This is a genomic window from Mesorhizobium sp. C372A, from assembly GCF_030323245.1.
Classification (GTDB): Bacteria; Pseudomonadota; Alphaproteobacteria; order Rhizobiales; family Rhizobiaceae; genus Mesorhizobium.
The window spans coordinates 4,927,348-4,985,018 of the sequence record NZ_CP100475.1; the positions used below are offsets into that span (position 1 = coordinate 4,927,348).

Annotated in this window: 44 protein-coding genes and 2 tRNA genes (2 of these 46 only partly in view); 17 read left to right on the forward strand and 29 right to left on the reverse strand. The window is 58.3% G+C overall.

Features of this window, described 5'->3' with window-relative positions:
- Positions 1 to 1,109, forward strand: the final stretch of a protein-coding gene (locus tag NLY42_RS23680; protein WP_023754338.1) for a TM0106 family RecB-like putative nuclease. The gene continues 2,290 nt to the left of window position 1, outside the view; 1,109 of the gene's 3,399 nt are visible here — the last part of the coding sequence; the start codon falls outside the window, past its left edge; the stop codon is at positions 1,107 to 1,109.
- Between the two features lie 29 nt (positions 1,110 to 1,138).
- Here the strand turns inward: NLY42_RS23680 and NLY42_RS23685 are convergent, their stop codons facing one another.
- Positions 1,139 to 4,834: an SNF2-related protein gene (locus NLY42_RS23685; protein ID WP_023754337.1), complete on the reverse strand. Its 3,696-nt coding sequence runs from the start codon at positions 4,832 to 4,834 to the stop codon at positions 1,139 to 1,141.
- Positions 4,835 to 5,821: 987 nt separating this feature from the next.
- Between NLY42_RS23685 and NLY42_RS23690 the strand changes: the two genes are divergently transcribed.
- A complete protein-coding gene (locus NLY42_RS23690; RefSeq protein WP_286488843.1) occupies positions 5,822 to 7,450 on the forward strand; it encodes an MBL fold metallo-hydrolase in 1,629 nt (542 codons plus the stop codon).
- 611 nt (positions 7,451 to 8,061) lie between these two features.
- On the opposite strand, the gene NLY42_RS23695 is transcribed toward NLY42_RS23690, so the two are convergent.
- From NLY42_RS23695 to NLY42_RS23740, 10 genes are all read right to left on the reverse strand, one after another.
- Positions 8,062 to 10,950: a peptidoglycan-binding domain-containing protein gene (locus NLY42_RS23695; RefSeq protein WP_023754332.1), complete on the reverse strand. Its 2,889-nt coding sequence runs from the start codon at positions 10,948 to 10,950 to the stop codon at positions 8,062 to 8,064.
- Positions 10,951 to 11,644: 694 nt separating this feature from the next.
- Complete coding sequence (locus NLY42_RS23700; RefSeq protein ID WP_023754331.1) at positions 11,645 to 12,697, reverse strand: NAD(P)/FAD-dependent oxidoreductase; 1,053 nt, start codon at positions 12,695 to 12,697, stop codon at positions 11,645 to 11,647.
- Positions 12,694 to 14,460, reverse strand: coding sequence for a LodA/GoxA family CTQ-dependent oxidase (locus NLY42_RS23705; RefSeq protein ID WP_023754330.1), 1,767 nt, complete (start codon positions 14,458 to 14,460; stop codon positions 12,694 to 12,696). The genes NLY42_RS23700 and NLY42_RS23705 overlap by 4 nt, the downstream gene beginning before the upstream one ends.
- Before the next feature lie 30 nt (positions 14,461 to 14,490).
- Positions 14,491 to 15,744, reverse strand: coding sequence for a ferritin-like domain-containing protein (locus NLY42_RS23710; protein ID WP_023754329.1), 1,254 nt, complete (start codon positions 15,742 to 15,744; stop codon positions 14,491 to 14,493).
- Positions 15,745 to 16,615: 871 nt separating this feature from the next.
- Complete coding sequence (locus NLY42_RS23715; protein ID WP_023754328.1) at positions 16,616 to 19,297, reverse strand: caspase family protein; 2,682 nt, start codon at positions 19,295 to 19,297, stop codon at positions 16,616 to 16,618.
- A gap of 9 nt (positions 19,298 to 19,306) precedes the next feature.
- The gene (locus NLY42_RS23720) at positions 19,307 to 19,669 is read right to left on the reverse strand and encodes a hypothetical protein (RefSeq protein ID WP_156933815.1); all 363 of its coding nucleotides are present in this window, start codon (positions 19,667 to 19,669) and stop codon (positions 19,307 to 19,309) included.
- A gap of 256 nt (positions 19,670 to 19,925) precedes the next feature.
- A complete protein-coding gene (locus tag NLY42_RS23725; RefSeq protein ID WP_023754327.1) occupies positions 19,926 to 21,926 on the reverse strand; it encodes a DNA/RNA non-specific endonuclease in 2,001 nt (666 codons plus the stop codon).
- Positions 21,927 to 21,937: 11 nt separating this feature from the next.
- Positions 21,938 to 23,488, reverse strand: coding sequence for a hypothetical protein (locus tag NLY42_RS23730; protein ID WP_023754326.1), 1,551 nt, complete (start codon positions 23,486 to 23,488; stop codon positions 21,938 to 21,940).
- A 49-nt stretch (positions 23,489 to 23,537) separates the two neighbouring features.
- The gene (locus tag NLY42_RS23735) at positions 23,538 to 24,584 is read right to left on the reverse strand and encodes a caspase family protein (protein WP_023754325.1); all 1,047 of its coding nucleotides are present in this window, start codon (positions 24,582 to 24,584) and stop codon (positions 23,538 to 23,540) included.
- Between the two features lie 408 nt (positions 24,585 to 24,992).
- The gene (locus tag NLY42_RS23740) at positions 24,993 to 26,309 is read right to left on the reverse strand and encodes a hypothetical protein (RefSeq protein WP_156933816.1); all 1,317 of its coding nucleotides are present in this window, start codon (positions 26,307 to 26,309) and stop codon (positions 24,993 to 24,995) included.
- Between the two features lie 637 nt (positions 26,310 to 26,946).
- On the opposite strand from NLY42_RS23740, the gene NLY42_RS23745 reads away from it, so the two are divergent.
- The 3 genes from NLY42_RS23745 to NLY42_RS23755 all read left to right on the forward strand — a co-directional run bounded on the left by NLY42_RS23745 (position 26,947) and on the right by NLY42_RS23755 (position 29,941).
- Positions 26,947 to 28,422, forward strand: a complete 1,476-nt coding sequence (locus NLY42_RS23745; RefSeq protein WP_023754323.1) for a tyrosinase family protein — start codon at positions 26,947 to 26,949, stop codon at positions 28,420 to 28,422.
- Positions 28,423 to 28,552: 130 nt separating this feature from the next.
- Positions 28,553 to 29,584 (forward strand): zinc metalloprotease, encoded by a 1,032-nt coding sequence (locus NLY42_RS23750; RefSeq protein ID WP_023756458.1) that lies wholly within the window; start codon positions 28,553 to 28,555, stop codon positions 29,582 to 29,584.
- A 33-nt stretch (positions 29,585 to 29,617) separates the two neighbouring features.
- Positions 29,618 to 29,941 carry a hypothetical protein gene (locus tag NLY42_RS23755; RefSeq protein WP_023754321.1) on the forward strand — a complete coding sequence of 108 codons (324 nt, stop codon included), beginning with the start codon at positions 29,618 to 29,620 and terminating at the stop codon, positions 29,939 to 29,941.
- A gap of 84 nt (positions 29,942 to 30,025) precedes the next feature.
- Here NLY42_RS23755 and NLY42_RS23760 read toward each other — a convergent pair whose 3' ends face one another.
- The 7 genes from NLY42_RS23760 to NLY42_RS23790 all read right to left on the reverse strand — a co-directional run bounded on the left by NLY42_RS23760 (position 30,026) and on the right by NLY42_RS23790 (position 40,581).
- Complete coding sequence (locus NLY42_RS23760) at positions 30,026 to 31,669, reverse strand: WD40/YVTN/BNR-like repeat-containing protein (RefSeq protein ID WP_198022187.1); 1,644 nt, start codon at positions 31,667 to 31,669, stop codon at positions 30,026 to 30,028.
- Between the two features lie 266 nt (positions 31,670 to 31,935).
- Positions 31,936 to 32,298: a hypothetical protein gene (locus NLY42_RS23765; protein ID WP_023754319.1), complete on the reverse strand. Its 363-nt coding sequence runs from the start codon at positions 32,296 to 32,298 to the stop codon at positions 31,936 to 31,938.
- 24 nt (positions 32,299 to 32,322) lie between these two features.
- Positions 32,323 to 33,804 (reverse strand): hypothetical protein, encoded by a 1,482-nt coding sequence (locus tag NLY42_RS23770; RefSeq protein ID WP_023756460.1) that lies wholly within the window; start codon positions 33,802 to 33,804, stop codon positions 32,323 to 32,325.
- A 126-nt stretch (positions 33,805 to 33,930) separates the two neighbouring features.
- Positions 33,931 to 34,167 carry a hypothetical protein gene (locus tag NLY42_RS23775; RefSeq protein WP_023754317.1) on the reverse strand — a complete coding sequence of 79 codons (237 nt, stop codon included), beginning with the start codon at positions 34,165 to 34,167 and terminating at the stop codon, positions 33,931 to 33,933.
- A 246-nt stretch (positions 34,168 to 34,413) separates the two neighbouring features.
- Complete coding sequence (locus NLY42_RS23780) at positions 34,414 to 34,575, reverse strand: hypothetical protein (protein WP_023754316.1); 162 nt, start codon at positions 34,573 to 34,575, stop codon at positions 34,414 to 34,416.
- 317 nt (positions 34,576 to 34,892) lie between these two features.
- A complete protein-coding gene (locus NLY42_RS23785) occupies positions 34,893 to 39,863 on the reverse strand; it encodes an autotransporter outer membrane beta-barrel domain-containing protein (RefSeq protein ID WP_286488848.1) in 4,971 nt (1,656 codons plus the stop codon).
- A gap of 517 nt (positions 39,864 to 40,380) precedes the next feature.
- Complete coding sequence (locus NLY42_RS23790) at positions 40,381 to 40,581, reverse strand: Y4oE-related protein (protein ID WP_023755067.1); 201 nt, start codon at positions 40,579 to 40,581, stop codon at positions 40,381 to 40,383.
- Positions 40,582 to 40,629: 48 nt separating this feature from the next.
- Between NLY42_RS23790 and NLY42_RS23795 the strand changes: the two genes are divergently transcribed.
- The 8 genes from NLY42_RS23795 to NLY42_RS23830 all read left to right on the forward strand — a co-directional run bounded on the left by NLY42_RS23795 (position 40,630) and on the right by NLY42_RS23830 (position 45,868).
- Entirely contained in the window at positions 40,630 to 40,848 is a 219-nt protein-coding gene (locus tag NLY42_RS23795; protein WP_023756645.1) for a hypothetical protein, read from the forward strand.
- A 132-nt stretch (positions 40,849 to 40,980) separates the two neighbouring features.
- Positions 40,981 to 41,172: a hypothetical protein gene (locus NLY42_RS23800; protein WP_023756644.1), complete on the forward strand. Its 192-nt coding sequence runs from the start codon at positions 40,981 to 40,983 to the stop codon at positions 41,170 to 41,172.
- A 744-nt stretch (positions 41,173 to 41,916) separates the two neighbouring features.
- A complete protein-coding gene (locus NLY42_RS23805) occupies positions 41,917 to 42,636 on the forward strand; it encodes a Crp/Fnr family transcriptional regulator (RefSeq protein ID WP_023756190.1) in 720 nt (239 codons plus the stop codon).
- Positions 42,636 to 43,364, forward strand: coding sequence for a chemotaxis protein CheB (locus tag NLY42_RS23810; RefSeq protein WP_023756191.1), 729 nt, complete (start codon positions 42,636 to 42,638; stop codon positions 43,362 to 43,364). Before NLY42_RS23805 ends, NLY42_RS23810 begins: the two co-directional genes overlap by 1 nt.
- A gap of 336 nt (positions 43,365 to 43,700) precedes the next feature.
- The gene (locus NLY42_RS23815; RefSeq protein ID WP_023756193.1) at positions 43,701 to 44,618 is read left to right on the forward strand and encodes an NADP-dependent oxidoreductase; all 918 of its coding nucleotides are present in this window, start codon (positions 43,701 to 43,703) and stop codon (positions 44,616 to 44,618) included.
- A 343-nt stretch (positions 44,619 to 44,961) separates the two neighbouring features.
- The gene (locus NLY42_RS23820) at positions 44,962 to 45,192 is read left to right on the forward strand and encodes a hypothetical protein (protein WP_023756194.1); all 231 of its coding nucleotides are present in this window, start codon (positions 44,962 to 44,964) and stop codon (positions 45,190 to 45,192) included.
- A complete protein-coding gene (locus NLY42_RS23825; protein ID WP_023669677.1) occupies positions 45,192 to 45,434 on the forward strand; it encodes a DUF982 domain-containing protein in 243 nt (80 codons plus the stop codon). Before NLY42_RS23820 ends, NLY42_RS23825 begins: the two co-directional genes overlap by 1 nt.
- A 149-nt stretch (positions 45,435 to 45,583) precedes the next feature.
- Positions 45,584 to 45,868: a PilZ domain-containing protein gene (locus NLY42_RS23830; protein WP_084779947.1), complete on the forward strand. Its 285-nt coding sequence runs from the start codon at positions 45,584 to 45,586 to the stop codon at positions 45,866 to 45,868.
- 367 nt (positions 45,869 to 46,235) lie between these two features.
- Here the strand turns inward: NLY42_RS23830 and NLY42_RS23835 are convergent, their stop codons facing one another.
- Positions 46,236 to 46,982: a Crp/Fnr family transcriptional regulator gene (locus NLY42_RS23835; RefSeq protein WP_286488851.1), complete on the reverse strand. Its 747-nt coding sequence runs from the start codon at positions 46,980 to 46,982 to the stop codon at positions 46,236 to 46,238.
- A gap of 485 nt (positions 46,983 to 47,467) precedes the next feature.
- On the opposite strand from NLY42_RS23835, the gene NLY42_RS23840 reads away from it, so the two are divergent.
- Together NLY42_RS23840 and NLY42_RS23845 are read left to right on the forward strand one after the other, a co-directional pair.
- Positions 47,468 to 47,806 carry a response regulator gene (locus tag NLY42_RS23840; protein ID WP_245263606.1) on the forward strand — a complete coding sequence of 113 codons (339 nt, stop codon included), beginning with the start codon at positions 47,468 to 47,470 and terminating at the stop codon, positions 47,804 to 47,806.
- 627 nt (positions 47,807 to 48,433) lie between these two features.
- On the forward strand, positions 48,434 to 48,874 hold the full coding sequence (locus tag NLY42_RS23845) for a Ros/MucR family transcriptional regulator (protein WP_023756146.1): 441 nt from the start codon (positions 48,434 to 48,436) through the stop codon (positions 48,872 to 48,874).
- Positions 48,875 to 49,506: 632 nt separating this feature from the next.
- Here the strand turns inward: NLY42_RS23845 and NLY42_RS23850 are convergent.
- The 8 genes from NLY42_RS23850 to NLY42_RS23885 form a co-directional block, all read right to left on the reverse strand.
- Complete coding sequence (locus tag NLY42_RS23850; RefSeq protein ID WP_023756147.1) at positions 49,507 to 49,791, reverse strand: hypothetical protein; 285 nt, start codon at positions 49,789 to 49,791, stop codon at positions 49,507 to 49,509.
- A gap of 16 nt (positions 49,792 to 49,807) precedes the next feature.
- Positions 49,808 to 51,745 carry a DEAD/DEAH box helicase gene (locus tag NLY42_RS23855; protein WP_286488852.1) on the reverse strand — a complete coding sequence of 646 codons (1,938 nt, stop codon included), beginning with the start codon at positions 51,743 to 51,745 and terminating at the stop codon, positions 49,808 to 49,810.
- A 47-nt stretch (positions 51,746 to 51,792) separates the two neighbouring features.
- Positions 51,793 to 52,887, reverse strand: a complete 1,095-nt coding sequence (locus NLY42_RS23860) for a DEAD/DEAH box helicase family protein (RefSeq protein WP_198022242.1) — start codon at positions 52,885 to 52,887, stop codon at positions 51,793 to 51,795.
- Positions 52,888 to 53,014: 127 nt separating this feature from the next.
- The gene (locus NLY42_RS23865; RefSeq protein WP_245263607.1) at positions 53,015 to 53,401 is read right to left on the reverse strand and encodes a DUF3768 domain-containing protein; all 387 of its coding nucleotides are present in this window, start codon (positions 53,399 to 53,401) and stop codon (positions 53,015 to 53,017) included.
- 106 nt (positions 53,402 to 53,507) lie between these two features.
- Positions 53,508 to 54,101 carry a hypothetical protein gene (locus NLY42_RS23870; protein ID WP_156933862.1) on the reverse strand — a complete coding sequence of 198 codons (594 nt, stop codon included), beginning with the start codon at positions 54,099 to 54,101 and terminating at the stop codon, positions 53,508 to 53,510.
- 118 nt (positions 54,102 to 54,219) lie between these two features.
- Positions 54,220 to 54,804 carry a hypothetical protein gene (locus NLY42_RS23875; protein WP_031253116.1) on the reverse strand — a complete coding sequence of 195 codons (585 nt, stop codon included), beginning with the start codon at positions 54,802 to 54,804 and terminating at the stop codon, positions 54,220 to 54,222.
- 1 nt (position 54,805) lies between these two features.
- Positions 54,806 to 55,381 (reverse strand): tyrosine-type recombinase/integrase, encoded by a 576-nt coding sequence (locus NLY42_RS23880; RefSeq protein ID WP_023756153.1) that lies wholly within the window; start codon positions 55,379 to 55,381, stop codon positions 54,806 to 54,808.
- 43 nt (positions 55,382 to 55,424) lie between these two features.
- The gene (locus NLY42_RS23885) at positions 55,425 to 55,745 is read right to left on the reverse strand and encodes a helix-turn-helix domain-containing protein (protein ID WP_502882122.1); all 321 of its coding nucleotides are present in this window, start codon (positions 55,743 to 55,745) and stop codon (positions 55,425 to 55,427) included.
- On the opposite strand from NLY42_RS23885, the gene NLY42_RS23890 reads away from it, so the two are divergent.
- Entirely contained in the window at positions 55,744 to 56,013 is a 270-nt protein-coding gene (locus tag NLY42_RS23890) for a hypothetical protein (protein ID WP_502882123.1), read from the forward strand. The genes NLY42_RS23885 and NLY42_RS23890 overlap by 2 nt on opposite strands.
- 68 nt (positions 56,014 to 56,081) lie before the next feature.
- On the opposite strand, the gene NLY42_RS23895 is transcribed toward NLY42_RS23890, so the two are convergent.
- Positions 56,082 to 56,157 (reverse strand) — tRNA-Val (locus tag NLY42_RS23895).
- Between the two features lie 218 nt (positions 56,158 to 56,375).
- On the opposite strand from NLY42_RS23895, the gene NLY42_RS23900 reads away from it, so the two are divergent.
- A tRNA-Asp gene (locus NLY42_RS23900) sits at positions 56,376 to 56,452 on the forward strand.
- Between the two features lie 45 nt (positions 56,453 to 56,497).
- Here the strand turns inward: NLY42_RS23900 and NLY42_RS23905 are convergent.
- Positions 56,498 to 57,671, reverse strand: partial view of a site-specific integrase gene (locus tag NLY42_RS23905; RefSeq protein WP_050591155.1) — the 3' portion only. It continues 14 nt past the right edge of the window; only the last 1,174 of its 1,188 coding nucleotides appear in the window; its start codon lies off the right edge, out of view; it ends in the stop codon at positions 56,498 to 56,500.

The window sequence follows — 57,671 nt, forward strand, 5'->3', positions numbered from 1 at the left end:
CCTATACCGGCGCGCGTATGATCTGTGCTTTCGTGCAGAGAGGAATGAAAGTCGGAATTACCGCCAATAGCCACAAGGTGGTCCGCAATCTGCTGGAGAAAGTTCTCGAAGCGGCGGATGAAATGAAGGTGGACCTTTGCTGCGTCCAGAAGGCCAAGGAAAAAGAGGACGATCAGCCGCATCTGAAGTTTGCAAAAGACAACAGCGATTTGTTCGCGAAGTTGGCGTCGGGGCAATGCCACGTCGCGGGCGCAACAGGATTTCTATGGTCCGCGGCCGACGCACATGATGTTCTCGACGTGCTTGTGGTTGATGAAGCGGCCCAGATGTCCCTGGCGAACGTGCTGGCAGTATCGCACGCAGCCACAAGGCTGATCCTGCTCGGCGATCCGCAGCAGCTCGATCAGCCGACGCAGGGAACGCATCCCGACGGCACCGGCGTGTCCTCGCTGGAGCATGTGCTGGGTGGTAAACAGACGATCGACCCGAACCGCGGCCTATTCCTCGCTGAAACCTGGCGCATGAATCCGCCCATTTGCGATTTCGATTCTGAGCTCTTCTACGAAAGCAAGCTCCACCCAGTGGCAGGCTGCGAGAAGCAGGTCATCTTGTCAAAGGGGCCAATTATAGGATCCGGCCTTCGCTATATCCCTGTCGAGCACGCGGGCAACAAGAGCTATTCGATTGAAGAGGCTGGCGTGGTAACGCAGATCGTTATGACGATCCTGAGCAGCAACACACGGTGGATCGACCGTGATGGGACAGAGAAGCCTGTCAGGCTCGAAGATATCGTGATCATCACGCCTTACAATGCACAGGTCTTTGAGATCCAGCAGCGCCATCCCGGCGTGCGTGTGGGAACTGTGGACAAATTTCAGGGTCAGGAAGCGCCGATCGCGATCTATTCGATGGCGACGTCGACCCATGCCGATGCCCCGCGCGGCATGGAATTCCTATACAGCGCGAACCGTTTCAATGTCGCGATCTCACGCGCAAAATGCCTCGCGATCCTTGTCGCATCACCCGAGATATTCGAAGCGGAATGCAAGACGCCCCGGCAGATGCAGTTGGCGAACGCATTTTGCCGATACATAGAAATGACGTTGTAGCGCAGCGCCTCTTTGGACAGGCATCGGAACTACGCCATCTCATGGATCCACCCAGTGGCAGATGGCTTCCCGCTCGCTATTCGCCCGACGATCGTGCCCTGGCGAAGATCATAGAGGACTCCGACGTGCTTGGTTTTTAGGCCAAGATAGGTTTTCTGCTCAGCACGCGCGGCCAGAATTTCCTTTGTCCCAGACAACGTCGCAGCGATGATTTTGCAGCGACCACCACCCATAGAAGTAGCGAGTTGTTTCGTAACCGCATCCCATGCCTGCATCCCATCGCTATTATGGCGGGCACCTTCAAGCATTTCTTTCAAAGGCACTAACGCACGGGGAGGTGTCTCTGTCAGGTGACGTACATGGACTGGTTGGCCCGTTAAGCTGCAAGGCAAGATGTCGTCAGGATGTGCCTTTGCCCCACTCCAGGTACAAATTTTTGTTTCTTTTGGTGCGCAATAGGTACCGCCGACAGACTCCACGGCTATGCTTTTGAGCAGCTTGGTAGCCGAGACCGAGCTCGAAACTAAGAGCGCGCTTAGGACGATCTGTCCGGTTTGACTGCAACGGCCCAATAGACTCGGAAGAACGCGTCTACCCGAAACGGCGCACGTCGCGAGAACGCCCCGGCGAACGTACTGAAGCGTGAGATCGCATTGTTCCGCCTCGTCCTTTGAAATCACCTGCCGTGTCTCATGGCAGGTGAGGAACTCCCGACGGTGGCCAGTACGACCAGACAGCGCCGATATTGCGGTCTCGTCGAGGCGATAGCGCTTGCCAGATATGTCACTGACAATCAGCTCAGTGCCAAGAACATCCGCGCCGGTAATATCACATTTTGCGAAGTGAACAGCCTCAGCCCGTTTCCCGCTCACCTCCGAACTCTTGAGAAGGTCGCGAGCCACAAACGAGCCACTGATGGCCGATTGTTCTACTTCATCGGAAAGTACGAGTTTGCCGCTGACGCCACAGTGGATAGTGTGGGCTGGTAGGGCATGCCTTCCCGACATCTCCGACGTGGCAAGCAGATGCTTCATGGTTTCGGCGCCGCTGATGGCGCATCGCCCGAGACAGTCCGCGGGAACCCTACGCCTTGATGTAGCGCACATTCGCATCTCAGGCGCCTCGACGACGTCGCGCGTAGTGGGTTCGATCGATAGAATGCTTGAATATTCGTTTTCGCCATCGAGACGAAAGGTAACGCGGATCGTCGCAGTTTTTGATAGATCCCCTTCGAGACCAGCAAAGCTCATTTCAAGTCGCGGCGTGAATTCCTCATATAGCTTGTGACTCTTTCGTTCATCGCCACCAGCTGCATGTACCTCCGCATCGCGTCGCTCAAGGTAAAATCGGCAGAACTCTGCAATCCCGGCGTCATCTTTAGCCAATGCCATCACTATGTCGCTGTCTACACCAAGGTCACTTGCGTGCTCGAGTATCGGAGCGACCGGTGCTAGCGCAGATCTGCCACCGATAGTGATATGCTGATCGCGGGTACATTCCACATCCACCAGTCGCTCATAGCTGTCGTGCTGAACCGTCGCACGAACCCTGACAAGCGCATTGCCGATAAAAGAGCGACGCCCTTCAGTCACCGCCAGAAATTTAGGGACCCCCCCAAACTCCTGAATCCAATTTCGTCCGACTTCCATCGTCGCGCGTTCAGCGTCAGGCAACTGGTCATTGACTTTGTGCACGCCAGTGGAGGCCAATCGGGTCACCAATCGGGCAAACGCTGCGCTGCCGGGAACATATTTGGTACCCTTCGAGTCCTCTTCAGCCTGACCATCAAACAGGACGCGTTCGCGGTGTCCGTCATGGTCCACCAGCACGATATCCGGCCCCACTTCGGTAATCTTGCCGCCCAACGCTATGAAGGCGGCGCGCACAAACTCCTTGGCCCCCATCGAGCGTTTGACGTCAGGCAACGAAGGAGTACGCGGCCCGATATGTTCCGCACCATCGAGGCTGCCAAGCATGGAATCGATATTAGAACGTTCTCGTTCCAGTTCTGACTTTGCGTTCTCAATGCTTTGGTCGGCAAGTCGAACCGCGGCTTCCGTGTCCTTCCCGGCCAACGCGGCGACAACAAGGGCACGGATTTTTTCGTCCATGCCATTTTCATCATCGTCGCCTCCAACGCCAGAGGCTTCGAGAAGCGATTCAATGTCTCCTATGGCATGTGATGCGAGCTGCAATTTCTCCATCAGCCGCCCGACAATGTACTCCTCGAAAGTGCTTGTCAGAACCATGTTGAAGATCCCGACGCTTGCATGCTCAGAAGCCAAACGTTGGATGCGGCCAATGCGCTGTTCGACGATCATGGGATTCCATGGGAGGTCGAAATTGACCAACACATTCGCAACCTGAAGGTTTACACCTTCAGAGCCGGCCTCCGTAGAGACGATAACGTTGAGCCCGGGCGGATTGGCGCGAAAGGCCTTAAGCGTTTCCTGATTTCTTCCGCCCGTGCTCCCATTGATGAGCCCTACTTTTAAGCCAAGTCCTGACAAGAAGGCCTCGATCGTCGTTTGGGTTTCCCGCCGCGTTGTAAAAACGACAAGTCTCCATTTCTCAGGGTTCTGTTCCTTCAGCCGCTCAATTAAATTCCCCAAGCCATCGAGTTTCGCAGCACGCGTCATGCGCCCGACGATGCCTTTCACCGTCGTTACGAGATCGGCCGGGACTGTGCCATTCCTTCCCATGTTTACGAGCTGGACCAACAAAGCGTCGGGGCTGCTCGTGAGCGCTTGCAGGATCGAAATTTGGGCAAGGCGATTGAGGGATTGAATGGGTTTCGAAATGGCTTCGATGAGATCCAATTCCCCTTGTGTGGGCGTAACTTTATGCATTTGCACGACGCGATCAGGAAAATACAGTTTTGCGTCGCCGCGGCGGACCCGGGACATGTAGCCATAGATGATCGAACGGAATTCCTCTTTTGATTCAGGCTTTAGCCTGCGTGCCTTGTCGCGATCATCTGCAATGAATTTTCGGGCGAAAATACCTTCGCTGCCAAACGGATTTTGATGGCCCCGAGCGACACTGAGTAGGTCAACCAAGGAATACAGGTCCCACAGGCGATTTTGAATTGGCGTGGCAGTGAGCATGAGGACATATCGAAAACGCCGCTCCAGAAGCGCCTTCTGAAATGTGAGGGCAACTTTTGGAGGACTGCCAACGCCATAAAGGTTGCGAAGCTTGTGCGCCTCGTCGAGGATCAGCATTTGAAAGCGGTCGGCCGGTATGTCCTTCAGATAAAGACGCGCAGAATTATAGGTTGTTATGACGGCGCCAAACTCCTTGGGATTCGCTCTGGTCAGATCACGGCCCGTCACCACCTGGGCCGGAATGTCGAATTTGGTTTCGAGTTCTTCCTTCCATTGAGGCCCTAGAAGCTTCGGGCAAACCACCAGCACCTTTGAAAGGCGACCACGCGCAGCGAGCTCGGACATTACAAGCCCGGCGCTGATGGTCTTCCCTAGCCCAACGTCATCAGCAAGCAGCGTGACCGGCAGGCGACGGCAAAATGTCATCAGGTTTGTTACCTGATGATGGAACGGCTCTATGCGGTCGCGCCAACGGTATGCAGATTTTAGATCGTCGCGATTTTCGATCACAATGGGATCGGTTAGATCCCACTCCAGGGCCGCTTTATAGAGTTCGTAGTCGCCCGGAGCTATCTCACGGCGGAGTATTTTTGACTTTATCTGTGACACAGTTGCCATGCTTCTATTAGGCGATGCCTAACCTAGGGAAATCATGCCCTGTCAGAGGGTGCCCGTGCAAGCGCCAAGATTTGCGTATCCACCCCGGCATATATTGATGTCACTTCCAGACCGCCGTCAGTCGGGGTGGAGTGGGGTGCCTTTACTGAAAGACGAGGGCAGCGTCAAAGCCGAATGGAGGGTTCTCCAGACCACATAGTCCCGTGGTCGACACATTGTCCCCCGACCCTTTCGACAACTGAGCACATTTTTTGACTGGTCTCGCCGGAGTTTTCCGCGACGATTTCCAACCAGATATCGGGTTTCGCCACGTGGACTACGAGGTTCTTTGCCAAATGAGGCTGGCCGCCGATGTTGGGAAGTGTCTCACAAAACCCAACAACCTCGTCCACTCCGTATTCCCACGCCAATCGAATTTCATCGAAATGTCCCGATCGGCTCGCCATCACCTGGTCGATCGATTTTTTCAGAGATGATCAAACGTGTCTCCCACCTCCCCTCGCTCGATCTCGTTTGAGGCGACTTCGCCGCGACCTTTTACGTCGCGTCCGGATCGAGTTCCGTGATCAGCATCCGGTCGTGGAAACAGTACTCCAGGGTGACCTGCCAGACTCCGATCCACGCGTCGATGGTCTCAGTGTGAAAGTCCCATTTCACACTATCGTATTTTCCAATGTCTCTGACGTCAGCTTTGGGGCCGACTACGGACTGTCCGGTATCGGCTTGGTTTCGCGACAAGCTGCCGTTCAGCAACCGACCCCAATTTGGTCTTTGCAAGGCAAATTTGGAATGCCGAATAGCGGCCAATGCCCCACACGAACGCTTACACGCGATGTTGTGCTACATTAATCTTCCTCGGCCGCCTGTAAGCCGAGTCTGGGCCAAACCTTCGGCAGCACATCAGAAATAGGAAAATCGGCACGGTCATCTGAGGCGATCGTGTAGGGTTCGTCTCGCGGAGCAGCATGGAAGAGTTCTGATCAGCCGATGAAAAACACCATTGCTTATGGCGGTTCGGACGACGAGAAGTGGGAGCTGGCGTGTCAGTGCGCCGATTTCGACATTCGCACAGCCATAGCTCGTAGCTATGGTTTGAGAATGCTGATGGAATCCTTCTTCGATCAAATGAGGCGGGAGGTATCCGATCAACTCTACGCCCAGGCACTGGATTTTAGACAAAAGACTTTCGAGGCTGAGGATTTCAATAATTACTGCCTACAAATCCTATTGGAACGCGAGCAGCAAGCCGCGCACCTCGCTGCTCGGACGGCTCGCTTGCCGTCTAGTCACTCTCGTGCCTGGAAGCGTGACTTAGCGAAGCATGTCCTAGGACATCACCGATATCAGCTTCCGGTGGGTCAGGGCGGCTTCAACGTCGGCACGCTTCAGGATCTTGGACCGAACGTGGCGACATGGCAGCCGTCCCTGGTTGCCGACGCGATACCCTTCGCCGACTTCATGTATGTTTACGACTGCGGCTCGGATCCGATAGCAGGCGTGGTACAGTCCGTGCGGTCTATAGTGGCTCGGCGCCCATCTCGCCGACTCGATATGCTTTTCGTATCGCATTTCGACCGAGATCACATCTGCGGCATTCCTCATCTATTGCACCAACAAAGGGGGCTCCGGGTCGACACGATCGTGATGCCATATCTAGACGACATCGATCGGATGATCGCATTTGGAAGAAGTGTGGCGACAGGCGGCGAACGCAGTGCAGAACGCTTCCACGAAGATATTGTAGTCGATCCCGTCGGTACCATGGCTCGGTTCGGGCCGCGGCAGATCGTCATGGTAATGCCGGGTGACGAGGACGACGGTGGTTCGGGCTTTTTCGAACTGCCGCCCGCCGAGCCTCCTCTTTCCGACCCGGATGGTATGCCCTGGAAGGGAAGAGATACGACGGACTGGGGCAGCGCCTCACCTGCCGCACGTCGGACGCCCGACGGAGCGACCGTAGTGCGGCGTATCGAGTTCGACGTTGCCGCGGGCTCCGAAGGCGGATGGCTCTTAAAGCCACACGTAAAACAGGCATCTCGGCGAGACCGGGAGGCGTTCTGCGCCGCGGTGGAGGTGATCCTGCGATGGCCAAGAGGTAGCTTCCGCGACAAGCTGAAAATCGAGAAGGAACGTCGAGGATTGGTGACGAAAAACCGTACCGCCGTTTCCCGAGCTTATGCGTGGGCGTTTGGCGACAAGAACGAAACCTCCTTGTCGTTGTACTCCGGGCCGGCCGAGCCACGGAAGGCCGGCGCCGTGCTGCGCAATTCGCGGATGTTCACGAGTGCGCGCGTAGGCTGGATGGGAACCGGCGATGCGGGGTTTAAGGATCCGGCAACAGTGCAGAGGTTCCAGGATCATTACCGCGACGAGATAGATTGGGTTACCACCTTCATGCTGCCCCATCACGGATCAGCGAATAACTTTGATCCCTCACTTTTCGTGGTCGGTGCGGAGCTCTTTGTGGCAGCTGCCCAACCGATCCACTCGCATTGGAAGCATCCGGCGCCGGAGATCGTCAAAGCGATCAAGGCAAGCGGTGCCAGATTCCGCAGGGTAGGCTCGTCGCCAAAATCTCTTCTGGAGGAAAGAATGGTCGTATTCTGGCCCGGCTGAAACTACGCAAGCACTTCGGCTACAGATGGCAGGCATGTGATCTCGGCTATGGAGACAACCGTGGTCCGATCGACACCAATCTCAATCTGTCACCGGTTCGAATGCTTTGATGCCGCCGGCTGCGCCTCAGAAACTCGTCGTGTTCGTCATATCGCCGGGCACCGCCATATATTTCTTGCGAAAGCAGGCCGAAGATGAAGAGCAAGGTCGACAGTTCCACAAATGAAATGCCATGAAGCATGGCGCCATCTTAGACTTAATGCAGCGCCGCATAAAGGAATATATTCTTACATTGTCTATATGATCCCACGTACGTGGTCTTTCCAGAGCTGACAATTGGCGCAGGAGACATGACGAGGCTCCGAAGCCATGTCCGCTTTCAGGGGATGGCAATGACGACATCCACGACCGATATTGGGCGCAGAGCGGCCGTCTAAGTCGAGAGACGGCAGTGCTGAATCACTCGCTCAGCAGACTAAGATAGTCACCCTCGGCCTCCCCGTAGTGGAGCGGTACCTTGGCGGAGATTGGAGTAAATTCAAGAAAGAGAGGCAACGAACCTCTAGACGACGCCACCACCACTACCAGACAAGAGCCGAAAGCATGTCGAACTAATTGGCAACCCAAAGACTTTTGAGCTCGTGTCCGACAGCCCAATGGGCGGACGCGTCGGTGTCAGTGCACTTGGACTCGTAAGGGTCGCGAACCATCTGGAATTCGCCGTCGATTACCGCCCCAAATAGGAAACATTCGTCCTTGTACTGTCCGCGTTCTGCGCTCGCCATCTTGACAGTTGCCTTCACGACGATGCCGTCAAGGTTCCGGCCCTTCCAGTTGACGGTGCCATAGTCTTGGATCTGAGAGGCCACGTCCGTGGGCTTCCAGTTGTCTTGTGAGAGGCCGGCAGTCCACTTTGCAAAATCAGGAAACAGCGTCTCGATATCGATTCCAGAAGACGGGCTGGCCTTATCCGCCGGGCCCAGCACTGTTCGCTTTAGTCCATCCGAGAAGAGGTTCAGTAGCGCGGTCGCCGCCGGCCCGTTCTTCTGGCGCAGATCGGCCTGGCGGGCTCCCCTTGAGTTCCTTTCGTCCGCTTCGCGCTGAGCCGCGATTTTCTTTTCCTCGTCGGCTGCCACGCGCTTCGCCTCAGCAGCTTTGGTAGCTTCCTGCTTTGCTGCATCCAGCTTGGCCGCGGCAGCGTCAGCGTCATTCTTACCGAGCCACACCGGAGCGAAGGCGAACTGTACGCCGTCGCGCGCGAGCGCTTCCGAAGTAGCCTTCAGGTCGGCGGCCGACGCATAAAGTACGCGGCATTGTTCGTGCCGCACATCCTCGTAAGCTTTGTCGATCGATGCGTACGAGACTGTGCTTCCCGACATGCCTGCGAAATCAGCTATCTTGCCGATGGTCGCCTCGTGCGCGGCTGCGTTGCCGTCAACGACGGTGCAGATCCGGTCGGACGAACTCGCCAATAGGATGCCTCCATACCCCTCACGCGTTCCGGACGACACCTCTTCTGCGACCTTCAAGGCCAGCGCCTGGTCCGAATCCATACGGGCCTTGATGTCTTCGAACCGGATAGGATCGAACACGCGGAGCGTCTTGGCCTCCATCGCCTCGAGATAGGCCGCCTGGAGTGTTGGGGGGGCCTCCAGGAAGGTCTTTCGCTGGACAAGGAAGAGATCGGCGCTTTCGAGGTCGTTTGCCCCGCAGTCTGAACTGACATTTATCGCCTTGCCGCCCATCGGATCGATGGCTTCGAGGAGTCTCCTATCCAGGGCAGCAGTCCTCTTTAGGCCCAGCAGGCAGATCCACGCCTGGTTCTTTGTCAGCGAGAACTGGCCGGATATCGTACGCAACATTGAAGGCGCCTTGGGGCCTGCGTTGTAGAGCACTACGACGTCCTCCAAGGGGCCGCTCAGAAGTGCCTTGTTCAGAATGGTGACCGCATATGCCGCGTTGTTGCCGACTTGGCTGGTATCATTTCCGGACTGGCCGCCGGCGGTCTTGCTCGTATCCAGTTCTTCCGCCAGAGCCTGCCGAGCGATCATTGTCCGCACGCCCTCTCGTGCATCGGCCAGCGTGTCCAGGTCGTTGGTGTCGGAAACTTCGTCGAGCGCCTTAACCTCCTCGACGACCTCGGGCAGTTTGGGCGATGTCAGATGACTGCTCATCCAGTGCTTGAGTGCCTGCCGGTCGGCCTGCAGCTCAGCGAAGATTTCAGCCTTCTGCTTTTCGATCGCCTCGGCGCGTTCCTTGTCCCGGGATGCCGAAAAATCGGCGTACCCAGGCACCGCCATGAGTAGATTGGTCAGCCGGAGCGTCGAACTGCTCAAGGCATCGGTGGAACCTGTCTGGACTTGTGCATTCAACGCGGCGGCTTGCCCAGCGATCTCGACAAGGTTCGAAGTCTGAGGGTTCAACTTCAGGAATGTCTCTGCATCCGAGAGTAGCGCAGTCGCGGCGCCTCTCGCCGCCTTCAGCTTGCGGGCCTGTGCCTTGTCGTAGGAGGCCTTGTCGGCGAATCCCTTCTGCTTGGCGTCTCGGTATGCGGCAGGGTCGGAAAACCCTGACGCGTGATATGCGACTAGCTCCGCTCTTGTCTGGATGCCAAGCTGGACAGCCTCTCGATACTCGTTGGCTGCCGCGAACCCGGCTGTCTGTGCCCGCTGATACTCGTCGCTGCTGCGGAAGCCGCCTGAGACAGCGACATCGTAGTCGCGCTGCGTGAGAAAACCCATGCTTTTTGCCTGGGTGAATGCGCTCGCTGAGGAAAAGCCGCCGGACCTTGCATCTCTGAAACTCTGCGCGTCGGAATAGCCAAGCGCCAAGGCATCGTTTCGTTCTTGGTCGCTGTGGAAGCCGTCGCCGGCGTTGCGTTCCATCTCGGTCAAGCTGTAGTCTGTCAGCAACTCACCTGGCTGCACGTCGAAACGCGACAGGTAGGCCCTGAACGCCTTGACAGTCGTTGGCCCAATCAGGCCGTCAACAGGGCCAGAATAAAGGCCAAGCTTGGACATCGCTGCCTGGAGCCTCTGGACTACCCTCAAATAGTTGGGTTGCGTCGCGAAATCGAACGAGGCTCCCCTCTCGTAGGACATCCAGACTAACCCGTCCAACCCGTCCCCGCGCGAGAGAAACGAATCGTGAGGGATGATGCGCAGTTCCTTGAGCGCAGCCAGATTCGCCTTCGCCTTGTCCTGGTAAAGCGTCCCGGCGACAACAGCAAAAACCCCATTTCTGCTATGTAAGACCAGCGTTGGTCCCAATGTCGGCGCATATGACTGTGCAAGGGCTATGGCTTCTCCTTCGCTAGGCCGGCTCGATACGACGAGCCAAAATGCATTCGACTGCGGAGGCTTGAAACCCATCGGCCGCGTCATTTGCTGGCCGTTCTGGATGATCTGGAAAAAATCTGAGAGCGATGAGGCCGAGCTTATAGCCGGCAAAGAAGCAGCCGCCAACCAAGCAGCAACGCCCACACTCCACACGCGACGCATTGTAATCCCCTACACAACCCCAGAAGCCATATTCACGAATCTTAAGGAGTGCGCAAGGAGTACCGACCGCGTTGACTTTTTATGCTTACCAGGCGGCCACGACGATAGGTTTCCGCCCTCGTTTGCTTGTCCAGGGCGAAATGCCTTCCAATTCTTGAGATGTGGCAGGCTTCCAGTTCGTTTATCCGGTCGGGGCGCATTTTGAAATCGGCAGTATCGCGAACGCCGGAATCGAGAAGCCTCGGGCTCATTCTTAAATCGTACGCAATGAGCGCAAAACAGTCATATTGCCTGGACTTCGAGGATCACTCGTGGCCTTCTCAGGACAGATTCTAAGCGCTCCTCTCTTCACACACTGCACTTGAATCAGTTGTTGAGGACCGCCTGATTCACATTCTCAGCAGCCAGGTCCAACTGGCTGATTGGATTGGCCAATTCAGGGACCGGAAAATACCCAGGCTTCAGCCGAGTGTCGCGGGCGTGCGGCCAATCAGGGCTTGGTCAGAACCAAGGGGGCCCAGTCTAGGTCGCGGGACCATCTCAAAACTCAAAAAAATCAGGCACTTAAGCAGTCGTTTTGTTAGGGCTGGAATGTGTATCGTTGATTTTGTTGACTTTTTCACGGGCAAAATCAAAAATTTTCTCGTATCGTTCAGTATGGTTCCGCGACCAACATTTATGATCGTTTCTTTCTTTATTCTCCCGACCAAAAGCGGTGTTCGGCGAAGCGGGTCTCGCTGCCGTAGCAGGCAATGGTCGCATCGGTGTGGATCTTCAAATCCGCCTTCGATCTCTGTCGCATCAGCTCGGCCAGCCGATCGCGCCCACTGGCCATGACTTCTTCGGCAGCGGTGACCGCATCGTCCAGGGCATGGAAAACGCCATCCCCTGACAACGGGTCGAGGGAGAAGCGTGCGTCGCCGAGGAGGCACCAGTCGGGACCGCCGATGCGCTTTGCCGCGCTCGCGGGTGAGTTGTAAACTCGAAGTTTTGGCGGCTGCGAATGGTCAAGGCGGTGGCGGAGGAGCCGGGATGAGTGGACGGCGGACTGCCACAGCTGAAGACGATGCCCTGCTCCAATCGCCATCTGTCGTCGGGTGGTCAGGATGATAACCCCGTTGCCGTCGGGCTGGCTTAACGCGTACACCCAACCTTGCGGCACTGTCTCCACCAGCATGGAGCGTGTTCTTAGCGAATAAGGAACTGTCGCCACGATGGCGACGTGATCGTTCAAGAAGAGGCGCTGGACGCCCTTGCCGGCGCCGGTGGAGTAACGGCCGTCGCAGATCGCCACATAATCGGCCCGTTCGACACGGCCCTCCCCCAGTACCACGCGGTGCCCACCATCGTCAGCGCGGACCAGCTTCGCGGCGGTGCCGCGCAATACGGTGGCACCCGCCGCCGCGGCGGTGGCCGCGATTGCCGAATCGAATGCCTCGCGGTCGAGTTGCAAACCAGGTCCGTCTGGCGAGACGATGAAGTTGTGTTCGCGGATTTCCTCGTCCCCCCAAACTGATTGAATGGAAGGCACGACAGTTGCAAAGGGTGGACCAGACAGGCGTTCCAGGCCGAGCTTCGCTAGAAGTGGCCGGCATCGAGGCCCAGCCATCTCACCAGCGTGAGGCCGCCTGAACGGACCTTTATCGACCAGGAGAACGCTTAAGCCGGAACGCGCGAGCAACAACGCCAGCGCAGAACCACAAGGCCCCGCGCCGACAATCGCGACATCCCAGACTCGGTCGCTCATGCGGATGGAACGTCGGGCCCTTCGACTTCGAAAAGGTCATCGTCAATGTCGATGACGAAGCCACGAGTGAACCACTGCTCGACCAACTCCTCAGGTTCAAGCATGTCTGTCGCAGTGTTCTTGCGTATCCAGTTCACGTATTGGTCGGTGCCTCTGGCAAATACATGGTCGGGCCGCTGAACAGGCCACCACGCAAGAAAACCAGGACGGTTCTGGTCCGGCTCTCTTTTACATTCGCGAAAGTCGGCATGCCATGGTTGCGCCATCTGCTGGCTGAACGCGCCGGCTTCGACAAACACATCTCGCGACGAGTCTTTAGAGCCTGGGACCGCGAAGCGCCCCACCTGCTTGCCCAATTCGAAACGCAGTGGCGCTTTGTAGACCCCTGGCTTGGTCGACAGCCACCCCATTTCGATGCCAGGGTAGAATGCACCGCCGACGGCGTTAGACAAGGAGGCCTCGTCCAGACCGTATGGCGTTATGTCTTGCGGGTTGACCCCCGGCGGGGACCCAGTCCAGTCCAAATCGGCGTTTCCCCCTGACCACGTTTTGAGCATCTGGTATTGGACTTCGCTGACGAAATGGTAGGGGAGACCAGCTTGTCCCATGTATGGCTCGTCGCCCAATGTATGCGGCATCAAGGCCTTGTTCGAGATTGCTGTCGACCCGGGTACTCTAATTCGGTCGAAGACGTCCTGTGCCGCCGCCAGATCAAAGTCGGCTTCCGATCCCAAGATCGCCATGTCGTCGAAACTGCGGTGGTAGTTCTTCGGTGGATTGATATCTTTCTCATCGGAGTAGACTCTCCACACGCGCGTCATGCTATGCAGGATCGGGAATATGTCACGGTTGAATGACGGCTTCTCAGGCGCGCCGGCACCTTTCCAGATTCGGCGAAGTCGTTCCATGTCGGGCGCCAAGCGCTCGAAGGGCGTGCCCGCTTCATCGTTGCGCGCCACTACGTCGGCCAACGTGTCGTACATGCTCCGATAGCTGCGCAGCGCGGGCGCGAAGTCCGGCGGGGCAGTCATCACCCAGGCGGCCTCAGCACCAACGGCCGCTCCGTCGACGGTGAGACGGGCCGATACCGGGCCATCGGACACGTCGTCGTACCAATGAGGATTGTTCGCGTAGTGGACGATCGGCGTCCCTGCCTTGTCTGGTTCGGCAAAGCCCATACCACCGATAAAGATCAGCCGGCCCTGTGCGTCCGACCGCAACTGGCCGAGGGTCTTGATGCTTTTCAGGCGCGCGAAAGGACCGTCGGAGCCGTCTAGCTCCACTGCAACGTTGCTACCGCCCGCAATGGACTTCGGGCCCGGGTCGAGGTCGAGCTGGGCGCGCCGTTTTTTGGCGCCCCCGACTGTTCCGTTGCGGACCTCGCCCTGGGCATAATCGGAAAACAAGGGATCGACGTTTGCGCCTTTCTGACCGTCAAAGTTGACGAAGCTCGCCTTGCGGTTTGCGACGTGAACGGTCCATTCGATTGCCGAGACGCCGCCTTCGCCGAGATTGACCTCTCCTACCACGCTCTCCTGCCCGTCGTCGGCAAGCTCGAACTTGAAAATGCGGAAGCGCACGGCCTGGGGACGAACCAGCCCATCGACTTTGAACGGACCGAACGCGTTCGAAGCCGGGTCGTAGTTCGCTGGGATGCCCGGAACTTCAGGCCCTATGAAAAAGAAGCCCTCCTTGCTGCGATCAGCGTTTCCCACCCGCGCGATGCCGATTGCTGGGTGAATTCTGTAAAACGTGATAGCCATGCCCCAACCCCTCGTCGCTTGTTTGATCCATCAGAGCGCGGCGTCCTGTGCCGCAATGCGCTTGAAGGCCTGATCCGATTTGTCGACACCCATCGAAACCGCTAGGTCGATCATGGCCGCCGACAAATGCTTGGCGGTTGCATAGCGCTGCAGAAGTGACGCGTCATCGATCGGAACTGGCGATGAAGGCATGTTGAAGTAAGGCGCTGCCGGCGCCGCCGCCGGATCCATGCCCGCTTCCCGAGGATGCTTGACAATCAGTCGGTAGAGTCCGGCCAAGACAAGCCGCATCTCGTCCTCGCACCAGACCCGGAGCACTTTGCGCGTCGCGCCACTGGCAAGGAAAAACCGTTGGAGAACGACCAGGAGCATCTCGTATCTGAGGTCGAACAACCGCGTCAGCGTGACCGCAGGTTCTGCTGTGATATCGTCGGCACCCATGGTTGGAACAGGCCGCGACAGCACCTCGCTTTCAACGGCGGCAAAGAGGCGGAGAAATCTGAGAAAATGGCTAGGCTCGCCAACAGCGGGCTGCTCCCCGCCTTCTCCCTGCCCGGCGACCTTGGCGATCGCTTCGCGGACGGACTTTTTCCCCACCACTTTCAAGCCGAGAAAGTTCTCCTCTTCCTCCCATTCGATGTAATCAGATTGGCGCGCGTCTCCACCGACCAGATCGGCATCGGCGATATGCCACTTCTCGCCCCAAGCCGCGGCAATCGACGCTTCCCGCCACTCCTGGTCGGAGTTGTCATCCTCCTGGAACAGGTAGAACAGCCGCATGTAGACCAGGCCGACCCGGTGGATGAGCGTGCCGGATTTCTGTTTCAGCCTCGTCAGCACATCGTCGAAGGCTTTCTTGTCGCCTGGTTCGAGCTCGACATTCTCGCTCGGCGACTCCGCGGCTACATATTTTGCCAAGGAGGCGGCGGAAAGCGGCTCGAGCGCGAAGGGATAGGGATCGAAACCTTCCTGGGGACTCTCGTCCTGGCGCCGAAGGTAAGGCTCCAGGCCAAGCAGCAGCCGGATGTTGGTCACCGTCAGAAGGTGGCCCATTTCCTCGACCGCTATGTCCCGCAGCAGCTTATTGGGTTGTTGGCCGGCAGCAGATTGAACCGCAGCAAAACCGGCGTACAAGTACTGTACCATCAGCGAGTGCTCGATCTCGGCAGCCATGTCGAGCAAAGCGCCAGCTTCTTGCAAGGCGTTCTGCGCACCAGGCACCTTCGGCAAGTCATAGGCAATAACTGCGCGACCGATCGCCGAGGTCGCGAGGACTGGCGACATTGCCAGTTCGAGATCCCTGTTTGTCGATAGTTTTTCGTCCCGGGAAGATCTGGATTGAATCAATGTGTCCAAGGGAAGCGTATGGGAGCGTGAGCCATCGCCACCCCAACGCACGCGAAGTCGCCGCGACTGTTCACGCCTCATACTTTCCCCCTTAAGAAAATATTTACGACACAAACCCGTCCATAGCAATCAACACTTGGTGGACCCATCTATTCTTTCCGCAACCGAAGACACGTACCCCCGGCAACCGCAGTTGCTCTGCCGCCCGGACAACATCGCGCAGTCATCGACGCGCCCGCTACGATTTGTGAACTGGGCCGCGTAGTCCGCCAGTAATCCACCTCACACGAAACTCTGTACGCCGGGTGCGCAATGCGGATTTTGCCGACCAGGGCTCTTGGATCCGGCAAAAAGTTTCCTAGGCGGCCAAGGCGACGTCTTTCAAACGCTCATAAGACCATGTATCATGGGCGAGTTAATTGGAGGAGGAGTGGATGATGCGAACTATCTTGGTCTCCTTTGCTTTTGTAGCGGCGACAATCGGGCTGATTGAAGCGGCACCAACCTCAAAAAGCGCTCATAATAACCCGCCAATTGTTCTTGCGGCGGCAACCGTTTGGCAAGATGCACTTGCGCTCAAACCAAACCGTCGATTGCCTTTTACAAAAATTAACTCAGCAACATGCATATGTGACGGAATACCTTTTGAGGCGAGTTGTCCGGGCAATCAGACGGTTACTTGTAAATGTCAGCCCCCGGGCTACAGCTGTTCTAACCCCTGACGGAAATACCTTGACGGCCCGCAGAGGTCGGATGCCACAGGCTGGCCAGGCGGAAACCCTCGCCAACGAAAAGGCCGAACGGTGGATCAACCCCCACTGTTGAGTGCGTTTGCGTAACGTTGTTCGCGGATCCAAAAACGCAGACCCTGCGATAGCAAGCTGTCGGGCTGGTGGTCAGCTATGGACATTCGCCAACTGCGGAGTTCGACTGGAGTCTCATCAAGCGACTGCTCAAGGCTCTTGCGGATCGCCAGCTGCCGCAAAAAGTAGGGGCGGCCGGCTAGGCGGAAACCCTCCGCCATGCCGGGCAACTTCTCAGCGATGCTGCTTGCCTCTTGATTGTAAGGCGCGCAGCTCGTTGCCTCGGCTCTGACAACAGCGTCAGGCGAGCTCATAAGTGCGATAACCTGCGAAGCGGGCGCGCGCATGGCAAGGACACACGCCGCTTGGCGGCGTTCCGCGGTGCCGAGCACAATAAAGGCTTCCATCCGCGCGAGGTCATCGGGATGCAGCGCCGATCGCCCCGCGAGCTCGACGTAAAATTCATCCCGGCCGCCGATGCGCTTTATGATTTCGGATGCAAAATCTTCGCCCGCTCTGGAGCGCTGATATTCGGATACTGCCCTTCGAACCTCGATACTATTGCTATCCAAGATATCCGGCGGCATTTCGATCTCTAGTCTAAGTGCGGTCGCTTTTCGAACCAAGGCCGCACGGACGAAGTCGTCGGATCGTCCCGGGACCATAAGCTCCGAGAAGGCCTGGCGAGCATTCGCTCCGTCGGTGACTGCTCCCGTCTCCAGGAGGAAGCGGATACCGAGCTGTCCGCTGACATCCGTTGGATCAAGGTGGAGATCTTCAAGCGTCGGAGTGGATTGCGTGGATTGCGATGTGCTGACGACGAATCTTCGGATGGAGGCGTCCCACACAACTTTCCACGCTACACCAGGGCAATGTCTGACCGCTGACGCTCTCAACATGAGACCGGCCAAAGGGAATGCCATGGCTGATGGGGATACCAGCCCGAGCGGACAGGGAGCCTTGGGGAGCCGTGCCAGAGTTCCAAGGATCGAGGCTGCGGTCCACGGAGTCTCTCCCGGATTCTTAAGACGCCAGGCCAATTCCCTGCCGAGTGGGTCCGAAACTGACGTCAGGGTTGCATAGTTTGCGATATCTTCGTCACCTACGAATCCTGGCCTCAGCACTCCTCGGACTTGCGCGTCGATAGGCAGCACGCACCCCAGACGAAGCGCAGCATTGATGATATCCGCGTTTGTCGGGAGATTGCTCTCCGACGAAAATCTAGCCTGCAGGTAGCTGCCAAATGTTGGCGTGCAGATCCCGTTCAGACCGTTAATCACGTCGGAGTGGTCACTCGCATCAAGTGCCACATTTCCTGCCGCTGTGGTCACTTCCTCGAAGCTGCCACCAAGCCTCAACAGCGCCGAATAGGCAGCTCTTCGCACTTCCACACGTTCATGGCCCAGTAGTTTCCTGAGCCGCTCCCAATCGTCCCGTGTAGCAACAGTAGCGAATACCAGCGAAGCATTGAGCCTTTGTTCCGACGACGCCGCTGGATCGTCTAGGATGGTCAATGTGATGCTGCGGGCCTCACCGCTATTGCCTTCGTCGGCTCGCGCCGCAGCGACGTAGTCCCGACGGGCCGATCCTTCCAACCGAGTGGCCAGCTTCTCACCCAACCCACCCACGATCGGCAGGCTGGCCGCAGCCTCCGCTGTCAGCCGCTCAGGTCCATAGTCGGCAACCCATACGATTTGCGGGTACCCCGGCAAGTTTAGCCGAGGGTGACCTTTCCGCACGACAATCGCGTTGCCATCGACAGCAGCAAACTGAGTCGCATCCAGGACGCCATATGCGGCGATGACCGCGAACGCCAACGCCGCGCCCAAGGCGATTATGGTCTGCCTGATACGGCGCCTGACGTATTCGGGAGAGAACCTTGCCGTTCGAAACTCAATGGCTTGCAGCGACAGGCGACGATGGACAAAGAGCAGCGGATCTTTTGTCGAAGCGGTGACCCAAGTCATCTCCTGGGTCTCTCGAATACCTGGCTGCAGGGCGGTGCTTTCGGCGACGGCGCTGTCGAGAGCTTTTACCAGATCCGCAAAATAGATTGCGCCCGTTCCATCTCCCGCTACGATTTCACCCTTCAATATCTTGACGAGCGCAGACGAGAAATGTGTCCCGCGACCGTCAGCCCTCTCCCAAGAGCGCTGGCCCGGCCGCGTTGAGGCCAAAAGCACTCGGTAACCTCCCCTAGGAAGATTCCGAAAGACGGCCGGGGCTCGATCGGCAGCCGAGCCGCCCTCGCAACAGTCTACCACGAAAAAGATACCGTCGGCTCTAGAACCGCCCAATATGGCTTGCAGGTCTCTTCCGCTCAGTGCCGTCTCCGCCAGCTGGTCTTTCTCTGCATCCGACGTCAGAAGATAGAAGTCGTCTCCATCGTCGAGCCCGTGACCAGCAAAGTAGAAGAATAGGTTGGCTCCCTCCGGCAGTCCGGCGACAATCGAGCGCAGAGACTTAATGACCGCATCTCGAACGGCGGCTGGGCCCGCAAGCAGCTCAACCTGTTCAGATGGAATCGCGCAGCCGGCCCCGTCCGATAGGGCCAGCGCGATGGTCTCAGCGTCGCGAGAAGGCGACAGAAGAGCCGGCAGCCAGTCGTGTTTGACCCCGTTCGCCCCAACAACGACCGCATATTGGCTGCCCGAAAAGCTCGAAGCCGTGGCGGACCGGCTGGACATCGTGCTGGATTAGAACCAGGAACTCAGGAAGCTCCGTTGGGGAGCAACCTGATCAGGCGCCGCCCCCCGTGTACCACCACGTGCGATTGCACCTTGTGGGCCTGCACCGCCTCCGAGAACGCTCGTTGCACCGGCCGCCGAAGTGTAGACAAGACAGCCATTGATAAGTCCGATGAAATACTCAACTGGCGATGGATTGCCGGTCAAGTAAACACCGGCGAGCACGACGACTTCTGCAATGGCCAATGCCAGCCATTTTGGGCTGAAATTCAGCGCTGACTGAAGGGCATTCGATACTACGAACGTAGCACCCGTTGCCCCACTGAGCGTCAACATGCTTTGGATAGTAAAAAAGTCTTTTGGGACTTCCATGATTTACCCCCGATGGTTTTGTCGGAAAACGACAGCACAACGGATAACTATTAACATGCAAACATCAAGCCGCGCGAGGGGGTTTGCCGGTTCCTCTGTCCTCCCGTGCCAACATCTGGGAGGAAATAAAGAATGCCGAACCAGGAATTGAAAGAATCAATGGTACTGTCGGTGCCAGTGGAATCCAGTTGCGCAACGTCTGGGTGACTAAGCGGCCAATATTTCGATCGCGTCGCCCGAAAAGCGCCTGTCCCGTCTAGTTCACGAGCGGCAAGAGGCCAGCTGCGGTCACTGTCGAATTGATCCAATCCCGGAATCGGTCGGGCCGCACATAGATGCCGCCATCGCCACAATTCATCGTTGCCGCACGGGTCGCCCGGCTGGTCAGCCCAGCGAGCTTGAATACCCCGCCCACCGAGACATAGGCCGGCCCGCCGCTATCGCCATTGCAGCTGTCCTTGCCGAGCATCTTGCGCCCGGCGACAAATTCGTAATCGGGGTTGAAACCCAGCATCGCCGGCAATTCCCCAAGCGCCTGGCCCGGTGTTCGCGCCATTATCGCTGGTAGATCGATCGTCACCCGGCGCTTGGTGCCAAGCCCGAGCGGCCGCATCGGATCATTGTAGCCGAACCCAACGATCTCGAACGCCGCTGCCGCGCCGATTTCGGCAGGGGTCGCAAATGGCGCTGGCGGCACCAAGGCCGGTGCGTCAAGGATCACCACCGTAATGTCGTTCTCGTTGCGCGGATGCGCGCTGTAGTTCGGATGCACGACGGCCCGCCGGACGGACACGACCCGCGCGTCGGCGCTGAGTTGAGGAAGCACCATCGTTCCCCCCACCATTATCCGGCTGATCTCGGCGCCGCAGTGCGCCGCAGTCAGCACCACCTGCGGCGCGACGAGTACCCCGGTGCAGCCCCAGTTCGGCGTACCGATACAGACACAATGAAGAAAGGCACCGGGCGGTACCAGCCCGCCGCCAATGACACGAGAATTCTCGCGCGCACTCGCCGGCAGACGCTCGCCGCGGGCCACCTGGCCCTGTTCGGTGACGCTGCGGGAAAAGGCGCGGACTTGGTCGCGCAACGCGGGCGGCGCTGCGTCGACCATCGCTGCAACATGCGGGTCCGCCGCAGCATCGTCGTCAGCAACCACGCTGCGGGGTCCACCGACCTTGCGTGGTGCGCGTGCCGCCGCTCGGTCCGCTTGCCACGCAGCGCTGTCCACGAGCCGCGCCATGTCAGCGCTTAGCGCCGCGATCGCCCCCTCAGCATCAAATGCCTTGCGGCCGCAGCACCTCGGTTGAGAGGGTTCCGCGGGGGTGCTACGTGTCCTGCTCGCCTGGCGCGCCGCCCTCAACCCGCGCGCACGCCGCTCATTGCCCGACCATTTGATGTCGCTTGCCACCTCGACCGTCGGCCACACGTCCCCGTCCGTGACGCTCCGCGTCCGCACCTGATCAGCGGCAAGTTCGTCGACCTCTTTCAGCACCCCGAAATCAAGACCGGTCCACGTTTCGATTGCTGCCATCGTCACCTGATGGACCTTGAGATCGAGCAGCCGCCGTCCGTGCAGGTCGTTCCACGCCTCGCTCTGCTTGATCGCAAAGGTGATCGCCGAAAGATCGTCACCGCCCGCCTCGGCATCGCGCAGCACGATGACCTTCCAGAACGCTGCCGGCAGTTGAGCCGCGCGCGACACTGATCGCAACTCCGGCGGCAACTCGGCCAGGGTCGGGTCGCTGTCTGTGAAGACCGGCCCAGTGAATACGCAGAGTCGGTACGACAAGTCTGTCGCTCGTTCGAGCACCCAATCCTCGATTGCCTTCCACTCATCCTGATTGAAGTTTTTGTGCTGTGGACTCGCGTTGCTGTAGAAATAGGTTGCTTTGTTGGCCGCTCGCGCTTCCGCCACCGTCCCCCACAATACGTCCTCGCGGCGCACCAGATGGCCCTTGTCGATCTGGTTGTGATCGTAGGTCTCCCGGCCCAGCTGATCCTCGCCCAACCGTTCGTCCATCATCCACGTCAAACCGCCGCCGATCTGCACCTTGTGCGCCGCGTCGATGTTGTTGGCGGTCAGCATTGCGGTGCGCCGGTCGCGATCCATCACCAGCGAATAGTGGGTATAGTCGAAGACCTGCCCGCTCCCGACAGCTCTTGCTCGCGCCCCATCGCTCAGGGTTGGCATCGGCACGTGGAAGCCATCTCCAAGGAAGCCGGGATCATAGGGGATGATCAGTTCTGGACGGGCCATGCCACGATGCCTCAAAGCTTGATGTTGAAGTCCAACGCCTGGGCTTCCAGCTTGCGTGCCAAGCTGCCCACCGCCCGCTCAACCGTCGTCGGCGGCAAGCCCAACGCGCTGCACATCGTCATAAGGTCGACGGCGCTCGACCGCCTTTTGCTCTCCTGCGTCTTCATCCAAGTCGCAACGCTGGCAAAGCGATGCTGCTGCTCCTCGTTGGCCGCGACCGGATAGAGCAACCTTGCCACGGCTGCCTCGGCCGGGGTGATGTGCAGTTCATCCTCCCACTCCAATCCCTCGAATCCGTCCCCCGACGAACTCCTCGCACCTCGGAACCACCCGCGCAGCTCGGGGTGTGACAGCCCAGCCGTAATCATTTCACTCACCGTCGTGAACTCTTCCGCCACCTTCACTTCAGCTGGCGGCGGCGTGTTCGCCGGTGCGCGCCGCTCCGAACGCGGCTGCACTGGTGCCGCCATTTCGAGTGGCGCGGCGGTCCACGCCATCCACAGGCTCGACGACCAAAGTCGGGAGGCTATACGCTCGCTGAGCGACCCCGCCGGGATCAGTTCAGGCCGTACTCGGGCAGCATCGAGCAGCGCGACCCAACTCGCCGCGAGGAGCGGAGGGAACGGCACCGCAGGTTCATCTTCGATCGGCTGGCCGTTTCGCATCCGCAAGCGCAGCCGGAGCGCCGCAACGTCCGGATGCCTCACCGCCTCGCCGCCTGTCAACTCGGCGAGCTTGTCCAGAAGCCGCCTCTGGAACGGCAGATCGTCGTCTTGCCCTCTATCGCACAGATGAGCGGCGAAGATTCCGAGCATCGGGTTCAGGACCTTGTCGTCGGCCAGATGGTCGATCAGCTGCTCGATATCTGGCCCATAAAGCGCCCGCCCCGAGCCCAACGCCGTCAGCGCCGCCTCCTCGAAAGCGATGAGCGTCTCGTTCATCGCTCCGGGCTTGTCGGGGGGCAGCAGCCGCACCCGCAACCGCTCAAGGTCGATGCTCATCTCCCCGGTAGAGCACAACGGCGCAACGATCTCGATCCGATAACCAGGGCAGACCGTCAGCGGCAGCTCGAACGGTTGGCGCTCGCCGGGGTCGCTGAGTCGCAGCCGCCAGTGCCCTGGCGCCACTGCGAAACGCCAGTTGCGCCAATCCCCGGGTACCAGGTTGGGGACGATCGGCGTGTCATGGTCTGCTCCGGTCAGCGTCGCGGTAATTTTTGGTGTCGTTGCGATGTCGGCCAACCCATGGGTCGTCCCGGTGAACGACACCACCACCGTGGCGTCGTCGAGCGGTTGGGGCAACGTTGCGGGCATCATCTCGAGCGTCGCTTCCCGGCTGAGTGACCGCGCAACCTGCACCACCGTTACCTCGTCAGCTTCGGGGGCGGCGACTACGTGCTGGCGCTCCCAGCCGTCGCCCTCCCTAAAACCGACTTCATAGAGCCCGGGCGCAACATCCACGGTGATGCTGCCGGTATTTGAGGTCAGCGCCACCGGCTCGAACCGCGCGTCAAGGAGTCGGATTTCAGTGAATGGCCCAGCGCCCTGTACTTTAAGGGTCACCCGCTTCTCCGTTGGCGAAGCGTCAGATGGCAACTGCGTTGGCGAAGCATCAGATGGCAACATTGATTCCTCCCTCGCGCACCGGCACTGCTTGCGACGCGGTAATGAGCCCCGCCGCATCGATCCCGTCGAACAGCCACAGCCCCGGCTTCAGCATCACCGTCGCCGGCGCGGGTTGTGCTGGCTTGACGACACCGAAGTCCTTGCCATCGCGCACTTGAAAGCGCGCCGCACCGTTGCGCAACGTGACATTGACCGGCACCCCCCGAGGCGTCCCGAACACCATCGGCGTCGGCGCGCCGGGATCACCGTCGTCGAAGTCGATGCGCGGCCCACCGGCCGCCGCCGCCTCGATGAAGCGCTTCAGCGAGCTCGAGGTAATCCGTCCGGCTTCGTCAGATGCCGTCGTCAGCCCGCGCAGCAGCGCGTTGGTCAGCACTCCCTGCCAGCTCTCAGCCGCCCCCGGGTCAAGCGGGTCGGGCAACAGCTTCTCAGCGGCTGTCGCGTTCCAAAGGGCGGCATGAATGTGCAGGAACGGCCGGCGCGGCGTCAGCGTAACGTCGCCGTAGAAGGGCAGGTTGCACAGCAGCTCAGCGGGGCCGGACACCTCAGCACAGGTGTCCATCACGAGCATGACCTCCTTGAACAGCCCGGTCAGCCGCATGCTATCCGCCGCGACCCCGCCGAGGAGCCCGCGGAGCAGGTTTGGGCGAGCATCTGCCATCACCAGAGCGCAGTCGCGGTGGTTCGGCGGCGGCCGCGACAGACCGTGCCCGGCGAGAAACAGATAGAGCCGCCGGCCCCCCGCCCAGCCGGCGTTGGCGCGATCGAAATAGGTGACAAGAATGTCCTCGATCTGGTTTCGCACTGGTTCGGCCGGCGGCTGATGGCCAGCCGAAACGACCAAGCTGACGTTCGCGGGGTTAAGCCCGCCCATCGTCGGGTCGACCAACCAGCGGCAGAACAGATTGCAGTCATTGATCGCGCCCTGCAACGTGTTTATCCCGGCCACATAGTCGTTGATACCGACGACGAGCGCATGATCATCGGGATTGATGTGCGGTGGTGGGGTCGCTGGCAGCTGGACGAGCGGCATGCGGTCCTCTACTCAAGCCGTTCAAACTGGAAAGTAGGAAACTTCGTGACTATGCGTAGACTGGCTACAGCAATGCTGTCGACATGATAACCCTCCTTCTGTAGTTGTGCTAGAGGGCGTTGTTAAGTTTGCTTCAGCTTTTTCCGCTTTCCATCTTACTCTCGGGGGTGAAATGAATCCAGATAAACTTGGATTCTCGATGTCTAGTTGCTTCGATTCTCCAATCTGAAACAAGTGTTACGAAAGAGGCGGACACGTCTCACAGGGCTGTCGGTCAAGGGTGGAAGACGGACTGCTCACGAGATAGTTGAACCCCTTCGCGACGTTTGAACTCCGGTCTTGCGGTACAGCTCTTTGCTTTGAGGCCACTCAAGGGTCGGCATCCGCCTCCCCGCGGGGTCGATTCTGTTACTGTCGGGACGGCGGCATCGTTTCCAAGGACAGCTTTCGCGCACCGTCTTCGATCGGCACGCTACACATCGGCCGATTGTAGAATCCGCTGGCGCGACAGACATTGGGTGTCGTGCCGAGTAGATCCCCGGCTTGGCATGCAACGCACATACGAAACACCGCCGCCTCCAGTTGGAGTGAATAGTCGAGCGCCGAAACTGCCGGCTCGAAGGGCTGAAAAAGCTGCCCTCCCTTGATATTTTGGAACCAGGTGTCGATGTGCGCCTTGACCTTTGCGGGAACGGTCACGTCTGCCATGTTGAATCTGTTGTCGAGAATGCCAATTGAAGCACGAGGTGTTCGGGCTGACGCGTGGCACGAAAGACAGGAAGAACGGATATTGTCGGCTGGCCCGTTGGCACGGCCCATAAACCCCATCGTGAGTCTCTTGTCCCAACCGTAAGTCACTTTGTAGAGGTCGGAATTGATCCAACTTTCCTGCACCGACGTATCGTAGACCTTGGGATCATTGCCCCATTGTAAGGAAACCGGAACGAGATTGTCGAACAGCTTGTCACCTTTGGGCGGCCCTCTCCAGACGTAGGTGCCAAACACCCAACTGGTGTCCCTCGCCCTTGTATCCTTAACCGAGATGTCCACCTGAAGCAGCCGCAACGCGCGACTTGATCGTTGATCAACCGGGCGAGATATGACTCCTGACCCAGGAACATCAATTAATGCATCAAATTCCGGAGCGTCTTTTAGGTAGGTGACCTCATCAGTGGAGGCGTCGGCGAACAAGAATTTGATGGAAACTGTGTCTGCTGGAAACTTTAGAGCGACCGGCAGAGAGGGATTGCAGGGTTCAGCGAAGACATCCCCGAGGACGGCAGCTCCCGGCCGATTGTAGAAGCCTACAGCCCAGACCTGGTATCCATCTGCATTTGTCTCAGAAAGATCGCCGGGGTCAGGGCCCCGCTCTTTCGTGAGTCCCATAAGCGGCTCCCGCCCTGACGTCCCGTAGTCGAGCCATTCGGAAATCCACCAGGATTCTTGTCCGGTGCCGACCAGCTTCCGACCCGAAATATGGAACGACGTTCTTGCATCTATCAGAACGGCATTCATATACTCGACGGGTTGGGTAGCAAAGTCGAAGAACTCCCAAGGTTGCTTGTCACGCGGGTTGGGATACTCCTTCGGATAGTCTGTTCTCCATTCGGCGGGAACGACTCCGCTCACCTTCATAGTGCTTGCGGAGAAGTTTTGACACGTTTCCGCCCGAACGGACGCACACGCCATAACTGCAATGGTGAAGGCAAGCGCTACTGATTTCATCTCTGGCCCCATGATTTTTGTCGATCAACATTCGGGTTCGACAATATGGCAGCTTGTGCAGAGTCATACCAGTACATCTCAACTGGTACGGCTCGAAGAGCTCTAGCGACCACTGAGCTACTTCCTTGAGCTAGAGCACGAACGGCGAAAACGCCCTGCAAACTAAAACGGCGCAACCCTCCCGGCGTCAACTGGCATGTTCTTTGACGCCTCCGATCCATGATCAGTGTCAGCGACGACGATCATTTTCAATTGCGGCCACTTTTGTCTTGTGCAACACTATATCAAAGTAGTATTGGATTTCGCATCTTTGCGGACGACCGCAGCCGACTACGCTGCGGCGCGGTTCCAATGGACTCCGTTCTCCGACAAATGAGCCGCCAAGAATCTCTCTCAATAATTCGAGACTCGTCGCGGGCGGTGCGGATATGCACTGGTGTGAACGCAGGTTAATGCAGTGATGGACGGCATCCACCGGCATGCGGAAAATGCGACGTTCCGTCGTACGAGTGCGATGTGCTGACTGAGTTGCTAGCTCGCCACCCGAGTCTTTACGCATTTTGGATACAGAGTTCCCGCAGCGACCGTGAGCTCTTCATTCGTGACGTAGCAAGCCTGACCCCGAAGGGAGATAGTCATGAAAAAGGTGCCACTTGAAGAACTGCCGGTGAAACAGCCTACCTATATGGCAGATATTCGGCATTTCTTCGAGCCTGTCGACATCGAGCATATGGCACCAAAGGGCTATGACCTAAGCACTTATGCAGGTGTCAAGAAGCACGCGCTTGCCATCTTTACGCATACGTCACCGCCAAATGCCGATATGCCTCCCGAGCCGGACCGCAAATGGAGTCCAGCACGCTCGGAGACCTTTAGGAATTGGATACTCGCGGGCTACCCAGTCGGCGTTGCGGTTGCGTCAGGGCGGCCCGCTCAACTGAGAACCGCGGCCGCGGGTCGCATCCGGAGAAATGTTGCGGACCTCAATAAAGCGGAGATAGCTGCGCTCAAAACCGCTTTCAGTTCGATAGTTGCGAAGGATCCGTCAGACCCGTACAGCTTCTATGCAATTTCGTCCATTCACGGGTTGCCTCAAAGCTATTGCCTGCATCACGAGAATAAATACAATCCGTGGCACCGCGTATATCTAAAAGTTCTTGAAGATGCATTGCGTGCAGTCCCAGGTTGCCAAGATGTAACACTACCTTACTGGGACATTCGAACCCCGATACCAAATCTACTGAAAAAACCTCCGTTCGACAGCTACGTCGTCCCCGTCGAACTTCGAAACCCTTACGGTTCGGGCTACAAGACTCAGCGGTATGACCAGGCGACCATAGACGCAAATCTACTAAAGTATGATGTCTTCAAGTACATCGATTCGGCGCTGGGACAATCGCTATGGGGTGCCTTCGGCGTCAACGGCTTCCAGGAGGCAAGCATCGCAGCGCACGATGGCGGCCACACGTCGATTGGGCCAACCATGGCTGACCAAAACGTCTCCTCGTACGACCCGATCTTCTGGTTCTTCCATTGTAATCTTGATCGTATATGGTTGAAATGGCAGCGGAATGTCAGCGGTACTACCCTTACAGGATTCAAGTCGACGCTGTCTGGCAGCACGGACTGGCTATCTGGACCACTCAACGTGCTCGAGCCATTTTTGTTGACACCCGACCAGACGATTGACTTTGCGGACGTCACCTATGAGGAGCCGGCGATGGTCGAATCCACCGTAGCTTTCGAGAATATGGTCGGCAGCATCGATGCGACGCGTACCTTTAAGATCCGGCGCTCACCGGAAATGTCGGTCACAGTCAAGAACATCGACAGGCTGAATATCCCGGGCACTTTTGTTGTGGTCCTTCTTGCCGACGGCGAGCCTGTCGCGCATCGGGCATTTTTCCAACCCAACCCGCCACGTGAGTGCGCGACCTGTCGCAAGCTCGGGCTCGTAAGCATTAATTTTCGAGTGGAACAGGATCGGGTTTTCGATCGAAAGCTTTCGATTGCAATTGAGCTACCGGGCCAGGAAAGCATGGGCGTGCGCTTTCCGGTCTCAGGGGCAGGCAATCCCACCATCAACGCGCGGCTACTGATCGAGGACGCATAGCGCCGCCGCATAGAAGAGGCCGGCGGCAAGAGACATCGGATAACGCGGCGAAAGGAGAGAGACTATGGCACGGAAGCCAGTTGCGGGACGTTCTAAAAGTACGGGACCTCATAAAAGGACCTGTGCAGTAATGCCGCATCACTACTTTTTGGCTGAGACGGACCCGGTTTATCGGGACAATCGGCGGATCATCGAGGCAACCACGAGGACCGCGCGGCTCGCGACGCGCGCCGGCGTCATTCGCATTCCTGTTGTGGTGCACGTTCTTTTCCATACCGACGAAGAAAATATCGAAATGAGCCAGATCGAAAGTCAGATCGCTGCGCTCAATCGCGACTTCCGCATGCAGAATCTGGATCGGGACCAGATCCCGGTTCCGTTCCGCGTATTTGCCGCCGATACGCTCATTGAGTTCGCGCTCGCCGTGCGTGACCCAGAAGGCAATGCGACCACCGGTGTCACCAGAACGCGAACTTCAAAGACCGTCTTTCCGTATGACCCCAACGATCTGCTGGCAACGAAGAAACTGGACGACATGATCAAGTTCGGCGGTTTCGGCAAAGCCGCTTGGTCCCGTGATTCATATCTGAACCTATGGACCTGCAGCCTTGGCGCCGGTCTCCTTGGATATGCTCAGTTTCCCGGCGGGGCCCTTGCCACTGACGGAGTTGTTATTTTGAACAAGGCATTTGGTTCAAGCGGCACCGCCGCACCGCCATACAATCTTGGCAGAACCGCCGTCCATGAAGTCGGCCACTGGTTGAACCTGCTGCACATCTGGGGCGACGATGAGGACCGGTGCAGCACATCCGACAATGTGGACGACACACCTAACCAGGCTGGTTCGAACGGTTCGGATGTCCGGATATCCAGTTTTCCGCACGTCACCTGCGACAATGGGCCGAATGGCGACATGTTCATGAATTACATGGATTACGTGGACGACGATACCATGTTCATGTTCACGGCCGGCCAGCTGAAGCGTATGAATGCGACACTGGCCGGGCCGCGGGCGTCATTGTCTCAGTCCATGGGTTTGACTCCAGTGGATACACCGGCGCTCGCAGCCGTCGCCTTGGCGGCTCCGTTTGCGCGGTCGATCCTTGGTGATGAGCGAGGTGAGCGTCCTATCCGGGAATTCGATGGAATTGGGTGGGTCTAAACGTCCAATCACGTTAAGACCAAAGGCGCCCCCATGGCCCAATCCATCGACGTCGACCTGCTGCACGGGCAATGGATTCGCGCCCGCGAAGAAGATACCGCCACGGAACAGGTCTATCGGCCGGCCGGCTTCCCTCTTCCTCCTTCGCGGGGGCGCTCCGGCTTGCAATTCAATGAAGATGGAACGTTTGCGCGGATCGGAATCGGCTCGACGGATATCTCCAATGTGAGAGAAGGGACATGGCAGATTGATCGCTCTAATGCGGCTTGCGTCCGCGTCGAAGTAGACGGCGAACCACAACTGCTCGAGATCAAGGATCTCAAGCACGACCGCATGACGATCAAACGTCCGACTTAGTTCCCGAGAGAGTGCGGACGCTAGTCCTCACAGCTTGGCGCCAGTGCTGTTACGCAACTTCGCAATACCGTGGAACGCACGTGGTCAAAGTTTAGAGGCTGTTTGGTCACTCTCCAAGCCTGGTATCACAGCGCCGGCCGTGATCCATTCCGATAAAAGATCCACATCGACTTGGGCAAGTTCACCCTGCATCGGCCCTGTTCCAATTATCGCAACCAGGAACATGCTGCGGTCGGGGGCACCGGGAACAACCCAGCCACCACGGATCAGCGCCGCCATCAAGTCGCGGGGGGTATTGAACAGTGATTTTAGCGTGGCCGGGGTGCCGTCGGCACCTGGAAGGACCAGCTCATCGTGTGACCGGCGGGCGAGTGGAGCGTATCTCTCAATCATTTCGACCACCCGGGCACCTAATTCTGCGGGAGAGGCCAGCCCAGGACGCGCTACCATCCCGGTGGTGGCTGCGTCGTCAATTGACACCCGGTACATGAAGTGACCGATTCCTGTTTCTGCCCCGTCCTCGTTCTTGAAGTCCCATTTGAAGGTTCGCGAACCGGGGGTTGGCGATTTCTCGTCTACCAAAATCTTGACCAGGGTCTGGCGGGGATCAAAAATGGTAATGGTCAACCGCATCGCATTCTCTGGCACCTGCGCCTCGATTACCAGGGAGTCCCACGCAAGTGGAAGCGGCGTCTCCGCGGCGCGACGCGCTGCAACCGAGATCCGAGCATGTTCCGTGTCCGGGGTCGCGATACATTGATAGATGGTGCCGCCCGAAGCATAGGCAACGATCGGTTCTGATCCTGTAAAGCGAAATCTGTTGATAAAACGTCCGACATCGTTTGCATCCGACCATGTGGCTCCGCCGTCGGCGGTGCCGCTGGTGGTGCCTAAGGGGTTGCTGGGGAAGCCACTACCCCAGCCGCCAACCCAGCCAGTCATCTCATCAAGGAAGCCGATTCCTTCAAGATTTACGTTTCTCTGCGGATCCGTAATCTCTATTCGCTTCCAGGTTTGCCCGCCATCGGTGGTTTTCAAAATGGCGGCGGCAGTGTCATTCTCAAGCGAGACAAATCCGACCCGATCGTCGAGGAACTGAATCTTCCATCCCCACTCCCCCCTTGGAAAGTTGATGCCGGAATCTTGCAACTTGTCTTCCCAGGTCTTGCCGCCATTCGCCGTGAACAGAACGACTGGCTTAAGTCTATCGTAGGTCGTGCCACCAATGCCGCCAACCACCCATCCGTGGGTGTCATCTGTAAAGTGGGTATCAATCAGAAGATTGGCATGTGCCGCCATCGATACGGAATTCCACGTCTCACCGCCATCGGCCGTGTGCATGACGGCCGCTTCTCTGCTCGGATATTGCGTACCTGAAGCAAAGACGACATTTTTGGAAGGTGACGAAATTCCGCAAATCGCGCTTGGCTGCGGCGGAAGTTTAGGGGTCATATCGTTCCATGTCTTGCCATCCGTCGTCTTCCATAAACGTTGTCGCCGGGTAATTGAGCCTATCCATCCATCCGTGGGGCTGGAAAAACTCATACACCGCAGCCACGTGTCCGGATCAACGGTGTGCTGGATCGTCCAAGGAGTTTGCCCGCCATCTTCTGTGTGAACGATCTGACCAGCGCTGTTAACCGCCCAGCCGATCGACGGACTAATGAACCAAATATCGTCGTAGCGTGTCTGCACCGGCGCGAGGGTGGGACGCCAACCGTATTTCATGGTTCTGCTCCGCATTTTCGGACGAACGGACGATAAATTGAACTGATTTCCGGCGGGCCATCCCGCGGGGCAAGGCGAGAAGGTGTCCCTGTCCTGCATACTGCCTTGCCAAAACGGAACGCCATCAAAAGCTCCAAGACAAATCGGCGTGGGGCCGATTGCCTCCAGATCAAGAGGCAGGGTGCGAATTCACAATCGCCAAAACCTTTCTAGTGCTTGACGCAGCTACAGAACCTTTATGCGTTCTCGTCTCGATCTACTGGTTGTCAAACAATTGCGGTGCCCTCGGGACAACCTCGCAATATCCAATCTTTGATCTCGTCGATTTCGCCCTGGTTGAAGTAGTCCAAGTCGTCGCCAGAAATGCTTAAGGGCATTCTTCCGTACTTGCCACCCTTTGAGAAAGCCGGGGTATCGCCTTGCAAGGCATGAATGAGGGTGGAGTTGTTCGGATCCCCGACAACGACTATCCGTTCGCCCTTGACGGTGCCGTCGGTAACAAACTCCTGATAGGTCATCTTCTTCCACCACCGTCCGTGACCGGAAAAATCAGGCTCTGCGCCAACTCTCGTGCAGCAATCGTCCAAGAATTTCTGAAATTCGGCCCAACTGTTGATCGCATTGGCCATCTTCGTGCCTTTCCTATCGACCCGTCACTTTTGCGTCATGAAATCGATGAGAGCCCGAACCATAGGATCGTCATCGAGGGCGGTCTTTTGCACCCTATTTGTTGTGTCTAAGGTCGTGATTGCCGGAACTGTTACCCGTGCAACAGCTTGTTGTGGAGGATCAGAGGCATCTAACGCCATGAACGCCACAAAATCCAAACCTCTTACGTTAGAGATGGCGTTGTGACACTCCATGCAACTGCGCCTGTTTCTCTGATTGTAAGTTTCCATTGTTGTATTTGCTAAGGTCGACCCGACGCCGGTGGGAAATGGCATTCCTGTGTTTGTAGGGGACTCGGGATCTGGCATGGTCGGCCATTGGGTCATCACCAGCATATAGTTTGCCCAAACCGTCCCCTTAATCCCTGGCAATTCCCAATAGGCACGGTTTAGGGCCATCGTTTCTGGCTGAATACGTTGCTTTCGAACCACTTGCATCGGATTGGGATTGGGTAAGGGCAAGTTATCCGAACTGATAGCATCTGGAGGCGTTGTCGGGTCCAGATCGGATGGCGGCTTGCCAGAATTATATGAATACGGCACCCCAGCCTTAGCGGCATCAGGTTCGGCGCCTTGCGGAGGCACGTTATCAACGTGTTCGAATGAACTCCAAATCCATTGCGGGCGCAGCTTGGTCTTAACGACGATATGAAAGCCTACCAACGCGACAGCTTGTTCCTTGCAAATGACGCTTCCGGCCTTGGCCGTGGCTTCCGGGTCAAAAACAAAAGCCGAAGATACGTAGAACCGATCACGAACGACGTCATCTGCTGCAGTTAGGATGCGCCAAGCAGCCTTGATTTCGATGGAACCGTCTTTAAACGAGCCCGGCGCGCCAGATGTGGGTTGCTTGCCTTTCACATACCATTCGTTTTGGAAGATCGTATCAAACTCCTCGCGATTGAAACGAACTTCGTAGCGCGTGTAGGTCTTGTTCTGCGCGATCAGAGGGTTGGCAAAGCTGGAAAGGCTGAGCGCCGCCTGATTGAAATCGGCGAAATGGGAAAATGCGCTGAGCGTCTTTTTGTCGTTACCTACGGTGCCGCCACAGGGATTGCTGCCGTCGAAACTGTTCCATTCGGCAGGCTTCACGGCCCCAGGAGCGAAAACCTCATATCGCGCCTTAAAAGTCTCCCAGACCCGCGGGCCAGGATCGGCAAGCGTCTTGCTAGCATCCGGCTCGCCGCGATGCATCACGTCGGTTAACGCTGGCCAGTTCAAGGCGATAAAGGCGCGCCAGCTGAAATTGTCGAACCGCGGAAACGGGCTTCCTGAGCCGTCGGCAACGTCGTCGATGCGTATGGAAGAGACCTTTGGATCCACATCGTCCCCGGCGAGACATAGCCCCGAAGTCAATGAAATTGCGAGGGCAGTTCCAACACCGAAGCCAATCCAGCGCATTTGGTGAAATTCCTTTGTGGCTGAGCCTGCTTTCGCAGCCGCGGCGCGGCTGCCAACTTTACGCATTCAGATTGCCGCGATCGGCTTCGGCGAAAGCAAGTCGATAGTTGCCAGTTCGGATGTTCGACGAGCAAAATCAGGCTAGATGGTTGACACCTCATCACGCGCTCCAGCCGAGAAGTATTATTAGTATCAAATTACTTGTGGCGCAATACAAATGAGATGTGCACCCCAGTGAACATCTCGCATGTCAAAGTCCAAGCTGAGGCTGGTGAGCCTCTGATACGGAAGGGTCCGCAAACTGGCATAGGTACAGGCGATCGTCCGGCGCTCGACTGGCACCGGACGGCGTGCAGCAAAGGCTGCTAATGCTGCCATGATCGGCTGCTCGACGGCCGCCGCTTGGCATAGCGAAAACATGACCATCATCGTAGCTCCAACCTGGCCAGACATGGACTCGTCTGTCGGGGCAGACCTGACTGGTTCCGCGCGGGGTGATGTTTGGAGCCAACTCAATGGCGACAGGACAGGATCGCGGAGCCAGCAGCAGACCGCGCCAAAGGTGCGGGTTTCGGTCGGACGAGAAAAGAGAAGGGTCCGTCTGGACCCTCCTCAAATGGCCGGCAGGGAGGATGCAAGCCTGACAGCCAGAGCATCAATTGCGCTGGCGGGAACCTACTTTCGAACCAGGGGAACCTGCAGGTTCGTCGGGCGGTTCTCTTCTGTATCGAAGCCGCGGCCGTCGATATTTCTGGCACCCCAGAAAAGAAGATCATGGGCGATGTAAACCAGGTCGAATTCCTTGAAGTGCGTTCCGCCAACGAGGCCGAACGGCACGAGGTCTTGCCGAGTATGCTCTGCGTCTTGCCCACTTCCGGCTTGGCGCCGGCACGAGAGCCCCCGGCCCGTCGAGGGTATAGGGCGGGCACGGTAAGACGAGTTATGAGCGTCGCGGCAATCGGAGCTCGCTCAATGCGGAGAGCAGATCGGCGAACGCGGCTTTTAGTAGTTAGCAGGATGGGGGTCTAGAGCCGCTAGGAGGCGCTTTCCTGACGGGCAGCTTTGGGGCCGGAAGCTGAATGGCAGCTTCACACTCTGCAACTTCAAAAGCCGACGTTCGATGATTTACATCAGCTAGTAAGCTGCCAAGCAACTCACCACTTGACCCGCAACCCCAGTGAGCCGGTCAGCGCATGACTATCACCGAAGTTTTTGAGGCCTGTCCGGGCGACGGCTTCGCCAAAGACCGAGAACTTGTCGTCGGCCCAGTTGATCGTGCCGCCGACTCCGAGACCACCCCAGAGCTGCTCGTCCCGGCTTGAGAGGTTAGTGCCGGCCAGGTCGATCGACGAACCATCCCCAAAATCATAGTAGAGGTTGGCGATGCCGTAGAGGTTCGTGTGGGCGGCGCGACCCGTGCGATCCTGCCACTGCGACTGGTGGTCGAGCGAGAGGCCGACGCGGCCGACCAGGCTGTCGTTGGTGTCGGGGGTGACCCTCGCGCCAAAGGCGTCGGTGAAGGCGTCGAGATCGACCGACGACCAGGCAAGCTGCGCTTGCGGCGTCACCGACCAATTCGGATCGAGCATGATGCGTTTGCCCGCTTCGACACCGAGCGCGTAGCCGACGCCATTGTTGCCGTCGACGAGCCGCTGTCCGGCGGTCCTCGAGTCGAGATTGCTGTCGTACCAGACAACCTGAGCCTGGCCGTCGAGGTAGAAGCCTGCCGCCCCGTACCAGGTCAGCGAGCCGGAAATGCCGGTGCCGGTCGTATCGATGGACCCGCTGCCGAACACCGACGAGATGTCGGCCGATACCGTGCCATACTGGAAGGCGACGCCGCCGACGAGCTGACCGGCCGCGCTATCGGAGACAAGCATGTCGGCGCCGGTCTGGAGCCTCCAGGTCGAGGTATCATACGTTGTTCCGGTGGTGGAGCTTTCAGGATCGTAGGAGCCGCTGGTGCCTTCGATCCTGCCCCACAGCCCGATACCGGCCTCGGCCTTTACATCGTCGGAAATCCCGTCCGCGCCTTGCGCTTCTACGGTCCAGGAGCGGTTGCCAAGCCGCTGCTGCAGCGTGCCCAGCTGGTTGAAGCTCTGCAACACGCCCGCATAGGCCTCGTACACAGGCGCGCCGGCCTGGAAGAGCAGGCTGTTGTCGAGTTCGGAGCGCAGATACCAATCGCCATCGGCCGGTGTGCTGACGCCGCCTTGGTAAAGTCTGTAGGCATAGGCGCCCGCGACGACCGCTGCATCGCCTTCGAAGGTATAATTGCCGTCGAGCGAGAAACTGCCGTTCGAGACGCCGCCGACGTCGACGATCTTGATGCCTCCGACCGTTTGGGCGCCCGACCCGCCGAAATTGATGACCTGAAGGGTGCTCGTCCCGGACGTGTTGCCCGCGATCACCAGCATGTCGGTCAGCGAACCGTCACCAGCCAGCGCCGTGTTGAGAACGACGTTGCCGCCATTGCCGACGTAATCGCCGCCGATGGTCAGCGTTTTGCCGAGGCCGCCGCCCGCGATGCGCACCGTTCCGGCGTTGCTCAGCCCCGCAATCGACTGCGAGGTGCCGCCAAGATCGAGAGTGGCGCCCGAGGCGACGGAGAACTGCGAGGAGGAACTGAACGCGTTCGCACCGCCCGCGGCAAGCGTGCCGCCGGTGACCGAAGTTCCGCCAGCAAAGGCAGAGTTGTCCGAGGCGAGCACCAGCGTGCCGTCGCGGCTCTTGATGAAATTGCCGGCGCCCGAGAGCACGCCGGCATAGCTCGCATTGGCAGCCTGGTCGAATGTAAAGGAGGCGCCGGCGCCAATCGCGACATCGCCGCCGAAGCGCTCGGCCGCCGAGACGAGGCTGCCCTGTTCGACGGTCCAGTCGAGCAACGAGGTGCCCGATATTGTCAGTGAGCCAGCGCCGTCCTTCACCATCGCACCGGTGCCGGAGATATCGCCGGCAAAGTTGGCGTCCGCCGCCTGGTCGAACACGACGGTTCCGGCATTGCCGATGTCGCCACGGATCGAAGCCACATTGCCGACCAGCGTGCCGGCGCTCACCAACGTGTTGCCGCCGTAGCTGTTCAATCCGGTGAGGGTCAGCGTGCCGGCGCCGGCCTTGGCAAGACTGCCGGCCCCCGAGATCACGCCGGACAAAGTGAGGTCAGCCATCGTGTCGAAGGTGCCGCCGGCCGCCAAAAGTGTGATATCGCGAGCCGAGGAGAAGACGGCGGTGTTGCGCAGCGTACCGCCGGAGAACGTCAGCTCGCCGGCAGCAACGCCGAGATTGTTATCGGCCGAAACCGAAAGCACGCCGCCCGAGACGGTCGTACCTCCCGTGTAGGTGTTGGCGCCTTCGAGCACCAGCGTGCCTGCATCAGTCTTGGTAAGGCTGCTTGCCCCGGTCAGCACGGAGGCGATGGTGGCTATATAGCCCGCTGCGGCCGGGGAGCCGTCGCCGACCCGGATGATGCTCTCGCCACCGGCGCCGGCGAGCGTGACGGAGTCGCCCTCGATGCGGTAGCCATCGGCAGCGAACTGCATGCCGGTAACCTCCAGCGCGCCGGCGCTGTCGTCGGTGGTGACGGTGCCGCCAAGCGTCTGGAAGATGGCGAAACCGGGTTGCGGCTTCATCGCGCCGGTCACCAGGCCGGTGCTCGTCGTCCACGTCGGGCTTGCCGCAGTCCACGTGCCGTTGCCGCCATCGACCAGATCGTTGTTGGCATTCCCGGCCGCGTCACCGTCCCAGAACAACAGGTCGTTACCGACACTGCTTATAAGATTGACCTGGTTGGCGACAGAAGTCTGCACCGTCAAATCGGCCGCCGTGACGCCGGCCGGCAGATTGCCGAGTTCGAGACCATTGTCGGTGAGTGCGCCGCCATAATTGATGAGCCGGTAGACGCCCGGGCCAAAGCCGCCGACATCGGTGATGTTGAGGCTGCCGTCCAGCGTCAGTGCTCCGGTCACCTCGATCAGGTCGCTGACACCGCCGCCGACAATTCCTGCCTGGCCGAGCTCGTAGTCTAGGATAGAACCGGAGCTCAGGCTGAGCGATCCGACCGTCAGCGTACCCGGACTGGAGCCGGGGGCCAGCACGCCGCCATCGGCGACGATCACCGCGCCGCCTATCGAGCCGGAGCCGCCCAGCGTGCCGCCGCTGTTGACCGTCGTCTGGGTGTTGCCAAGCGAGCCTTCGACGACAAGCTTGCCGCCATTGACAGTGGTGGCGCCGCTATAGGTGTTTGTGCCGGTGAGGCTCAGATTGCCAAGACCCTGCTTGGTGAGGGAGCCGCTGCCGTCGATGAAGGCGGCAAAGGTGGCGTCGGTCGGCTGGTTAAAGACGAGCGCTCCGTCGTCGAGGATTCCGCCGGTGCCGAGGCTCGAGGCCTGACCGGTCAACGTGCCGCCGGTGATCACCGTGCCACCGCTGTAGCTGTTCAGGCCGGTCAGTGTCGTGCTGCCCGAACCCTGCTGAACCACCGCGCCGTTGCCTGAGATCGCACCATCGACGATCAATGCATCTGAGCGGTTGAATGCCAGCGTGCTGTCGTTAAGCACATTGCCGACAATGCTGCCGGAGGTGCCGCCATCGCCGACTTGGAGCGTACCGCTATTGATGACAGTGCCGCCGGTGTAAGTGTTGGCACCCGACAAAACCATCGTGCCGCCACCGGCTTTCGTGAGAGCGCCTGCGCCGGAGACGATATTGCTGAGCGTGAGGGTCGTGCTGGGATTGGTGAGGAATGTTCCTCCCCCCGTCAGCTCGATGGTCCGAGCACTGGTGATGTCGGCGGTGGTCCGCAGCGTGCCGCCGCTGAAGGTCAATCCGCCTGAGGCGGCGCCCAAATTGTCGTCACTCGAAATTTGCAGGGTCCCGCCGCTCAAAGTCCAAGGCGTGACGACGTTCGTTGTCCCCGTCAGTGTCCAAGTGCTGCTTCCGGTTTTTTCATAGAGTCCGAAGCCATCGTATTTGGCGGCAGCGCCGATTTGGGAAACATCGAAACTTGCATTGGTATCGCCGCCCAGCTTGAAATTATCGGCATTGCTGAAGGCAACCACATTGCCAGTGATGTTCGAGCCGGCCTGAATCTCCAGCGAATTGACGCCACCGGTGAACTGGATGGCTTTGCCGGCTATCGGCGTTCCACCACCTGCGCCGACGGCGCCACCTGTAATTGTACCCGCATTGATGACGGCGATGTTGGCGCCCTTGATCCCCGAGCCGCCGTCGCCTGCCGTTCCGGTGGCGCCGGCCAGACCGCCAATGCCGCCAATGATCGTCGCACCTTGATTGTTGATGACGGTTCCACCTGAAAGCAGCAGAACAGCGGCGCCACCGTCCCCACCGCCGCCGAGAAGGGCTTTTCCGCCGGCGCCCCCAAGCAAATTCCCGCTGTTCTGGATTGTCCCGCCGCCGATCAGGACGATAGCAGCTGCGCCGCCGCCGCCGCCTGCTTGGGCCCCGGCTGTGTTCGTACTGGTGCCGCCGGTAACGCTGCCGCCCGCCTCAACAACGACATTTGCGGACGAGAATATGCCGACGCCGCCACCACCGCTGCCGCTGTTGCCAGTGTTCCCACCTCGGCCACCAGTGCCACCAACGACCGATCCTGTGCCAGTAACCGTAACGTCGGCCGTGGCACTGACGCCTACACCGCCACCGCCACCGCCGCCGCTCCTGACGACGCTGTTCGTGCCAGGTGAGCCCAAAGCGCCGGCCCCGCCGCTGATGCTGGTGGCAATGGTCCCGTCTGTGGAGATGACCAGACCCGTAGCACCGGTTGCACCGGCAATGCCATTTGGGTTGTTGGCTGTCGTGCTTCCTGATCCCGACCCCCCGGGCGCACCGTTGCCCGTCGTGAGGTCAACGCCACCACCACCGCCACCGGCGGTCGCGCCATTGGGAACATTCTGACCCGCCGCCGTTGCCGGCGTGCCGTCGGCGCCACCTTGTCCGGCATTCACACCGCTGCCATTGCCGCCATCGGCCCGAGCCGGCGCGGCGCTCAGCGCAAGGGCAACGGTTAGGATCGTGAAGGCAGAAGTGCTGGAGCGAAGCGACACGACTTGCTGCACGCGCGCGAGATGCAAAACCCAAAACCCATCACGCGCAATCCGCTCCGCCATGCCTAAGCTCCCTGATTCCTGAGTGCGCCGAACGAAGCATGAAAAGCGATTCGCCCGCAAGACGTTTATAGTCATGAGAGCTACCAAGAAGCTAACGGTGAGCAGTAATATTAAGTCTTCGACTGTTTGGCGACAGAAAATATGTCAATTAGATTTAGCTTATTAAGAGATATCTTACGAAATGCCAGAACGATCTACCCGCATGGATCTGGGCGGAAACTCGCGCTAAGTCGGATTGTTCCATAGCTGGTGAGCTTGCGGTGTGACGCCCCTGTAGGTCAGCCGCAGCCAGAAGGGCGGCAGGTTTTTTACTGGTCGACATCGAGCGGCTCGTGATCTGGTTGCTCGTGCCACATCACCTAGCGGAAATCGCGTTTCGACCTGCTGACCGCAGATCGGGCATGCGTGAAATCGATCGTCCCCGTCCTGCGGTTGGTGTGGCTTGCCGGGGATAGGCGGTCCAAGGTCGCTATTCAAGTCATGCTCGACCGAACACGATGCTGCGGCAAAAGTTCCGTCAGTTTGGTCTTCTCAGTTGGTGAAAGACATCGCAACAAAAGCGGTAGTCATCTGGTCGACCGTCGAAATGAGCCTCCAAAGCGCAGTGCGCCACGGCGGTCGCCGCTTCCAACCCGTAGAGTTCGACCGCAGCTTGAGCTGCCTGATCTTGGTCGACGAGATCGGCAATCTTCTTAGTAGCAAAATTAGCGCTCTGCATCCCGAGCCTCCGTGAACCGGATATTCCCAACCCCCAAAGGGTGACTATATGATCCCCATGACAACTCTGCGGTACGAGGTAAGGCGTGAACCGGATCGGACGTGGACGGTGTTCGACGTGTTCACCGGGCTCCCGGCTATTGTAGCGGGCCACGCATCTGTCGACCTTCCCGACTTGGAGTATGCCGAAGAGCTGGCCGCCATCCTGAATGCCGACGACCTGAAGCAGAGGCTATCTCACGGTAGGTTCCCCGGAGGGTTCGCCTGACTGAAGTGGCATTAGCCCCGTCGTGTTGCCCATCCAGGATGGTTCGTCCGATCCGAACAAGCAATTGTTATTGATCAACCGGCTACGACGGTCTTAAGTCGACTTGCCATTGCTTTTCGTAGGGAGGACGTGATGGGCAACGTGGTGCCAATCTGCAAGGCCGGGTCTTGCGTGCAAGTGGTCGGAGCCAGTGGCGAATGGGTCGTCCGCATCATTGAAACTGACCAGGAAATTACACGCTCATTCGCCCTGGAATCGTTCGCGCTGGCCTTCGCGGAAGGCCAGCGGATTCGCCTGCATCTCGACAAGGTTGTGCGGCTTTAGGACCCTCCTGCGGCTGGGTAACCTCAGGGCCGCAACGGTGATGGCCTATCGTTCCGTGGCTGGCGAGGCTTGCGGTGTGACGTCTCTGTCGTCCGCCCCGGCCGGAAGGGTGGCAGGCATTTTATTGGTCGAGATCGAGCGGCTCGTGATCCGGCTGCTCGTGCCACATCACCTAGCGGAAATCGCGCTTGTCGACCATAGCCGCTAGTATCGATCGAGCCGCTGCCGAACGAATCCAGCGAAGCGACAAACGGCAGAGGTAACCCGCTATGTTCAAAGGCGGCAGATGGCACGAAGCGTGTCAACATCGTCAAACCTTGGCCTTTCACCACCCGGCCCACCAAGCCTCCCATTGGGAACAGAACCAGCGCTCGCCTCGGGCTGCATTCACACGCGTCAGATGATATGCTTGGCCGGCATGTGAACTGTTTGCCAGCGAGCTAGAATGCGTCCGTGAGGTGCGGATGTGTAGAAGAGCAGTTGCGGCCGGTTGCTACGCCTTAGCTGTGCGCTTGCCGGGGCCTTCTTTGGCGACGGTCCGCAACGCTCGTCCGGCATGAGCTGGCACGGTGTCGGTCCTCGCGGCTCATGTTGCGTTTGCAACCGGCGGGCTCCCCATGTGCGCCTGTTCATCCTCCTATGATTGTCGGGCGATAGGGTATACGTTCAGTAGATCGTCTGCACGTTTTACGGGCGCGGACGGCAGGGAGATTGGAAAGCTCTTGCCCCAAGCGGGATTGAGCCATGCCCAATCCGGTGAATGCTTCCTACAAGAACGAATTGCTGCGTCGGCTCAATCCCGACGACCTTGCTCTTTTGCGGCCACACCTTGAGCCGTGTGCCCTCAATCTGAAAATGAATCTGGAGACAGCCGATTCGGAGATCAAGGCGGCTTACTTTCTGGAGGACGGCATCGCTTCTGTGGTTGCGGCGACTTTAGGTAAGGAAGCCGAGGTTGGGCTTGTCGGCTTTGAGGGCATGATTGGTGTCGCGCTGGTCATGGGGGCTGACTATGCCGCGCATCAATGTTTTGTGCAGCTGCCCGGCACTGCTTTCAGAATCGGAGCTGAGCCGTTCAACGCGGCACTCACGAACAGTTCGACGTTGCGCCTGTTCCTTTTGCGCTATGCCTACTACCTCCAGATCCAGACCAGCTTTACCGCGCTGATCAACGCGCGGGCAAACCTTGAAGAGCGTTTGGCCCGATGGCTCCTGATGTGTGATGGTCGGGTTCGCGGAGGCTCTCTGACGATTACCCACGAGTTTCTATCTGTAATGCTCGGGGTAAGGCGACCGGGCGTTACTGTCGCGCTCCAATTGCTCGAGGGGCGCGCACTTATCTATTCGCGACGGGGTGAAGTGATCATTCGTGATCGCAATGGCCTTCGGGCCTGCGCAAACGGCACCTACGGGCAGCCAGAAGCCAACTATGTTCGGCTCATTGGGGAAATCGCCGGACGTTGATGCGGGTATCGACCAAGTCGGCAACAAGGACCGATAAGAGGCTCACTGCCGATTTGCAGCCGCAAAAAGAAACCGACAATCGACCAAGGATTGACATGTACAGGCACAAGGTGGCCGCCGCGTCCGACGAGAACATCACTTTAAGCCCTTCCGTGGTGGCCATTGGTGCGTCGGGAGGGCAAGGCTTGAATGATATTCTAGAATTGCTTGCCCGGCTGCCGACTGGGTTGCCTGCAATCTTTCTCGTGGTGCTACACCGACCGAGTGATGGCGTCAGTTTTTTAAGAGATGTTCTGGCGCGCAGCTCAAACATGCCGGTTAACGTGGCAGTTGACGGAGGCCGCTACCATTTGGGCACCTGTTACATAGGCGAGCCTGATGCCCATCTTTCGCTTTGTGCCAACAGCGGGATAGCCTTAGTCGAGGGCGCCCACCACAAGCATCGTAACCGGACCGTAGATATTCTTTTTAAGTCCGTGGCGGCTTATGCACAGGACCGCGGCATCGGGATCATTCTATCCGGCTCTCTCGATGATGGGTCGAGAGGGCTGGCCGCGTTGGGCAAAGCTGGTGGGATTACGATGGTCATCACCGAAAACGGCTCAGCTGAGCGCGGGATGCCCTTCAACGCTGCTCACTTCGACGGCCCGATTGACGTGATGGGCAACGCCTACCTAATTGCTGACGAGATCGTGAGACGTGTGAGGGAGAATTCTTCCAAACTGTAGCTGCCCAATGGCGATTAGCCCTGCGACATGCCCTGGTGCGTAGCTTTGATGGCCAGCTTGAAACCTATGCTTGCCTGCTCAGCAAATCCGGCCATGACGCTCTCCATGTCGGGAACGGCACAGCGTATTTGATCTGCTTTCGTTCCGCATGCCGGGGGGTGTCTGAGATTGCGAGGGCCATCGGGGAATGCAAGTTGACCCGTGCTGGAAGAATCCGACGAGATTGCTTAGCTTCCGCTCGCGGTCGCCAACGATGAACCCACGCCAACTCTGCGCGAGACATCGAAAGACCCTCCGCGCCCGCAATTTTACCCCAACCGTGAGGAGAGAATCCCCATGAAAGCAATCGCAGCGACGGACCAGACTGCAGGAACGGCCGGGATGAAGTTGGTGGAGCTGCCCGAGCCTCGGGCGGCAATTAACGACGTGGTCGTACAGGTTCATGCGGCAGGATTCGTCAACACCGAACTGGAGTGGCCCTCGACGTGGGCCGACCGAGCCTTCCGTGACCGGACCTCTCCGATTCTCGGCCACGAACTGGCTGGTGTGGTCGCTGCGCTCGGCTACGGCACCACGGGGTTTTCTATAGGTCAGCGGGTGTTCGGCCTCGCGGACTGGCATCGCGACGGCACGCTCGCCGAGTATGTTGCCATGGAGGCCCGTAACCTCGCGCCGCTGCCCGGCGATGTTGACTTTACGGTGGGCGCTAGCCTGCCCATCTCCGGCCTAACCGCATGGCAGGGGCTGTTCCAGCATGGCCGCATCAAGGCCGGGCAGAGCGTTCTCGCGCATGGCGCTGCCGGTGCCGTCGGTTCGATGGTGGCGCAGCTTGCAAGGGAGGCTGGAGCCTATGTGATCGGCACCGGGCGTGCTGCCGACCGCCAGAAAGCTCTCGACTTCGGTGCAAATGAATTCCTCGACCTTGCAAAAGACACCCTTGAAGATGTAGGCGGCGTCGATCTGGTGTTCGATGTCATCGGCGGCGATTTCCAAAAGCGATCCGCAACGCTCGTCCGGGCCGGAGGTATCCTTGTCACAGTCGTTGGACCAACGGACATTCGACCTGCCGATGGCTTGACCGTTGACTTCGTCGTCGAGGCTGATCGCCCCCAGCTTTCTGAGATAGTGCAGCGGATCCGCGATGGACGACTGCGGACGAACATTGGCAAGGTTTCGAGCTTGGATGATGCCATCGGCACCTTCAACTCAACGGACCGACGTGCAGGAAAGACGGTTATCCGCGTTCGTCCGTGAGAATTTGGGGAGGCGGGTCCTCTCTCCTTATGGCCCGTCGGCAGCTGACACGGTGAGGTGCAAATCAGCGCCTGTGGAGGGATTTAGCCATCGTAGGCCGGGCGAGAAGTGGCGTCGTCCATCTTACCCGATGAGCTGGTTTGCGGCGAGCACGGCGTAAATTCCTTGGATTTGCATCCACATGCCTCGTGCAAATTGATTCCACCAATAAATGGCATGGGCGAGTTCCGTTCCGAAATGCGGTGTTTGCGGCAACCTGCTTTGTACGTTTCCGGCCCTTGCATTTTTCGGAGAGTGACCCACAGAATAGCTGATTGAGGTTCTATCTCTCTGGGAGGATGGGATGGACATTCAAGCACCTGTTCGGCCTGCACAGCGAACGGCCAAGGAGTTGGTTCGCGAGGTCCTGTTGGGTTCTCAACCGGGCAATATAATTTCCCTGAAGGCGACCATTGCAGCGGTGCGCGAGCGCGGCCATGATCTCAGTGAGACTGACTGCCAGTTGGTCGAAATGATCGTCAAATCAGCCTCCGTTTGGGGACTGTTCATCGCCTTTGACGTTCGAGAGGCGTGATGCCCCACCGTTGGTTCAACCCTCCGGTTTATGTGAAGACTGAGCGCCCGGGGCTTCGCCTTGGTGTCAACCGAGTTGATGCCGCCGCGGAGGAGCTCCTAAAGTGGTCCAATCGTGGCCCCAAGTGGCGGCTGGCGGCCGAGGCTTGTCTATCTGCGATGGATGGCAAAATGCCGGGCAACGACTTCCGGCTGCTGTTCGAAGCCGCGGCTGATGAAGAGGAGATGCTGCTGCCGGATTGACACCGCTGGACGGGACCATTCGGGTCTGGTCGGCGAATTCACCAGCGCAACGGGCATCTATGCCGTCCGGCTACCGAGCGACGCCCCAGATGGACAGTTGTTCGCCGGTGGGCGTACCATAGGGCCGGGGGGTGACCGATGGAGGTCACATGGTTGATGAAGAGCATCACCGCGAACGGAGGCAGCGGGTGCTGAAAGGCGCCTCAATCATCAGCGGAATTACAAACTCCGAGATCAGTTGCACCATTCGGAACCAAAACAGTGGCGGAGCTGAGCTCAAAGTCCCGGTGGAATCGCGTGTCCCTGAGCGATTCGTGCTTTACGTGCCGACCGACGGCGTTGCCTACCAAGCAGTTCTGCGGTGGCGCAGGAACGACCGAATTGGGGTTCAATTTATAGGAACGTTGCCAAAGCCGCGTCTCCACTATGGCTAAGCAGCGCCGGTGCATTGGCTTTGCAAAATTTGGAGACTATCCGGCGCTCCGCACGTGTTTCAGGGCAGCCGTACTTTAGAGGTTACCCCCGGCGAACCTTCGCTTCAGGTCGACACGGTGAGAAGGCTGACGAGATCGCGGGTATATTCCTCGTCCAGATATTCAGCCGGAGCGCCCACACCGTCCAGCTTTCGGCGGGTTCCTTCCTCAGGTCGTAGCTTTGGGAAGCCATGCCGTCGCTAGGTAAGTCTGCGGTCCAGTTCTCAAGCAGTGATCGACATTCCTGTTGGAGTGCGGGTTCTACAGCAGATTCGGTTTCAAGGATCGCGAGGGTTTGGCTCAATGCGTCATGAGCGACCCAGCATTCTCAAAAACCGGCACCCGTCTGCGCAGCCCTATGATGCAGATAGGTAGAGTCAAAATCTGCGGCGCGAACGAGCCCTGCCCAGTCGGGCGCATGAAAACGCGAGCCAAGGGTAGATATCAGACCGTCGCGTCGAAGGTCCTGGAGCACTCGGTTCACGTGCACGGTGGAGAGGCCAACTGCGTCGCCAAGTGCAGCCTGCGTTATGGGGAGATAGGCCACATGATCTTCAATGCGACCTACCGAGCGAAGGCGGACAATAAGTTCGCAAAGAATGTGAGCCATACGAGAGTAGGCGTCGCGCCTTCCGACGTTGGTGACCCACTCTCGATAGATCGCCGCGTCGATCACAGTGGAGCGCCAAAACACTCTCGTTATCGAAGAGTGCTGTTCGCAAATGGCGCGAAGATCGTCGTGCCGCATGAAGCCCACTCGAGAGGGCATCAGAGGGGTGAAAGTGCAATCCATGACCGACAAATGCAAACCATGCAGGTCGGGAATGTCGCCCGGAACAAAAAAGGAGGAGATCTGACGCTTGCCCTCCCCGGTTAGTTTGGTCGACCCTATCAAGCCGTCAAGAACGACGAAGGAAAGGGTCGGCTTTTCGCCCTCGCGCAAAATGTCTTCATTGGCCTTATATTTCTTCTCCTGAATCGAGATGTTCCCCAGAATGCCAATATCTGATTGTGCGAGTTCCGAGATGGCCTGGAGCTTGCGGATCAAGATGTTTGAAGTAGGAGCGTGTGCCATCAAGACCCCGTTCGGGTAGCCAACCAATTTGCTGTGGGCGGTTACGTTCTCGATGGCGGTAGGGCTGGCGACGTTAGATTGTGCTTGATGCCTTTGGCTTCCCGCATCAGGGAGGACCAATTCGCCCCTAGCAGCGCTATCAACTCCAAGGCTTGCGGCTCCGTGATGTCGGTCTCTTCGATAAGCCTTTGGACAAGGCGACGCTCGGCTTCAGACATCATGCTGCTAGGATCCTTCCCAACCGCTCAGAGACCCCTCCCTAACTATAACATTTGATATAAGTTCCCACCTAAGTGGCTGTTTTTTTGAGGGGCCATAGCGTTCGAAGCCGCGCACTCCGGATCACAGCCTGCTATCCCCCGATTAACATATGTTATTATGCGAGGAACATTCGAGGCCTGCGGCCGTTGAATTGCTGAGGAATTACTCACGGGGGCAGGCTTGCAATGCCGTCGGGTTCCGTCTTGTTCGTAGAGGATGAGAGCATGATCCTCTTAGACGTCGAGAACTCTCTCCGCGAGGCCGGGTTCGAGGTGATCGCCGTCTTAAAGGGCCTTGAAGCCATTGCGACTTTTGATCGTGAGCCGGAGCGAGTTGCGGCTCTGCTGACGGATATCAGACTTGGAGACGGCCCGACCGGGTGGGATGTGGCCCGGCACCTCCGAGGCGCCAATCCTACTATGCCAGTGATATACATGAGCGGCGATGGTGCGGACGACTGGCCGTCGCTTGGAGTGCCCAACAGCCTGATGATCACCAAGCCGTTTGTTATGCCGCAGATCGTTCGCTGCCCAACCTGGCGGCAATCGCGCTGTTGGTGCTGATCTCGCACAACCCCCAAGTGCTTGCCCTGCGCTTTCCCGGCTTCGCTGGCAAGGCCTATGGGTGCAAGTTACACTTGGCTGTTTCGCCACCACTCGATCTAAGGCGCGCGATAGCGATTGTCCAAATGGACGCATGGAACAGTTGACTGTCCACCGGTCAATGTCTGCTTACAGGCAAAGAAGAAGGTGACTCTAGCGTCTGACATTGGGCGCATTGCTGCCGTTTAATTCTTAGAAAGTTTGCGCCCTCGTCTGTTCAGCGATGAGCTTGGGAACACGAGAATAACCCTCAGTGTGAAATTGGTCTTTCACGCTGAATGGGCGTTGAACGTTTGGCTTCATTAACCGGGGCGGGTTGCTAGTCAGGTCTCGTTTTACGCCAGCCGATGCTCGCTACCGGTGATTGCCCACTTGCCCGGATACACAGGCTAAAAAGGCGCCCGTTAGCGGGTCGTTTGTGTTCGTGCGGGTTCCGACGCTTGTGCAAAGGTGTTCAGGCACCGGTCTTGAAATTCGCTCGTGCCCTGATTGTATAAAGATGTCTCTTTGGTAGCCGGCACGGGACAAAGTCCGGTTGCGCACTCCGGGTAGCTTTACTAGACAGGTACTCAAAACAGGGACCAAGACATGACCGACGAAAACCACAACCACCACATCGAACTAGCCGAGCTTACCGCAGATGTAGTCTCCGCCTACGTTGCCCATAACCCGGTACCCGTCACCAGCATGCCCGATCTCATCGCCTCCGTGCATTCATCGCTGTCTGGTTTAGGCGAGCAGATTGCGGCGCCAGCCGAAAAGAAGGCTCCCGCCGTAAATCCGAAAAAGTCCGTGTTCCCGGATCACATCATCAGCCTGGAAGACGGCCGGAAATTCAAGTCTATGAAACGCCACCTTGGCCTACTTGGCATGACACCCGACGAATACCGTGAGAAGTGGGGCTTGTCTCGCGATTACCCGATGGTCGCGCCGAACTACGCCGCGAAGCGATCGGCCCTTGCGAAGGCGTCTGGTCTGGGTCGGAAGGCTGAGGTTAAGGCACCGGCGAAACGGGCGAAGAAGGCGTAGTCCGAGCCCCACCTGACGCAACGTCAAGAATTAGATAGCTAGACCACGCGGCGGACCTGATTTACCGCCCGGCCGGCGCTGATCAGGCAATGCTCCCATTGCGGCGCCGGCCATTTTCTTTGCGGGGGCCGCCAGGATTTAGATCGGACGCAGGTTGCCTCTAAGCAAATTAGCTGAAGCTGGAGAAGCGAACGTATGCGACGATGCCGATTGCCTTCAAATTTGCTTGCGCTCATTCTTTAGTCAGCCAGCCCCGCGCCGCGTTCAGCCAGACTGGCCAGGCCCAGCGACATGACAGCCGCCGCAAGTCCCTTGCGATTATGCCGCTGGGCCGCCCTGCGCCGACAAGACGCGTCGCGCCGACTGCGCACCAGCGATACCTAGCATAGGTACGAACGATTGCTGGACGTTGCATGAACGAAAGGCCGCCGGTCTAGCTCGAATGAATTGGGCGACCTCATCAGGCGTTTCGTCGCAATCCTGAGTCAGCCGCCGTTCTCGCGACGTCGCACATTATGAAAAACCCCGCTTCGGCGGGGTTTTTCAATGCTTAAGATCAGATTGGCAAACACGAGCCTATTTAGCTCTACGACCAGTCTTTTCCATCGCAAAGGCTTCGACTTCTGCAGCAGTCATCGTCGCCGTCGACCAATTTTGGTTAGGGCATCTTCCCGGTCCAGAGGCTGATGATTATCCCAGAATGAGCCGAATATGTGCTTGGAGCCGCCTTCCTCATAGGTGATGCGGAAACAAGGCTGATAGCCCCTGCCGGTGACGCCGAGCGTCGCCTCCGCGTTACCGTGCTGAGCCACGCAGACGGACAATTTCTGACGCACCCCCCCGACACAAACCAGAGGTTCCTTGAGCAGGTCCCAGATAGTCGCGATTGTGGAGTCCTTGGCGATTTTAAAGTTCATTTTCTTCACCCCCCAATCAGGCTACAGTGTCGAGATATGAGATAAACATCTTTTCGCGGTGCTTACCGCCAGCAGATTCCCAGTCCTTCTTGCGGTTCTTCACAGCAGTCTGGGTGATCGACATGCGGCGGCCAGCGGAATTGTAACCGGCGCCGTTGTCGAGGAGGCGAAACAGGACCTCCTTGCCTTCAGGAGTGAGATTCACGCCGACCTTGTTGCGAGCGTCCCGGCAATCTTCGTCGGTTGGAATCTTATACCGAACTGAGCCGGGTGCGTGGGCAGGAGCGGGATCCAGCCGCTCAAGCAGCGAATCAATGAGACGATCGAGGTACCCGTGACCTTCGAGTCTGGTGGCCTCGACGGCATTAACAATTTCAGGGGATATGGGCATCTGAAAACTCCTGTTTCCTGTGCCTTTGAAAGATGCCGGCGGATCCTCCCGAAACAGGTCGAGGATGTCTCGTGTCCGCTTCCCCCTGGTGATGGTCACCGGGGCACCATTGCGACGACGGAAAGTAGCGATGCCATCGCGGATGTCCGCCTCAAACTCCGCTGAAAATCCGGCGCTGCGAATCCGGAATCGCACAGGGGCACCAATCTCGAAAGCTGAGATTTCAAGATCGCACTCCGACAAAGGCATGGACTGCTCGCCGAAAGAGATTGTCGTGCGATCCTCGTCCGATACGGAGAGACCTTCTGGCCAATCGATCGAAATAGGTATCTTCTCGACCGGAAAATCTTGCTGACGCTTTGGACGAAGCACGTTGCGCAGCACCATATCAGTGTTGATCGAGTCGTCGGCGATCTTGGGACCGATCGACTGGCACCACTTAATCCAGTCGTCCGGGGAGACGGTGCCGTCCTGGGACCAGATCTTGCCTTTCGTAGAGCATCCGATGCTTCTCTTCCCTGCCTGGAGTTCGTCGACGTCGTCGCCAGCATAGACCGGCTCATCGACATATCCGGTACCGAAGAGATTGGTCTTGATCCTCGATCTATTCTCGACGGTGAGTTCGAGCTGTTCAGTGATGTCAATTCCGGTCGACAGCTGAAAGCGGATCGGCTTCACTTGTGTTTCCTTGACGCCCAGGTTGGTCAGCATCACCCGCCTGAACCCGTGGAGCACGCGGAACACCGCCTCCCCCTGCAACAGCTCGACGTCGGTGCCGCATAGAAGCTTCGCGACAGCAATTACGAGACCGTCTTCTGGGTAGCTATGCACATAGAGCAGCTCTTTCTCCTGATCCCAATGCGCCATCACCAGATTGTAGATAACGTTGGTCGGATGCTTGACCCGGGTCCAGCGCAATGTGTCCTCGTGGCGGGTTACCGCCATCACCAGCCGCAGTTCGTCGTTGACGATTGGCCCTTCGACCAATCCGACTGAGGACGTCTCGATCCGTTCGAGTGATTGAGGCTCCCAGAGATTGCAGTGAGTTCTGAAGACGTGCGTGTTAAGCTTTGGGGTGACGGTTTCGGCAGGAATGGCTTCGAAATCCGCATCGAGACCGGTGTAGAGCTCTTCGCGACGGCGCTGGTGCTCGACGCGTCTTTCGCTCCCGGTATCGAGAAGCGTGTTCCAGTCGGCGTCCTCCTTGTAGAGTGCGTTGAGCCATTCCTTTGGGTCTTCAAGCGATACCCCCGCGACGACAGTGGCGTCGCCAAGCCCTGCTTCGGCGCGAGTGAACCGCCCGATAAACTGCAAGGTTACAGCTTCGCTGCGGTGGCGATCATGAAGCCCTGCGATCTTGAGACGAGGAAGGTCAAAGCCTTCTCCGAGCATGTCGACGCAAACTATGATGCGGATTGCCCCGCTGCGCAGCCTTTGCAACGCCTCCTCACGTTGGCTCGCCGGCATCTTGCTGTGAACCAGTTCCGCTGCGTGACGTGGGAGGTGTTTTCGGTACAAGGCAAGTAGGTCCTGCGCCCTGTCGATCGTGCTGGTACGGGCCATCGCCAGATGATCCAGCCCCTCGCGACGGTCCCTATCCATCGCCTCGCCTACCTCCGGATGATGGACAGGTCAGCTTGAGCGGGCTCGGACTCCATGACGGGGATATAGTGGACAGGGCGGAAGAGGTGCTGCTCGCGCGCCCGCCGCAACGGATAAACGAAGATAAACTTCCCATCCACGCGCTTGTTGTCGTTGCGGTAAGGGGTCGCTGTGAACTGCAAAATGAAGCGCTTTTGCCGGACGAAATGGGTCTTGAAAGCCTTCCAGGTTGCAGCACCAATGTGGTGCGCCTCGTCGACAAAGAGATGTGTGACATGCGTTGCGATGCGATCCTTGAGCTCGACCGGCAGTCGGGAAACCGACTGCATGGTGGCAACCACGACCTGGGCACAGCCGAAGATCGCGTCGACTTCATCGAGGGACGTGGGCGCCCTTTTGAGCGTGGTGACAATGGGATAGAGAGCAGCCTCCTTCAGCAGGCCGAACTTCTTCAGAACCCCGAGGTCAACGAACTTGTCACTGATCTGAGTGCGCAACTGGTCGGACGGGACGATGACAAGAAGTTTGTTCACGTCCGCCGACACGAATACACCGAGCATCGTTTCCGTCTTGCCAGTACCTGTGGGCATCACGAGTGTCGCGGGGGCATCGGACACCACCCAATGTGCCTTGATCGCATGAATGGCACCGATCTGGGGTGGTCGAAAGCCCGTGACGATACGGCGATCGCCTTCGTACTCCTCCTCCCGCAAGGAGAGAGTATTGGTCCACGTCGCTTGAATGGCTTTGTGCCGTTCTGCGAAATCTTCGAGGGATATCTTTTCCGGCTCCTCTGGAGCCGGCTTTTCCCAGCGAACCGAGGGTCTGGACAGCACCTCCTGGATGGACGTGATCGGCACCACTTCGTCGATGCGAATCATCTGGTCGTAACTGGAAGGCCGCTTCAAGCCCCGTCGAAGTAGGGCGAGACTAGGTCGCTCGGCCAAATCGCTGAAATAGCCCTTCGCGTTGGAATCCAGGGCGACGTTCCGATCTGCCTCAGGAGCATCAAGTTGCCGGACGAGGTTCTCCGCGACGCGGCCGCGCAGCAAATATCTCTTTGGCAGTGTTATCGAAACCCGCTCAGTGAACAGATCGGCCAAATGAAACTCCATTAACAACGGAGTTGATTATAGCGTGATTCTTTCACGATACCTGCGAGGCAGCGATGTTTCCACTACGATATCTACTGCCAGAAGTTGATCGTCTCCCTCGTGACCGTAAGGACGATCAGTACTCGTCGGCCCGCATGATCGTCATCACACGTGACGTGACGTTTCGGTCCGATGGGTCGGGTGAATGATACCGGCGACTTAGATCGTAGTAATCGATCTTCCAAATGATCTTGATATCGCTGGCCGTCATGACCGCGCAGTCGTGCTCGCCATAGGGATCGTTCTCGGGTGTGAACCCATCGAACGCGGTAATGGCGGAGATGATGTTCCTGACCGTCGATGGACCGAGCGCAGATATCCCCAAGGTGATAACGATGCTCCCACCGATGCGATGAATCCTCAGGTCGTCGTTCAGTGATCTGGTCTTAGTGACGGTTTCACCGAGCGCCCGGCTAATGTCTTCAGCTTCTCCGAAGAGCATGTCCGGTTTCTGGTTTGTCATGGTCATTCCTTTCCTGGACACAGTTCGTCCTTTCCGGCCGGCCGCATCGCCGGTCAGTTCCTCTTGCAAGTTCTTGTTTGGGGTGGTCAGCCTTCGTCAGGCGAAATCAGTCAGGGGCGAGCTTGTCAGCCGGGAATGCTCCCGCACGCCACCATCCTTGCTGACACGTTTTCCAAATCACGTAGTCGACGGTCGAGACACTGTCTCCCGATTGCTTCGACAGTCGTCCGCACAACTCCTGGACCGTCTCACCCGATTGGCTGGCAACTCTTTCAAGCCAGACATCGGGCTTCGCCACGTCAACACCGAGGTTCTTTGCCAGGTGATATTTCGTGATCTCGCCGATGTGGGGAAGATCTCCGCAGAAGTCGATCACCTTCTTCGGTCCATCTTTCCACGCCAATCGAAAGCCCTCGAAAAACTCCAATCTGTTCGACATCACCAGGTCGATGGACTTCGCCTTTCCAGGGTGCCCGAACGTGGTTCCCACCTCTCCTGTCGCCATCAGTGACGGCCTCATCCGGTTCCAGATATCCTTTGCGACCGTCCACCTCATTCCACTGTTGAGAATGACGTACGAAACCCTCAGGGCAAAATCAGTTTCGTCCGTCGGTGGGGATTTCGTTTTGACCCTTTCCATCGCGTCGGGATCGAGTCCCATCACCATTCTGCGGTAGGCGAAATACTCGTCCCGCGTCACCGAGAGAGGTCCGCTCTGGCAACTGCACCCCCCTCATCCAAGGTGACACTTTCAATATGTAAGAGACATTTCACATTGATGGCTTGGCCGTTCGAGTTTCCAGTAGAACTCCTGTTCACTAGACCCCTCCCCGGCGAACTAAAATGATCTCGTCCGGATCAATCTGATGGGGCGTTTTCAGATTGCGAAGCGAACACCGCGCGCGATGCAATACCTTCATGGAGTCGGAGTCGAACAGTCGAATGGTCCTCTCCGTTATCTGATAAGCGACCGTCCAATGGTCGTGACGACCAGAGAGACCGATGATGGCAACTTGGCTCTCATCGAGGACGTCTCCCAATGCTGTCCACAAATCATCAATCCTACGAATTTTGGGAGTGAAGATCGTCGCGCTAACAGAAACGTCCAGGACATCCCGAAGATGATTGCAGGCAGCTTCAACGAGGGAGTGAACGATCGGAATTTCTATCCCCAGTCCGACAGTCTCGTGGGCGGTCACACGGTTCGTCGTCAGGTTCTCAGAAAGTGTCTGAAAGAGAGCAACGGATCGTTGAGATCGCAACTCCGGAAAAAGATACCGGACGGCATTCATCACGCAATAGACACCGCAGAGGCTGTCTAGATCCCCCTGATTGAAAGGCGCCAAAACCCGCGCGCGCGAAATCATTCGACCAACACGTTCGTTGCGTTCAGGGACCGACATGTCAAATCATCGACACGATGCGGCGTTGGGCATCGGTGTCACCATCGATATAGGTTTGCGTCATCGACAGTGATCGGTGGCCGGCGAGGAGCTGGACATCACGAAGACATCCTCCTGCGCGGTGCGCGGATCGCGCCGCCGTCGTTATAAAGGTTCGGCGTCCTGAATGGGACGAACAGCCTTCGAAGTTCAGATCGCGATAGAGCTCGACGAACCAATTGACGATGCTGTTAGGCTTCATTGCACCACCGCGAGTTGAACGAATGACGGGACCATCGCCCAGTCCAATCTTCCCCAATCGAGACAACGCGTTCCTGAGATCATGATGGAGGGGAATTCGACGCCCGGATTGCCGTTTCGCGATCCGATCCTCGACAACAAGCGAATTTCCAATTTTTCCCTTGGGATCGAGGAGCATCGACCATTCCAAGCCCGCAATCTCACAGGCTCGCAATCCGGCCTTACAAGAGAGCAGAATGATCACCTGGTCTCGGACCGGGGTTGAGGATTCGCGCGAGTGCGTGAGCATTTTGCGAAGCATTGAATCAGTGACGAATTTGGCCTGACGACCAGACATTTGGGTTGCGCTCCAAAATGAGGACAACTCCAGATTATAGGCATTAATTCCTATTTTCAAGCCGAGAAGCGAGATTTCTTGACCCGTGCCCAACGGGGGAAGTCTTAGGATTTTTGGTCGAATTGATCGTCCGGTTTGACGAGTTCCACATGACTAACCCCAACGCCTGGGCCAGAGCCAACAGGGTCGCCACAGTTGGTTTTCGCTCCCCGTTCTCAATTTCGCTGATGTACTGCTGACTCAGGTTCGCCCGTTCAGCGACGGCCTCCTGGGTGAGACCCACTGCACCGCGGATCCGCGAGAAATTCCGGCCGACCAGCTTCCGAATGACCATTCCGGCAAGCGTCGAAAGGTTATCCGACATGCAGGACGATCTAGCAAGAGAGCGCAAGGCAGCAACGCGCTTGTGGGCGAAACGTGAAGCCCAAATTAAGGGCGTAATCGAATCCACGGGTGGGCATGTGTGGAGACCTCAAAGGCATCGCGGGAAAGGCGATGCTGGAGGGAGAGCCTGCAGGTTTTGGCCTTGGAGGGCGCATCCGATGAGGGGTGATTCCTACCACAACCGGGGCATCATCGACCAAGCCAAAGGGCAGTTGGACAGATGCGCCGAGTTGCTAGTTTGTAGCTAGGAGCACCATCATGGCGACGAGAGGCCAATCCCAATCGAACAATAAACGTTTTAATTCAGCAGGTTATATGGTGGGCGATGACGGGCTCGAACCGCCGACATCTTCGGTGTAAACGAAGCGCTCTACCAACTGAGCTAATCGCCCGCTCCGGCCGGACCTTTAAGCGGTCGCAACCGGCTTCGCAAGACCAAATGAACAGCTGCGAGCTTAGCCGCATACTGGTTTTCGCGGGCAAAGTGCCGCCTGTCAAAAAACCATCTCCTGTTTGCGTTTATGCTGTCCAGCTGCGCTTGACACCCGGTGGCGAACCCCTTATCCACCGCCCCAACGACGAACACGGCTGACACGTGCTCGTCCAATGCGCGGGTGTAGCTCAGTTGGTTAGAGTGCCGGCCTGTCACGCCGGAGGTCGCGGGTTCGAGCCCCGTCACTCGCGCCATTAATTTCAAGGGGTTAGCTACCGCCCCTTGAAAAGTTTCAACTCTCATTCTGCGGAGAGTTTCAACTTTCTGTATTCGTTCCGTTCCAGGCCAAGCAGCTTTCTGCCCTTGCGGCGGCTGGCATCGGCTGAGCGGACGGCGGCCAGATTGACCGGTATATAGGTCTTCTGCAGCCCCTTGTTCCCGTCGATCGAATTGCCCATCTTGGCCGAGATTGCCTCGACCGACGCGCCTCCGGCATTCGCCTCGACCGCGCCGGAACGCCGCATGTCCATCAGCCGCCGCTTCTCCGATGTCCCGAACACCAGCGTGCGCAGATCGGCAAAGTCGTCGACCAGAGAATCCTTCGTGTAAGGCACGCCGGCGCGCGGCCGGCCGCCCTTCGGGCCCGGCGCGAAACCGCGCGAGCGAAAGATCGGCGCATCGTCAAGCAGGGTGACGCCTAGTGATTCGACATAGGCCAGCACCAGGCGCTGCGTGCGTGACGACAGCGTGCCGACAGCCGCCTCGCCACTCTTGCTGCGTGCAATCAGAAAACCCCATTCCTGTGCTGTCTGCATTGCCTGCGCCGGTGTGAGCGTGCGCACGTCGACGGGTGAGAAGCTCGTGTCCCACGCAACGGCGATGATGCAGGCCAGTCCGCGGTAGCCGGCGCGCCAGGCGCCCTTGACCATGCGCACCGCCTCGCCTGCCGTCCAGGTCTGGTGGCGCGGTGGTGGCGTCTGGCGGCGGATCGCCTGCGATGGGTCGGAGCCGGGCGGGCATAGCTTCATGCCGGCCATGACATTATAGAGCGAACGCCACGTCTTTACGGCACGGTAGGCGATGTCGACACCTTTGACCCGCAGCAGACGGCCATACCAGTCGTCGAGCAGCTCGAGGGTGATGTCGGCTGGCGGCAGGTCGGCGAAGTACGGCTCGATGAAGGTCCAGCCGCGCTCCCGATCCTCGCGGGTGCGCGGTGGCTTGCGCTTCCATGCATCCATGCGGCGATAGCGTGCAAAGGCGTCTCCGATGGAATCCTTTGGCCATACATGCAGGCGCGACGGCTCCCTGCCCTTGCGGAGTTCCTGCCAGCGGTCTTCCCACTCCCGGGCTATCGTCCAAGCCTCAGGCCCGTCGATTCCACAGGAAATGCATCTGAAGCCAGCTTCGACCATCTTCGGCGTCGGCAGCCAGTAGCCGTATTTGCCCTTACGGATGACGTAGTGCTTCAAT

Excerpts from the sequence above, each read along its gene's own strand:
- NLY42_RS23685 (WP_023754337.1), bottom strand. The coding sequence starts at position 4,834 with ATGGCAACTGTGTCACAGATAAAGTCAAAAATACTCCGCCGTGAGATA.
- NLY42_RS23690 (WP_286488843.1), top strand. The coding sequence starts at position 5,822 with ATGAAAAACACCATTGCTTATGGCGGTTCGGACGACGAGAAGTGGGAG.
- NLY42_RS23695 (WP_023754332.1), bottom strand. The coding sequence starts at position 10,950 with ATGCGTCGCGTGTGGAGTGTGGGCGTTGCTGCTTGGTTGGCGGCTGCT.
- NLY42_RS23700 (WP_023754331.1), bottom strand. The coding sequence starts at position 12,697 with ATGAGCGACCGAGTCTGGGATGTCGCGATTGTCGGCGCGGGGCCTTGT.
- NLY42_RS23705 (WP_023754330.1), bottom strand. The coding sequence starts at position 14,460 with ATGGCTATCACGTTTTACAGAATTCACCCAGCAATCGGCATCGCGCGG.
- NLY42_RS23710 (WP_023754329.1), bottom strand. The coding sequence starts at position 15,744 with ATGTCGCCAGTCCTCGCGACCTCGGCGATCGGTCGCGCAGTTATTGCC.
- NLY42_RS23715 (WP_023754328.1), bottom strand. The coding sequence starts at position 19,297 with ATGTCCAGCCGGTCCGCCACGGCTTCGAGCTTTTCGGGCAGCCAATAT.
- NLY42_RS23720 (WP_156933815.1), bottom strand. The coding sequence starts at position 19,669 with ATGGAAGTCCCAAAAGACTTTTTTACTATCCAAAGCATGTTGACGCTC.
- NLY42_RS23725 (WP_023754327.1), bottom strand. The coding sequence starts at position 21,926 with ATGGCCCGTCCAGAACTGATCATCCCCTATGATCCCGGCTTCCTTGGA.
- NLY42_RS23735 (WP_023754325.1), bottom strand. The coding sequence starts at position 24,584 with ATGCCGCTCGTCCAGCTGCCAGCGACCCCACCACCGCACATCAATCCC.
- NLY42_RS23740 (WP_156933816.1), bottom strand. The coding sequence starts at position 26,309 with ATGAAATCAGTAGCGCTTGCCTTCACCATTGCAGTTATGGCGTGTGCG.
- NLY42_RS23745 (WP_023754323.1), top strand. The coding sequence starts at position 26,947 with ATGAAAAAGGTGCCACTTGAAGAACTGCCGGTGAAACAGCCTACCTAT.
- NLY42_RS23750 (WP_023756458.1), top strand. The coding sequence starts at position 28,553 with ATGCCGCATCACTACTTTTTGGCTGAGACGGACCCGGTTTATCGGGAC.
- NLY42_RS23755 (WP_023754321.1), top strand. The coding sequence starts at position 29,618 with ATGGCCCAATCCATCGACGTCGACCTGCTGCACGGGCAATGGATTCGC.
- NLY42_RS23760 (WP_198022187.1), bottom strand. The coding sequence starts at position 31,669 with ATGAAATACGGTTGGCGTCCCACCCTCGCGCCGGTGCAGACACGCTAC.
- NLY42_RS23765 (WP_023754319.1), bottom strand. The coding sequence starts at position 32,298 with ATGGCCAATGCGATCAACAGTTGGGCCGAATTTCAGAAATTCTTGGAC.
- NLY42_RS23770 (WP_023756460.1), bottom strand. The coding sequence starts at position 33,804 with ATGCGTAAAGTTGGCAGCCGCGCCGCGGCTGCGAAAGCAGGCTCAGCC.
- NLY42_RS23775 (WP_023754317.1), bottom strand. The coding sequence starts at position 34,167 with ATGATGGTCATGTTTTCGCTATGCCAAGCGGCGGCCGTCGAGCAGCCG.
- NLY42_RS23785 (WP_286488848.1), bottom strand. The coding sequence starts at position 39,863 with ATGGCGGAGCGGATTGCGCGTGATGGGTTTTGGGTTTTGCATCTCGCG.
- NLY42_RS23790 (WP_023755067.1), bottom strand. The coding sequence starts at position 40,581 with ATGCAGAGCGCTAATTTTGCTACTAAGAAGATTGCCGATCTCGTCGAC.
- NLY42_RS23795 (WP_023756645.1), top strand. The coding sequence starts at position 40,630 with ATGATCCCCATGACAACTCTGCGGTACGAGGTAAGGCGTGAACCGGAT.
- NLY42_RS23800 (WP_023756644.1), top strand. The coding sequence starts at position 40,981 with ATGGGCAACGTGGTGCCAATCTGCAAGGCCGGGTCTTGCGTGCAAGTG.
- NLY42_RS23805 (WP_023756190.1), top strand. The coding sequence starts at position 41,917 with ATGCCCAATCCGGTGAATGCTTCCTACAAGAACGAATTGCTGCGTCGG.
- NLY42_RS23810 (WP_023756191.1), top strand. The coding sequence starts at position 42,636 with ATGCGGGTATCGACCAAGTCGGCAACAAGGACCGATAAGAGGCTCACT.
- NLY42_RS23815 (WP_023756193.1), top strand. The coding sequence starts at position 43,701 with ATGAAAGCAATCGCAGCGACGGACCAGACTGCAGGAACGGCCGGGATG.
- NLY42_RS23820 (WP_023756194.1), top strand. The coding sequence starts at position 44,962 with ATGGACATTCAAGCACCTGTTCGGCCTGCACAGCGAACGGCCAAGGAG.
- NLY42_RS23825 (WP_023669677.1), top strand. The coding sequence starts at position 45,192 with ATGCCCCACCGTTGGTTCAACCCTCCGGTTTATGTGAAGACTGAGCGC.
- NLY42_RS23830 (WP_084779947.1), top strand. The coding sequence starts at position 45,584 with ATGGTTGATGAAGAGCATCACCGCGAACGGAGGCAGCGGGTGCTGAAA.
- NLY42_RS23835 (WP_286488851.1), bottom strand. The coding sequence starts at position 46,982 with ATGGCACACGCTCCTACTTCAAACATCTTGATCCGCAAGCTCCAGGCC.
- NLY42_RS23840 (WP_245263606.1), top strand. The coding sequence starts at position 47,468 with ATGATCCTCTTAGACGTCGAGAACTCTCTCCGCGAGGCCGGGTTCGAG.
- NLY42_RS23845 (WP_023756146.1), top strand. The coding sequence starts at position 48,434 with ATGACCGACGAAAACCACAACCACCACATCGAACTAGCCGAGCTTACC.
- NLY42_RS23850 (WP_023756147.1), bottom strand. The coding sequence starts at position 49,791 with ATGAACTTTAAAATCGCCAAGGACTCCACAATCGCGACTATCTGGGAC.
- NLY42_RS23855 (WP_286488852.1), bottom strand. The coding sequence starts at position 51,745 with ATGGCCCGTACCAGCACGATCGACAGGGCGCAGGACCTACTTGCCTTG.
- NLY42_RS23865 (WP_245263607.1), bottom strand. The coding sequence starts at position 53,401 with ATGACAAACCAGAAACCGGACATGCTCTTCGGAGAAGCTGAAGACATT.
- NLY42_RS23875 (WP_031253116.1), bottom strand. The coding sequence starts at position 54,804 with ATGTCGGTCCCTGAACGCAACGAACGTGTTGGTCGAATGATTTCGCGC.
- NLY42_RS23880 (WP_023756153.1), bottom strand. The coding sequence starts at position 55,381 with ATGTCTGGTCGTCAGGCCAAATTCGTCACTGATTCAATGCTTCGCAAA.
- NLY42_RS23890 (WP_502882123.1), top strand. The coding sequence starts at position 55,744 with ATGCAGGACGATCTAGCAAGAGAGCGCAAGGCAGCAACGCGCTTGTGG.
- NLY42_RS23885 (WP_502882122.1), bottom strand. The coding sequence starts at position 55,745 with ATGTCGGATAACCTTTCGACGCTTGCCGGAATGGTCATTCGGAAGCTG.